The sequence below is a fragment of the Lentzea sp. NPDC092896 genome, from assembly GCF_044754905.1.
GTDB lineage: Bacteria > Actinomycetota > Actinomycetes > Mycobacteriales > Pseudonocardiaceae > Lentzea.
The window spans coordinates 1-55,087 of sequence record NZ_JBIVPX010000016.1 but is presented as its reverse complement, the minus strand read 5'-3'; the positions used below and the strand labels follow the sequence as shown (position 1 = coordinate 55,087).

The 55,087-nt window shown below is 66.1% G+C and carries 59 protein-coding genes, 4 tRNA genes and 1 pseudogene (1 of these 64 cut by a window edge); 40 read left to right on the top strand and 24 right to left on the bottom strand.

Annotated features, from left to right (window positions below; translation table 11 throughout):
- The 4 genes in view from nuoL to ACIQF0_RS45215 are tightly spaced (at most 37 nt apart) and all read left to right on the top strand, a layout consistent with a single transcriptional unit that may run on beyond the window.
- Positions 1 to 1,707, top strand: the 3' portion of a protein-coding gene (gene nuoL / locus ACIQF0_RS45230) for an NADH-quinone oxidoreductase subunit L (RefSeq protein ID WP_360046994.1). It extends 231 nt beyond the left edge of the window; only the last 1,707 of its 1,938 coding nucleotides appear in the window; the start codon falls outside the window, past its left edge; its stop codon occupies positions 1,705 to 1,707.
- Positions 1,704 to 3,272: an NADH-quinone oxidoreductase subunit M gene (locus tag ACIQF0_RS45225; RefSeq protein ID WP_401040887.1), complete on the top strand. Its 1,569-nt coding sequence runs from the start codon at positions 1,704 to 1,706 to the stop codon at positions 3,270 to 3,272. The genes nuoL and ACIQF0_RS45225 overlap by 4 nt, the downstream gene beginning before the upstream one ends.
- A gap of 1 nt (position 3,273) precedes the next feature.
- Positions 3,274 to 4,851 (top strand): NADH-quinone oxidoreductase subunit NuoN, encoded by a 1,578-nt coding sequence (gene nuoN, locus ACIQF0_RS45220; RefSeq protein WP_401040885.1) that lies wholly within the window; start codon positions 3,274 to 3,276, stop codon positions 4,849 to 4,851.
- A 37-nt stretch (positions 4,852 to 4,888) separates the two neighbouring features.
- Entirely contained in the window at positions 4,889 to 5,872 is a 984-nt protein-coding gene (locus ACIQF0_RS45215) for a polyprenyl synthetase family protein (RefSeq protein ID WP_401041113.1), read from the top strand.
- A gap of 3 nt (positions 5,873 to 5,875) precedes the next feature.
- Here the strand turns inward: ACIQF0_RS45215 and rarD are convergent, their stop codons facing one another.
- Positions 5,876 to 6,799 (bottom strand): EamA family transporter RarD, encoded by a 924-nt coding sequence (gene rarD / locus ACIQF0_RS45210; RefSeq protein WP_401040882.1) that lies wholly within the window; start codon positions 6,797 to 6,799, stop codon positions 5,876 to 5,878.
- Between the two features lie 145 nt (positions 6,800 to 6,944).
- Here rarD and ACIQF0_RS45205 point away from each other — a divergent pair, with 145 nt between their 5' ends.
- Both ACIQF0_RS45205 and ACIQF0_RS45200 read left to right on the top strand, forming a co-directional pair.
- Positions 6,945 to 9,035 (top strand): hypothetical protein, encoded by a 2,091-nt coding sequence (locus ACIQF0_RS45205; protein ID WP_401040879.1) that lies wholly within the window; start codon positions 6,945 to 6,947, stop codon positions 9,033 to 9,035.
- 63 nt (positions 9,036 to 9,098) lie between these two features.
- A complete protein-coding gene (locus tag ACIQF0_RS45200; protein WP_401040876.1) occupies positions 9,099 to 10,022 on the top strand; it encodes a catalase family peroxidase in 924 nt (307 codons plus the stop codon).
- 49 nt (positions 10,023 to 10,071) lie between these two features.
- Here ACIQF0_RS45200 and ACIQF0_RS45195 read toward each other — a convergent pair whose 3' ends face one another.
- The 4 genes from ACIQF0_RS45195 to ACIQF0_RS45180 form a co-directional block, all read right to left on the bottom strand.
- Positions 10,072 to 11,121, bottom strand: a complete 1,050-nt coding sequence (locus ACIQF0_RS45195) for a 2-oxoacid:ferredoxin oxidoreductase subunit beta (protein ID WP_360047000.1) — start codon at positions 11,119 to 11,121, stop codon at positions 10,072 to 10,074.
- Positions 11,118 to 12,956: a 2-oxoacid:acceptor oxidoreductase subunit alpha gene (locus ACIQF0_RS45190; protein WP_360047001.1), complete on the bottom strand. Its 1,839-nt coding sequence runs from the start codon at positions 12,954 to 12,956 to the stop codon at positions 11,118 to 11,120. Before ACIQF0_RS45190 ends, ACIQF0_RS45195 begins: the two co-directional genes overlap by 4 nt.
- A 211-nt stretch (positions 12,957 to 13,167) precedes the next feature.
- Positions 13,168 to 13,908 carry an enoyl-CoA hydratase gene (locus ACIQF0_RS45185; RefSeq protein WP_401040873.1) on the bottom strand — a complete coding sequence of 247 codons (741 nt, stop codon included), beginning with the start codon at positions 13,906 to 13,908 and terminating at the stop codon, positions 13,168 to 13,170.
- 10 nt (positions 13,909 to 13,918) lie between these two features.
- On the bottom strand, positions 13,919 to 14,359 hold the full coding sequence (locus ACIQF0_RS45180) for an Lrp/AsnC family transcriptional regulator (RefSeq protein WP_035913697.1): 441 nt from the start codon (positions 14,357 to 14,359) through the stop codon (positions 13,919 to 13,921).
- A gap of 147 nt (positions 14,360 to 14,506) precedes the next feature.
- On the opposite strand from ACIQF0_RS45180, the gene ddaH reads away from it, so the two are divergent.
- Complete coding sequence (gene ddaH / locus ACIQF0_RS45175; protein ID WP_401041112.1) at positions 14,507 to 15,319, top strand: dimethylargininase; 813 nt, start codon at positions 14,507 to 14,509, stop codon at positions 15,317 to 15,319.
- A 368-nt stretch (positions 15,320 to 15,687) separates the two neighbouring features.
- Here the strand turns inward: ddaH and ACIQF0_RS45170 are convergent, their stop codons facing one another.
- On the bottom strand, positions 15,688 to 16,107 hold the full coding sequence (locus ACIQF0_RS45170; RefSeq protein ID WP_401040869.1) for a helix-turn-helix domain-containing protein: 420 nt from the start codon (positions 16,105 to 16,107) through the stop codon (positions 15,688 to 15,690).
- Positions 16,108 to 16,463: 356 nt separating this feature from the next.
- On the opposite strand from ACIQF0_RS45170, the gene ACIQF0_RS45165 reads away from it, so the two are divergent.
- On the top strand, positions 16,464 to 16,715 hold the full coding sequence (locus ACIQF0_RS45165) for a hypothetical protein (RefSeq protein WP_401040867.1): 252 nt from the start codon (positions 16,464 to 16,466) through the stop codon (positions 16,713 to 16,715).
- Positions 16,716 to 17,303: 588 nt separating this feature from the next.
- Here ACIQF0_RS45165 and ACIQF0_RS45160 read toward each other — a convergent pair.
- Both ACIQF0_RS45160 and ACIQF0_RS45155 read right to left on the bottom strand, forming a co-directional pair.
- Positions 17,304 to 19,403, bottom strand: a complete 2,100-nt coding sequence (locus tag ACIQF0_RS45160) for a hypothetical protein (protein ID WP_401040864.1) — start codon at positions 19,401 to 19,403, stop codon at positions 17,304 to 17,306.
- A gap of 705 nt (positions 19,404 to 20,108) precedes the next feature.
- A complete protein-coding gene (locus tag ACIQF0_RS45155; protein WP_401040862.1) occupies positions 20,109 to 20,486 on the bottom strand; it encodes a MerR family transcriptional regulator in 378 nt (125 codons plus the stop codon).
- A 726-nt stretch (positions 20,487 to 21,212) separates the two neighbouring features.
- Between ACIQF0_RS45155 and ACIQF0_RS45150 the strand changes: the two genes are divergently transcribed.
- Positions 21,213 to 21,602 (top strand): hypothetical protein, encoded by a 390-nt coding sequence (locus ACIQF0_RS45150; RefSeq protein WP_401040859.1) that lies wholly within the window; start codon positions 21,213 to 21,215, stop codon positions 21,600 to 21,602.
- A gap of 22 nt (positions 21,603 to 21,624) precedes the next feature.
- Here the strand turns inward: ACIQF0_RS45150 and ACIQF0_RS45145 are convergent, their stop codons facing one another.
- Positions 21,625 to 22,158: a GNAT family N-acetyltransferase gene (locus ACIQF0_RS45145; protein WP_401040857.1), complete on the bottom strand. Its 534-nt coding sequence runs from the start codon at positions 22,156 to 22,158 to the stop codon at positions 21,625 to 21,627.
- 68 nt (positions 22,159 to 22,226) lie between these two features.
- Between ACIQF0_RS45145 and ACIQF0_RS45140 the strand changes: the two genes are divergently transcribed.
- The 4 genes and pseudogenes from ACIQF0_RS45140 to ACIQF0_RS45125 all read left to right on the top strand — a co-directional run bounded on the left by ACIQF0_RS45140 (position 22,227) and on the right by ACIQF0_RS45125 (position 25,023).
- Positions 22,227 to 23,057, top strand: a complete 831-nt coding sequence (locus ACIQF0_RS45140; protein WP_401040854.1) for a phosphotransferase family protein — start codon at positions 22,227 to 22,229, stop codon at positions 23,055 to 23,057.
- Between the two features lie 9 nt (positions 23,058 to 23,066).
- Positions 23,067 to 23,444, top strand: coding sequence for a hypothetical protein (locus tag ACIQF0_RS45135; RefSeq protein WP_401040851.1), 378 nt, complete (start codon positions 23,067 to 23,069; stop codon positions 23,442 to 23,444).
- Between the two features lie 930 nt (positions 23,445 to 24,374).
- Positions 24,375 to 24,725: pseudogene (locus ACIQF0_RS45130) on the top strand (transglycosylase SLT domain-containing protein); the annotation flags it as partial.
- Positions 24,726 to 24,873: 148 nt separating this feature from the next.
- A complete protein-coding gene (locus ACIQF0_RS45125; RefSeq protein WP_157512956.1) occupies positions 24,874 to 25,023 on the top strand; it encodes a hypothetical protein in 150 nt (49 codons plus the stop codon).
- Positions 25,024 to 25,047: 24 nt separating this feature from the next.
- Here the strand turns inward: ACIQF0_RS45125 and ACIQF0_RS45120 are convergent, their stop codons facing one another.
- Positions 25,048 to 26,079: a LysR family transcriptional regulator gene (locus tag ACIQF0_RS45120; RefSeq protein WP_401040848.1), complete on the bottom strand. Its 1,032-nt coding sequence runs from the start codon at positions 26,077 to 26,079 to the stop codon at positions 25,048 to 25,050.
- A gap of 225 nt (positions 26,080 to 26,304) precedes the next feature.
- Between ACIQF0_RS45120 and ACIQF0_RS45115 the strand changes: the two genes are divergently transcribed.
- Genes ACIQF0_RS45115 through htpX form a run of 4 tightly spaced genes read left to right on the top strand, consistent with a single transcriptional unit; the run spans position 26,305 to position 28,570 of the window.
- On the top strand, positions 26,305 to 26,715 hold the full coding sequence (locus tag ACIQF0_RS45115) for an NADH-quinone oxidoreductase subunit B (protein ID WP_191298138.1): 411 nt from the start codon (positions 26,305 to 26,307) through the stop codon (positions 26,713 to 26,715).
- Positions 26,712 to 27,242: an NADH-quinone oxidoreductase subunit C gene (locus ACIQF0_RS45110; protein WP_401040844.1), complete on the top strand. Its 531-nt coding sequence runs from the start codon at positions 26,712 to 26,714 to the stop codon at positions 27,240 to 27,242. Before ACIQF0_RS45115 ends, ACIQF0_RS45110 begins: the two co-directional genes overlap by 4 nt.
- The gene (locus tag ACIQF0_RS45105) at positions 27,239 to 27,691 is read left to right on the top strand and encodes a 4Fe-4S binding protein (RefSeq protein ID WP_360047053.1); all 453 of its coding nucleotides are present in this window, start codon (positions 27,239 to 27,241) and stop codon (positions 27,689 to 27,691) included. The genes ACIQF0_RS45110 and ACIQF0_RS45105 overlap by 4 nt, the downstream gene beginning before the upstream one ends.
- A gap of 18 nt (positions 27,692 to 27,709) precedes the next feature.
- Entirely contained in the window at positions 27,710 to 28,570 is an 861-nt protein-coding gene (htpX, locus tag ACIQF0_RS45100; RefSeq protein ID WP_401040841.1) for a zinc metalloprotease HtpX, read from the top strand.
- Here htpX and rfbA read toward each other — a convergent pair.
- A complete protein-coding gene (gene rfbA, locus ACIQF0_RS45095) occupies positions 28,567 to 29,439 on the bottom strand; it encodes a glucose-1-phosphate thymidylyltransferase RfbA (protein WP_401040838.1) in 873 nt (290 codons plus the stop codon). The two genes, htpX and rfbA, sit on opposite strands and share 4 nt — an antisense overlap.
- Complete coding sequence (locus ACIQF0_RS45090; protein WP_360047056.1) at positions 29,436 to 29,927, bottom strand: YajQ family cyclic di-GMP-binding protein; 492 nt, start codon at positions 29,925 to 29,927, stop codon at positions 29,436 to 29,438. Before ACIQF0_RS45090 ends, rfbA begins: the two co-directional genes overlap by 4 nt.
- 120 nt (positions 29,928 to 30,047) lie before the next feature.
- Between ACIQF0_RS45090 and ACIQF0_RS45085 the strand changes: the two genes are divergently transcribed.
- Together ACIQF0_RS45085 and ACIQF0_RS45080 are read left to right on the top strand one after the other, a co-directional pair.
- A tRNA-Tyr gene (locus ACIQF0_RS45085) sits at positions 30,048 to 30,128 on the top strand.
- Between the two features lie 448 nt (positions 30,129 to 30,576).
- Positions 30,577 to 31,560, top strand: a complete 984-nt coding sequence (locus ACIQF0_RS45080; RefSeq protein WP_401040836.1) for a hypothetical protein — start codon at positions 30,577 to 30,579, stop codon at positions 31,558 to 31,560.
- Between the two features lie 218 nt (positions 31,561 to 31,778).
- Here ACIQF0_RS45080 and ACIQF0_RS45075 read toward each other — a convergent pair whose 3' ends face one another.
- The 6 genes from ACIQF0_RS45075 to ACIQF0_RS45050 all read right to left on the bottom strand — a co-directional run bounded on the left by ACIQF0_RS45075 (position 31,779) and on the right by ACIQF0_RS45050 (position 36,843).
- A complete protein-coding gene (locus tag ACIQF0_RS45075) occupies positions 31,779 to 32,585 on the bottom strand; it encodes a helix-turn-helix domain-containing protein (protein WP_401040834.1) in 807 nt (268 codons plus the stop codon).
- 5 nt (positions 32,586 to 32,590) lie between these two features.
- Positions 32,591 to 33,229 (bottom strand): hypothetical protein, encoded by a 639-nt coding sequence (locus ACIQF0_RS45070; RefSeq protein ID WP_401040831.1) that lies wholly within the window; start codon positions 33,227 to 33,229, stop codon positions 32,591 to 32,593.
- A gap of 5 nt (positions 33,230 to 33,234) precedes the next feature.
- Positions 33,235 to 33,594 (bottom strand): hypothetical protein, encoded by a 360-nt coding sequence (locus tag ACIQF0_RS45065; RefSeq protein ID WP_401040828.1) that lies wholly within the window; start codon positions 33,592 to 33,594, stop codon positions 33,235 to 33,237.
- Between the two features lie 107 nt (positions 33,595 to 33,701).
- A complete protein-coding gene (locus ACIQF0_RS45060; RefSeq protein ID WP_401040826.1) occupies positions 33,702 to 34,934 on the bottom strand; it encodes a multiprotein-bridging factor 1 family protein in 1,233 nt (410 codons plus the stop codon).
- A 341-nt stretch (positions 34,935 to 35,275) separates the two neighbouring features.
- Positions 35,276 to 36,109 carry a hypothetical protein gene (locus tag ACIQF0_RS45055; protein WP_401041111.1) on the bottom strand — a complete coding sequence of 278 codons (834 nt, stop codon included), beginning with the start codon at positions 36,107 to 36,109 and terminating at the stop codon, positions 35,276 to 35,278.
- 188 nt (positions 36,110 to 36,297) lie between these two features.
- Positions 36,298 to 36,843: a hypothetical protein gene (locus ACIQF0_RS45050; RefSeq protein ID WP_401040823.1), complete on the bottom strand. Its 546-nt coding sequence runs from the start codon at positions 36,841 to 36,843 to the stop codon at positions 36,298 to 36,300.
- A 325-nt stretch (positions 36,844 to 37,168) separates the two neighbouring features.
- Between ACIQF0_RS45050 and ACIQF0_RS45045 the strand changes: the two genes are divergently transcribed.
- The 3 genes from ACIQF0_RS45045 to ACIQF0_RS45035 are packed head-to-tail and all read left to right on the top strand — an operon-like array spanning position 37,169 to position 38,387.
- Complete coding sequence (locus tag ACIQF0_RS45045; protein ID WP_401040820.1) at positions 37,169 to 37,846, top strand: protein phosphatase 2C domain-containing protein; 678 nt, start codon at positions 37,169 to 37,171, stop codon at positions 37,844 to 37,846.
- Entirely contained in the window at positions 37,843 to 38,154 is a 312-nt protein-coding gene (locus tag ACIQF0_RS45040) for a hypothetical protein (RefSeq protein WP_401040818.1), read from the top strand. The genes ACIQF0_RS45045 and ACIQF0_RS45040 overlap by 4 nt, the downstream gene beginning before the upstream one ends.
- Positions 38,155 to 38,165: 11 nt before the next feature.
- On the top strand, positions 38,166 to 38,387 hold the full coding sequence (locus ACIQF0_RS45035; RefSeq protein ID WP_401040816.1) for a hypothetical protein: 222 nt from the start codon (positions 38,166 to 38,168) through the stop codon (positions 38,385 to 38,387).
- A gap of 4 nt (positions 38,388 to 38,391) precedes the next feature.
- On the opposite strand, the gene ACIQF0_RS45030 is transcribed toward ACIQF0_RS45035, so the two are convergent.
- Positions 38,392 to 38,745, bottom strand: a complete 354-nt coding sequence (locus ACIQF0_RS45030) for a winged helix-turn-helix transcriptional regulator (RefSeq protein WP_401040814.1) — start codon at positions 38,743 to 38,745, stop codon at positions 38,392 to 38,394.
- Positions 38,746 to 38,828: 83 nt separating this feature from the next.
- On the opposite strand from ACIQF0_RS45030, the gene ACIQF0_RS45025 reads away from it, so the two are divergent.
- The 3 genes from ACIQF0_RS45025 (at position 38,829) to ACIQF0_RS45015 (ending at position 40,885) form a co-directional block, all read left to right on the top strand.
- A complete protein-coding gene (locus tag ACIQF0_RS45025) occupies positions 38,829 to 39,653 on the top strand; it encodes an NAD(P)-dependent oxidoreductase (RefSeq protein ID WP_401040811.1) in 825 nt (274 codons plus the stop codon).
- Positions 39,650 to 40,384, top strand: coding sequence for an SDR family NAD(P)-dependent oxidoreductase (locus tag ACIQF0_RS45020; protein ID WP_401040809.1), 735 nt, complete (start codon positions 39,650 to 39,652; stop codon positions 40,382 to 40,384). The genes ACIQF0_RS45025 and ACIQF0_RS45020 overlap by 4 nt, the downstream gene beginning before the upstream one ends.
- Before the next feature lie 75 nt (positions 40,385 to 40,459).
- Entirely contained in the window at positions 40,460 to 40,885 is a 426-nt protein-coding gene (locus ACIQF0_RS45015; RefSeq protein WP_401040807.1) for a carboxymuconolactone decarboxylase family protein, read from the top strand.
- A gap of 111 nt (positions 40,886 to 40,996) precedes the next feature.
- On the opposite strand, the gene ACIQF0_RS45010 is transcribed toward ACIQF0_RS45015, so the two are convergent.
- A complete protein-coding gene (locus ACIQF0_RS45010) occupies positions 40,997 to 41,206 on the bottom strand; it encodes a hypothetical protein (protein WP_319976883.1) in 210 nt (69 codons plus the stop codon).
- A 138-nt stretch (positions 41,207 to 41,344) separates the two neighbouring features.
- Positions 41,345 to 42,163 (bottom strand): GNAT family N-acetyltransferase, encoded by an 819-nt coding sequence (locus tag ACIQF0_RS45005; protein ID WP_401040803.1) that lies wholly within the window; start codon positions 42,161 to 42,163, stop codon positions 41,345 to 41,347.
- A gap of 29 nt (positions 42,164 to 42,192) precedes the next feature.
- On the opposite strand from ACIQF0_RS45005, the gene ACIQF0_RS45000 reads away from it, so the two are divergent.
- From ACIQF0_RS45000 to rplA, 12 genes are all read left to right on the top strand, one after another.
- Positions 42,193 to 42,945, top strand: coding sequence for a PhzF family phenazine biosynthesis protein (locus ACIQF0_RS45000; protein ID WP_360047084.1), 753 nt, complete (start codon positions 42,193 to 42,195; stop codon positions 42,943 to 42,945).
- A gap of 158 nt (positions 42,946 to 43,103) precedes the next feature.
- On the top strand, positions 43,104 to 45,710 hold the full coding sequence (locus ACIQF0_RS44995) for a putative bifunctional diguanylate cyclase/phosphodiesterase (RefSeq protein WP_401040801.1): 2,607 nt from the start codon (positions 43,104 to 43,106) through the stop codon (positions 45,708 to 45,710).
- A gap of 74 nt (positions 45,711 to 45,784) precedes the next feature.
- A tRNA-Thr gene (locus ACIQF0_RS44990) sits at positions 45,785 to 45,860 on the top strand.
- 44 nt (positions 45,861 to 45,904) lie between these two features.
- A tRNA-Met gene (locus ACIQF0_RS44985) sits at positions 45,905 to 45,977 on the top strand.
- A 181-nt stretch (positions 45,978 to 46,158) separates the two neighbouring features.
- Positions 46,159 to 46,323, top strand: a complete 165-nt coding sequence (gene rpmG / locus ACIQF0_RS44980) for a 50S ribosomal protein L33 (RefSeq protein WP_015105301.1) — start codon at positions 46,159 to 46,161, stop codon at positions 46,321 to 46,323.
- 72 nt (positions 46,324 to 46,395) lie between these two features.
- On the top strand, positions 46,396 to 46,845 hold the full coding sequence (locus tag ACIQF0_RS44975; RefSeq protein ID WP_330272310.1) for a MaoC family dehydratase N-terminal domain-containing protein: 450 nt from the start codon (positions 46,396 to 46,398) through the stop codon (positions 46,843 to 46,845).
- Positions 46,842 to 47,249, top strand: a complete 408-nt coding sequence (locus tag ACIQF0_RS44970; RefSeq protein ID WP_319976889.1) for a MaoC/PaaZ C-terminal domain-containing protein — start codon at positions 46,842 to 46,844, stop codon at positions 47,247 to 47,249. Before ACIQF0_RS44975 ends, ACIQF0_RS44970 begins: the two co-directional genes overlap by 4 nt.
- Positions 47,250 to 47,486: 237 nt before the next feature.
- Positions 47,487 to 47,559, top strand: a tRNA-Trp gene (locus tag ACIQF0_RS44965).
- A gap of 37 nt (positions 47,560 to 47,596) precedes the next feature.
- Positions 47,597 to 48,010 (top strand): preprotein translocase subunit SecE, encoded by a 414-nt coding sequence (secE, locus tag ACIQF0_RS44960; protein ID WP_319976890.1) that lies wholly within the window; start codon positions 47,597 to 47,599, stop codon positions 48,008 to 48,010.
- Between the two features lie 42 nt (positions 48,011 to 48,052).
- Positions 48,053 to 48,868 carry a transcription termination/antitermination protein NusG gene (gene nusG, locus ACIQF0_RS44955; protein ID WP_360047086.1) on the top strand — a complete coding sequence of 272 codons (816 nt, stop codon included), beginning with the start codon at positions 48,053 to 48,055 and terminating at the stop codon, positions 48,866 to 48,868.
- 87 nt (positions 48,869 to 48,955) lie between these two features.
- Positions 48,956 to 49,390, top strand: coding sequence for a 50S ribosomal protein L11 (rplK, locus tag ACIQF0_RS44950; RefSeq protein WP_030478269.1), 435 nt, complete (start codon positions 48,956 to 48,958; stop codon positions 49,388 to 49,390).
- Between the two features lie 79 nt (positions 49,391 to 49,469).
- On the top strand, positions 49,470 to 50,180 hold the full coding sequence (gene rplA, locus ACIQF0_RS44945) for a 50S ribosomal protein L1 (protein ID WP_360047087.1): 711 nt from the start codon (positions 49,470 to 49,472) through the stop codon (positions 50,178 to 50,180).
- 61 nt (positions 50,181 to 50,241) lie between these two features.
- Here the strand turns inward: rplA and ACIQF0_RS44940 are convergent, their stop codons facing one another.
- On the bottom strand, positions 50,242 to 51,213 hold the full coding sequence (locus ACIQF0_RS44940; RefSeq protein WP_401040793.1) for a helix-turn-helix domain-containing protein: 972 nt from the start codon (positions 51,211 to 51,213) through the stop codon (positions 50,242 to 50,244).
- Positions 51,214 to 51,297: 84 nt separating this feature from the next.
- Here ACIQF0_RS44940 and ACIQF0_RS44935 point away from each other — a divergent pair, with 84 nt between their 5' ends.
- Positions 51,298 to 52,188 carry an NAD(P)-dependent oxidoreductase gene (locus ACIQF0_RS44935; RefSeq protein WP_401040790.1) on the top strand — a complete coding sequence of 297 codons (891 nt, stop codon included), beginning with the start codon at positions 51,298 to 51,300 and terminating at the stop codon, positions 52,186 to 52,188.
- On the opposite strand, the gene ACIQF0_RS44930 is transcribed toward ACIQF0_RS44935, so the two are convergent.
- A complete protein-coding gene (locus ACIQF0_RS44930) occupies positions 52,147 to 52,830 on the bottom strand; it encodes a methyltransferase domain-containing protein (protein WP_401040788.1) in 684 nt (227 codons plus the stop codon). The genes ACIQF0_RS44935 and ACIQF0_RS44930 overlap by 42 nt on opposite strands.
- A 95-nt stretch (positions 52,831 to 52,925) precedes the next feature.
- Positions 52,926 to 53,642, bottom strand: a complete 717-nt coding sequence (locus ACIQF0_RS44925; protein ID WP_401040785.1) for a hypothetical protein — start codon at positions 53,640 to 53,642, stop codon at positions 52,926 to 52,928.
- Positions 53,643 to 53,882: 240 nt separating this feature from the next.
- Here ACIQF0_RS44925 and rplJ point away from each other — a divergent pair, with 240 nt between their 5' ends.
- Together rplJ and rplL are read left to right on the top strand one after the other, a co-directional pair.
- A complete protein-coding gene (rplJ, locus tag ACIQF0_RS44920; RefSeq protein WP_093606340.1) occupies positions 53,883 to 54,437 on the top strand; it encodes a 50S ribosomal protein L10 in 555 nt (184 codons plus the stop codon).
- A gap of 56 nt (positions 54,438 to 54,493) precedes the next feature.
- Complete coding sequence (gene rplL, locus ACIQF0_RS44915; protein WP_360047091.1) at positions 54,494 to 54,877, top strand: 50S ribosomal protein L7/L12; 384 nt, start codon at positions 54,494 to 54,496, stop codon at positions 54,875 to 54,877.
- Positions 54,878 to 55,087: the final 210 nt, after the last annotated feature.

Genomic DNA, 55,087 nt, shown 5'->3' with positions numbered 1-55,087 from the left:
AACTGGATCGACGTCAACGCGCTGACCGTCGCGTTCGGACTGCGGATCGACCCGCTGTCGCTGACGTTCGTGCTGCTGATCACCGGTGTGGGCTCGCTGATCCACATCTACTCGATCGGCTACATGGCGCACGAGGAAGGCAGGCGGAAGTTCTTCGCCTACCTCAACCTCTTCGTCTCGGCGATGCTCCTGCTGGTGCTGGGCAACGGCTTCGTGACCCTGTACTTCGGCTGGGAGGGCGTCGGTCTCGCCTCGTACCTGCTGATCGGCTGGTACCAGTACAAGCCGGAAGCGGCATCGGCGGCCAAGAAGGCCTTCCTGATGAACCGCGTCGGTGACCTGGGCCTCGCGATCGCGATCTTCCTGATGTTCAACAAGCTCGGGACCACGCAGTACACCGAGGTCTTCAGCCGCGTCGGCGAGTTCTCCTCCGCCGAGGTCCTCGCGATCACGCTGCTGCTGCTCCTGGGTGCCTGCGGCAAGTCGGGTCAGTTCCCGCTCCAGGCCTGGTTGCCGGACGCGATGGCCGGCCCGACCCCGGTGTCCGCACTGATCCACGCGGCGACCATGGTCACCGCGGGCGTGTACCTGATCGCCCGCTCCAACCCGCTCTACAACCTGAGCGAGGACGGCCGCCTGGTCGTCATGATCATCGGTGGCGTCACGCTGCTGATCGGTTGCATCATCGGTTGCGCCTACGACGACTTCAAGAAGGTCCTGGCGTACTCGACGGTCTCGCAGATCGGTTACATGATCCTCGCGGTGGGCCTCGGCCCGATCGGCTACGCGCTGGGCATCATGCACCTGCTGACGCACGGCTTCTTCAAGGCAGGGCTCTTCCTCGGTGCCGGTTCGGTCATGCACGGCATGAACGACGAGGGCAACATCCGCCGGATGGGCGGGCTCGCGAAGTACCTGCCGATCACGTTCGTCACGTGGACGCTCGGCTACCTCGCGCTGATCGGCATCCCGCCGTTCGCGGGCTACTTCTCGAAGGACGCCATCATCGCGGCGGCGTTCACCGGGGAGGGCTGGCGTCCGTACGTCTTCGGCGGGGTGGCACTCCTCGGCGCGGCGCTGACCGCGTTCTACATGACGCGCCTGCTGATCCTCGTCTTCCTGGGCAAGCCCCGCTGGAAGGAACTCAAGACCGAGGACGGCAAGGAATACCACCCGCACGAGTCCCCGCTGACGATGACCGTTCCGATGATCATCCTCGCGGTCGGCTCGATCGGTGGCGGCTGGTTCCTCTCCTCCGGCGGACGTCTCGCCGGCTGGCTGGAGCCCTCGCTGGGCGAGCTGAAGGAAGAGCACGGCGTGATCTCGCACGGCATGGTCGGGATCCTGACCGTCGTGCTCGCCCTGGTGGGCGCCGGTCTCGCGTTCCTGCTCTTCGGCCGCGGCAAGCAGCCGGTCGAGCGTCCGGTGCGCGTGTCGTTCCCGGTGCGCGCGGCCCGTGCGGACCTCTACGGCAACGCACTGAACGAGGCCCTGTTCGCGCGGCCGGGCACCTGGCTCACCCGCGCGCTGGTGTTCCTCGACCTCAAGGGCGTCGACGGTGTGGTCAACGGCACCGCGGCGCTGCTCGGCGGTAGCTCCGGCCGGTTGCGCAGGCTGCAGACCGGGTTCGTCCGCTCCTACGCACTGTCCATGCTGCTGGGCTCGATCTTCGTGCTCGGGGCGCTCCTGGTGGTGAGGTTCTCGTGACCTGGGTTCTGATCGCACTGCTGGTGGTGCCGCTCGTCGGCGCGCTGGTGGTGGCGTTCCTGCGCAAGGACGACAAGAAGGCCAAGCTCGTCGCGCTGGCGTTCTCCGTCGTCGAGCTCGTGCTCGCCGTTCTGCTGTGGGCCGCCTACGACCCGAACGGCGACCGCATCCAGCTCGCCGCGGGCGTGGACTGGATCCCGGCGTTCGGCGTGCGGCTGCAGTTCGGCATCGACGGCATCGCGCTGGTGATGATCGCGGTCATCGCGCTGCTGATCCCGCTGGTGATCGGTGCCGGCTGGACGGAGAAGCTGCCCCCCGGTCGTTCGCAGGGCGGGTACCTCTCGCTGATCCTGATCCAGGAGGCCGTGACGGTCGCGGTGTTCGCCGCCACCGACGTCTTCCTGTTCTACGTGCTCTTCGAAGTCATGCTCATCCCGATGTACTTCCTGATCGGCGGCTACGGCGGCGCGCGCAGGCAGTACGCGGCGGTCAAGTTCTTCCTGTACTCGTTCCTCGGCGGCCTGATCATGCTGGCCTCCGCGATCGGCGCCTACGCGATGGCGTCGGACGAGCTGGGCAAGGGCACGTTCGACTGGGCGACGCTGGTGAAGGTGGTCAGCGACGCCGACTCGACGACGCAGACCTGGCTGTTCCTCGGCTTCTTCCTGGCGTTCGCGATCAAGGCGCCGCTCGTGCCGTTCCACACCTGGCTGCCCGACGCGGCCGCCGAGGCGCCCATCGGCGTCACGGTGATCGTCGTCGGCATCCTGGACAAGGTCGGCACGTTCGGCATGCTGCGCTACCTGCTGCCGATGTTCCCGGAGGCGTCGAAGAACCTGGCGCCGTTCGTGCTCGTGCTCGCGGTGGCCGGTGTCCTTTATGGATCGCTGCTCGCCACGGGCCAGCGGGACATGAAGCGGTTCCTCGCCTACGTCTCGATCGCCCACTTCGGCTTCATCGCGCTCGGCATCTTCTCGTTCACGTCGCAGGCAGGCGTGGGCTCGGTGTCGTACATGCTCAACCACTCGGTCTCGACCGGCATGCTGATCCTGGTGGTCGGCATGGTGATCGCGCGCGGTGGTTCGTCGCTGATCTCCGACTACGGCGGCATGTCGAAGGTGGCCCCGCTGCTCGCGGGCATGCTGCTGCTGTCGGGTCTGACCACGCTGTCGCTGCCGGGCACGAACTCGTTCGTCTCGGAGTTCCTCGTGCTGATCGGCTCGTTCCCGACGCAGCCGGTGTTCACGATCATCGCGACGGTCGGCATGGTGCTCGCGGCGCTCTACGTGCTGTGGCTCTACCAGCGGATCATGACCGGCCCGCTGCGCGGCGACGCGCTGCTGGGTGCGGCCGCCGGACCGGGTGCCGTCGGTGACCCGGAGAAGAAGACGGCCATCGGTGATCTCAACAAGCGTGAGATCGCAGTGCTGGCACCGCTCGTTGTCATCGTGCTGGCGCTCGGGTTCTACCCGCAGCCGGTGCTCGACGTCATCACCCCGACCGTTGGGGCGACGCTGACCGAGGTCGGCGTGACCGACCCGGTCACCGTGCAGGAAGGCAAGTGACGTGAACCTTCTCGTCGCTCAGGCGCAGACGATCGAGGCGCCGGAGATCGATTACGGCGCCATCGCGCCGCTGCTGATCGTGCTCGGCGCCGCATGCGTCAGCGTGCTGCTGGAAGCGTTGCTGCCCAAGCATCAGCGGTGGGCCGTGCAGCTCGTGCTCACGCTCGTGACGCTGGTCGGTGCCGTTGGCGCACTGATCGTCTACGCGACGTCGGAGCGTCCCGAGCAGGGCGTGGCGACGCTGGCGGGGGCGATCGCGGTCGACTCGCCGTCGCTCTTCCTGTGGGCCACGTTGCTCGTGCTGGGATTCGGCTCGGTGTTGCTGATCGCCGACCGCTCGGTGGAGCCCGGTGGCGCGTTCGTGGCGCAGGCCGCGATCCGTCCGGGCACCGTGCAGGACCGCGCGCAGGCGACGAAGACCGGCATGCAGACCGAGGTCTTCCCGCTCACGCTGTTCGCGCTCGGCGGCATGATGACGTTCGTCGCCTCGAACGACCTGCTGACGATGTTCATCGCGCTGGAAGTCCTGTCGCTGCCGCTGTACGTCCTGTGCGGCCTGGCTCGCCGCCGTCGCCTGCTCTCGCAGGAAGCGGCCGTGAAGTACTTCCTGCTCGGCGCTTTCGCCTCCGCGTTCTTCCTGTACGGCGTCGCTCTGCTGTACGGCTACGCGGGTTCGGTGAAGCTCTCGGCCATCGCGACCGCCGCCGGCGGCACGGACCGTTCCGACACGCTGCTGTTCGCGGGCTTCGGCCTGCTGGTGGTGGGCCTGCTGTTCAAGGCCGCCGTCGGCCCGTTCCACGCCTGGACTCCGGACGTGTACCAGGGCGCACCGACGCCGGTGACGGCGTTCATGGCCGCGTGCACCAAGGTCGCCGCGTTCGGCGGCATCCTGCGCGTGCTCACGGTCGCGTTCGAGAACACGCAGTGGGAATGGCGTGGCGTGCTCTACGGCGTCGCGGTCGTGTCGATGGTGATCGGCGCGATCCTGGGCCTCACCCAGACCGACGTGAAGCGCATGATCGCGTACTCCTCGGTGGCCCACGCGGGCTTCCTGCTGATCGGTTCCATCGCGCTGACGCCCGAGGGCGATGCCCCCGGTGTGAGCGCGACCATGTTCTACCTGCTGGCGTACGGCTTCACCACGATCGCCGCGTTCGGCATCGTGTCGCTGGTCCGCAACTCGGACGGCGAGGCGACGCACCTGTCGCAGTGGGCGGGTCTCGCGAAGCGGTCGCCGATCGTGGCGGCCACCTTCACGTTCCTGCTGCTGGCCCTGGCGGGCATTCCGCTGACGTCCGGCTTCATCGGCAAGTTCGTCGTGTTCAGCGCGGCGATCGAGGCCGGCCTGACGCCGCTCGTGGTGATCGCACTGGTGGCCTCGGCCGTCGCCGCGTTCTTCTACCTGCGGGTGATCGTGCTGATGTACTTCAGCGACCCGGCTCCGGACGGCCCGACCGTGACGGTGCCCGGCGCGTTCACCACGATCGCGATCACGTTGGGTGCCGTGGTGACCTTGGTGCTGGGTTTGTGGCCCACGTTCGTGCTCGATTGGGCGGGTACCGGCTCCTTCCTCAGCTAGGTGTACGTAGTCTGCTGGTGTGACCAGTAGCGAGCATGTGGGACCGGGGTTCGCGTTGGTGGACCCCGTGCTCACCGAGGTAGTCCAGGACGGCCTGGCCGAGGTGGAGCGCAATCTGCACGACGTCGTGCAGAGCGAGTTCGCCCCGGTGACGGAAACCTCGCTTCACCTTGTGGAGGCGGGCGGGAAGCGGATCCGCCCGCTCTTCACACTGCTCGCATCGCAGTTCGGCGCCGACTGGGACCGGGACAAGGTCATCAAGGCGGCCACTGTGGTCGAGCTCACCCACCTCGCGACGCTCTACCACGACGACGTCATGGACGAGGCGACCATGCGGCGCGGAGCGGTCTCCGCGAACGTCAAGTGGGACAACAGCATCGCGATCCTGACGGGCGACTTCCTGTTCGCCCACGCGTCCCGGCTCACCGCCGATCTGGGCACGGACGCGGCGCGGATCATCGCGGAGACCTTCTCGGTCCTGGTGACCGGTCAGATGCGCGAGACCGTCGGCCCGAAGCCGGACGAGGACCCGATCTCCCACTACCTCAAGGTGATCGAGGAGAAGACGGGCGTCCTGATCGCCACCGCCGCCAGGTTCGGCGGCATGTTCTCCGACGCGACCGAGGAGCAGACGGACGCGTTGCGCCGCTACGCCGACGTGATCGGGGCGGCGTTCCAGATCTCGGACGACGTGATCGACATCGCGTCGCCGTCCGTGGAGTCGGGCAAGACCCCCGGCACCGATCTGCGCGAGGGCGTCAAGACGCTGCCGATGCTCTACGCGCTGGCCGACCCGTCCGAGACGCGGCTCGCCGAACTGCTGGCTGGGCCGATCACCGACGACGTGCTGGTGGACGAGGCCCTGACGCTGCTGCGCAAGTCGTCCGGCATGGACAAGGCCCGCGAGACGCTCGACGACTACGCGGACCGGGCTCGGACGGAACTCGGCAAGCTGCCGGAGTGCGCCGCGCGTGACGCTCTCGAGGAGCTCGCGATCTACGTCGTGGAGCGTTCTCGCTAGCGATCAGCTGACCGGCGCGAGCGCTTGCTTGCGCCGGTTCTTCATCGCGTCGACCGTGAAGATCGCGAGCGCCAGCCAGACGAGGGCGAACCCGATCCACCTGCTGGCCGGCATCGGCTCGTGCACCACGAACACGCCCCAGGCGAACTGCAGCACCGGAGCCAGGTACTGCAGCATGCCCATCGTGATCAGCGGAATCCGTTGCGCGCCGGCGCCGAACAACACCAGCGGGACCGCCGTGACGATGCCGGTGCTCAGGAGCAGCAACGTGTGGTCGGAGCCCGCGGTGGTGAAGGTGTTCGCGCTGCCGAGGAAGAGCAGGTACACGAGCGCGATCGGGGCGATCACCGCGCTCTCCGCGGTGAGGCTGGTGATGGAGTCCAGCGGCACCTTCTTCTTGAGCAGGCCGTAGACGCCGAACGAGAAGCCGAGGACCAGCGAGATGATCGGCAGCCTGCCGTAGTCGACGGTGAGCACGATCACAGCGACGACGACCACGGCGATCGCTACGGTCTGCGGCAGCCGCACGCGTTCCTTCAGGAAGATCATGCCGAGCGCCACGCTCACCAGTGGCGTGATGAAGTAGCCGAGCGCGGCCTCCACGACGTGGTGGGCGTTGACCGCGTAGATGTAGGTGCCCCAGTTGACCGTGATCAACACGGCCGCTGCGGTAACGATCAGCCAGCCTTTTCCGGATAGATCGAGGAAAGGGCGCCACCGTCGGAGGATCATGACGACGATGGCGAGCGTGACGAACGACCAGACGATCCGGTGTGCGAGCACCTCGACCGGCTGGGCGGGTACGAGGAGTGGCCAGTACGCCGGGAACAGGCCCCAAAGGACGTAGGCGAGTGCGCCGTAGGTGAGTCCTCGCCCCTGGGTGTGAACTTCTGGCGAAGTGATGGCCGAGGTTGTCAGAGGGGGCACAAAATCCCACTCTACGCTGGGCTTTCCACCCGTTATTTGCGCTGAACGGCGTAGTGACGGAGCATCATCAAAGGCACTGTAGTTTGGCCCTGCTCACCCTTCCGAGTGAGTGGGGTCGGAGTGTGGTCGTAGAAGGGGCTTACCCGTGAACATCTTCGGGCAGGTCTGGCTGTGGAGCCTGCTGTCCTTCGTTGCGGGAGTACTGCTCACCTGGTTGGTGATGGTGCGCCCCGCACGCAAGCAGATTGCCGACCTGGATGATCAACTTCTCGACGCGCGTCGTTCGGCCTCGCCGGTCGCCGCGCCAGTTCCCGTCGACGACTTCGTGGTCGACGAGTGGGATGCGCCGCCGCGGTCGCTGAGCGACGACGTGCTGACGCCGCCCACGCCCGTTCCGGCGTTGCCGCCCGCGCCCGCGCCGTACGCGGAGCCGCCGGCCTACTTCGGTGAGCCCGTGCCGGCTCCCGCTCCGGCGCCCCTCCCGGTTCCGGCGCCGCTCCCGGTCGTGGAGGAGCCAGAGCCCGCGCCGTACGAGAGCGCGCCGTTCGAGACCACCACGTACGAGACGACGACGTTCGAGGCCCAGCCCGAGGTCGAGGAGGAGCCGGCCGCGCCGGTCCGCCAGTACCTGGAGCCGGAGGAGGCCCAGCGCCGCTTCGAGGAGCAGCTGGCCGAGCAGAAGGCACTCGCCGAAGCCGACGACGACCGTCCGCGGTCGCTGTTCGAGCGCCTCGGCCCGGAGGACGTCCCCGCCGAGACCCCGGCGGAGCAGACGACGGTCCTGCAGCTCTCCGGCCTGGAGGCCGCGGACTTCGACGACGAGCCGGAGCTCCCGTCCGAGCAGACGTCGTACGTGCCCACGGTGCCGCCGGTCGCCGAGCCCGGCGCCCCGGCCACGCAGCCGACCGCGGGGCCGGAGGTCGACGACCAGGCCGACGACTTCATCTACCAGCCGCGCGAGGTGTGGGCCCAGGAGGAGCAGGAGGCGTTCCTCGACGAGGCCGCCGAGCAGGAGGACGAGCCCACCGGCACCCGCTCCGAGCAGACGACGTTCATCGCCGTCGAAGAGGGCAGCTGGCCGGACAACGACCTCACCGGTGAGTACCCCGGCCTGCGCGACGAGATCTCCGGGCAGCTGGACGGCTTCACCGAGCCCGCGCAGGAGGTCGAGCCCGAGTCGCCGGCCGAGCAGACCGGCCTGATCGAGCCGATCGTCGAGCCGGTCGACCTGGACGCGCCGAGCGTCCGCAACGGCGTCTTCGAGTCGACGCTGGCCGAGGAGCAGGAGTTCACGGAGCCTGAACCGGAGCCCGAACCGGAACCGGAGCCCGAGCAGGAGTCCGCGCACGCGCTGCGCGAGGAGCCCGAGCCGGTCTTCGAGCCCGTGTACGAGGAGTTCGTCGAGCCCGAGGTCAGCTACACCCAGTCGCTGTTCTCCCAGCCGTTCAGCACTCCCGGTGCCCCGGCGCCCGCGCCGTTCTCGGCGTTCGAGCCGCGCGTCGAACTCGACGAGGTCCCGGAGCGCACACCGCGTGCGGTCGGTGCCGCGTTCTCCCACGGGATCGAGACACCTGCCGCACCCGTGGCGCCGAAACCCGTCGCTGAGGCCCCGCGTTCGCTGTTCGAGCCGCTGCTGGACGCCGACGAGCCGTTGCCCGCTCTCGGGCAGACCCGTTCGCTGCCGGACACGAGCAACGACCAGCCGTTCGTGCCGAAGTTCGTGCCGAGCGACGAGCCGCTGCTCGCCGCCCCGCCTGAGCCGGACCCCGAACCGATCATCGAGGACCTGCCGCAGCGGCACACCGAGGCGGGCCTGCCGATCCGCGAGGCCCGGCGCACCACGCCGCAGCGTCAGCAGAGCTTCCCGGCGTTCCAGGCGTTCGAGTCCCCGAAGCCGGAGCCCCAGCCGACGCCCGCCGCACTCCCGGCCCGTCCGCGTCCCGTCGGATTTTCGCCGTCCACCGGCGGCCGTCCGAACGGAACGCCCGCAGGCAGCCCGTCGGGGGCGCGGTTCCAGCAGCCGGAGGGCTTCAACCCGCGCTCGCCGTTCGGTCCCGGCTCGGTGCTGCCGAAGTCGGACGGCCACGCGCCGGCCGCGGACTTCGCGGTGAAGGCCACGCTGACCGGTCGCCGTTACTACGCCGAGGGCTCCGCGAACTTCGTGGAGACCCGTGCCGACGTGTGGTTCCGCACCGAGGCGGACGCCGAGAAGGCCGGTTTCCGTCCCGCTCCCTGATCGATCACCGCCAAATGGAACGCTGTTCTGGCTGCGGATGACATGCGTCGATAGCTTCGACGCATGTCATCCGAGCTGGCGAAATCCCAGATCTCCTCGACCATCGTGGACTCGATCGAGGATCTGAAGGGCACCCACCACGGCTTCCGCCGCGCCCACGCCCGAGGCTTCGTCTACGAAGCCGTGTTCACGCCCAACGGTGCCGCGGCGCCGTTCACGACCGCCCCGCACCTGCAGGGCGCACCGGTCCGCGCGACCGTTCGCTTCTCGCACACCGACGCCAACCCGCACGCGTTCGACAGCGACCGGTCGGTGCGAGGGTTCGCGACGAAGTTCCACCTCACCGACGGCACCAACACCGACCTGGTGATGGTGAACGTGCAGCGGTTCGTGGCGGCGACGCCCGAGGAGTTCGTGGAGTTCATCAAGGCCGCCAAGGCGGACACCGATGCCCACGACCCGTCCGTGCCGCACATCAAGTCGTTCGTCGGCGCGCATCCGACCGTCGGTCCCGCTCTGGTGGCGGCCAAGACCATCGCGATCCCGGACAGCTACGGCACCACGCAGTACTGGGCTATCCACGCGTTCCTGTGGCGGGACGCGTCGGGTGTGGTGCGCCCGATCCGCTACTCGTGGGTGCCGGAGGCGGGCATCGTCGACGCCGCCGACTCCTCGACGTGGACCCCGCACCACCTCACCGAGGAACTGCGCGACCGGCTGCCCATCTCGTTCGTGCTGCGCGTGACGTTCGGCGAGCCGGGCGACCCGACGCACGACTCGACCGTGGCGTGGCCGGACGACCGCCGGTCCGTCGACGTCGGCCGGATCGAGATCATCGGGGAGGCGCCGGACCAGGAGTACTGGCAGTCGCAGGTGTTCGACCCGACCTCGCTCGTCGACGGCATCGAGCTCTCGGACGACCCGGTGCTGGCCGCCCGCAGCACGATCTACGCCGTCTCGTACGACCGCCGCTCGCACCAGAGGTGACGAAAAAGCCCCCACCGCGTTCGGTGGGGGCTTTTCAGCGGTTCCGGGGTCAGCCGACCACGGTCCAGGTGTCCTTGCCGTGCAACAGCTTGCTCAGGTCCGCGGCCTTGGCGTTCTTGGCCTCGTTGACCTGTGCGCGCACGCCGTCGTCGTACGTCGCGCGGTCTGCCCGCCGGAACACACCCGTGACGGTGTGCGTGAGGTCCTGCGTCGACAGCCGCGAGAGCGCGAACGACAGGTTCAGGTCCGACGCGTCGTGCACGACGATGTCGCTCGCGTCCACGTCCGCGGACTTCGCGACCGCGAGCCCGAAGCCCTCGCGCACCACGCAGTACTCGCCCTCACGACCGAACCTGATCGGCTCGCCGTCGACGACGTTGATGATCCGCCGCTGTGCCTCGTCCGCGTCCTTCAGCACGTCGAACGCGCCGTCGTTGAAGATGGGGCAGTTCTGGTAGATCTCCACGAGCGCCGAGCCGCGGTGTTCCGCCGCCTGGCGCAGCACCGAGGTGAGACCGGCCTTGTCCGAGTCGAGGGCCCGGCCCACGAAGGAGGCCTCCGCGCCCAGTGCCAGCGACACCGGGTTGAACGGGTGGTCGACCGAGCCGATCGGCGTCGACTTGGTGACCTTGCCCGGTTCCGAGGTCGGCGAGTACTGGCCCTTGGTGAGGCCGTAGATCCTGTTGTTGAACAGCAGGATCTTGAGGTTCACGTTGCGCCGCAACGTGTGGATCAGGTGGTTGCCGCCGATGGACAGCGCGTCACCGTCACCGGTCACCACCCACACGCTCAGGTCCGGCCGTGCCACGGCGAGACCCGTGGCGATGGCAGGCGCACGGCCGTGGATGGAGTGCATGCCGTAGGTGTTCATGTAGTACGGGAACCGGGACGAGCACCCGATGCCCGAGACGAACACGATGTTCTCGCGCTTGAGACCCAGCGACGGCAGGAACGACTGCATGGTGTTGAGCACGATGTAGTCGCCGCAGCCGGGGCACCAGCGGACCTCCTGGTCCGACTTGTAGTCCCTGGCCGACTGCTTCTCGTCGGTGGTGGGAACCCCGGTCAGGCCGGGGAGTCCGATGTCGATAGCGGTCACGCCGACACCCCCTTGATCACGTCAGCGAGCACGTCCTGCAGCTCTTCCGCCTTGAAGGGCAGGCCCTGCACCTTGGTGTACGACACGGCGTCCACCAGATACTTCGCCCTCAGCAGCAACGCCAGCTGGCCCAGGTTCATTTCCGGCACGATGACCTTCTCGTACGACTTCAGCACGTCACCCAGGTTCTTGGGGAACGGGTTGAGGTGCCGCAGGTGTGCGTGCGCGACCGGAAGGCCGAGCTTGCGCACCCGGCGTGCGGCCGCGCCGATCGGGCCGTAGGACGAACCCCAGCCGACGACCAGGACCTTCGCGTTGCCGTCCGGGTCCTCGACCACGACGTCCGGCACCTCGATGCCGTCGATCTTCGCCTGACGGAGGCGGACCATCTTGTCGTGGTTGTCGGGGTCGTACGAGATGTTGCCGGTGATGTCCTGCTTCTCCAGACCGCCGATGCGGTGCTGCAGACCAGGGGTGCCCGGTACCGCCAACGGACGGGCCAGCGTCTCCGGATCACGGGAGTACGGCTGGAAGTTCTCCGGGTCCGTCGCGAACTCGACGGTCAGGTCCGGCAGCGTCTCGACGTCGGGGATCATCCACGGCTCGGAGCCGTTCGCGATCGCGCCGTCGCTCAGGAACAGCACCGGCGTGCGGTACTTCAGCGCGATCCTGGTCGCGTCGACCACGGCGTCGAAGCAGTCCGAAGGGGACTGCGGCGCCACGATCGGCACGGGCGACTCGCCGTTGCGGCCGAACATCGCCTGCAGCAGGTCGGCCTGCTCGGTCTTCGTCGGCAGACCGGTGGACGGGCCACCGCGCTGCACGTCGATCACGAGCAGCGGCAGTTCGGTCATCACGCCGAGGCCGATGGTCTCGGACTTCAGCGCGATGCCGGGGCCGGACGTCGACGTCACGCCGATCGCACCGCCGTAGGACGCGCCGAGGGCGATGCCGATGCCCGCGATCTCGTCCTCCGCCTGCACCGTGGTGATGTCGAAGTTCTTGTGCTTGCTCAGTTCGTGCAGGATGTCCGACGCCGGCGTGATCGGGTACGTGCCGAGCACGACCGGCAGACCCGACAGCTGCGCCGCCGCGACGATGCCGTACGCCGTCGCCGTGTTGCCGGTGATCTGGCGGTACGTGCCGACGTTGAGCTTCGCGGGCGCCACCTCGTAGGTGACGGCGAAGGCCTCGGTCGTCTCGCCGTAGTAGAAGCCGGCGCGGAACGCCAGGACGTTGGCCTCGGCGATGTCGGGCTTCTTCGCGAACTTCTCGCGCAGGAACCGTTCCGTGCCTTCGGTCGGCCGGTGGTACATCCACGACAGCAGGCCGAGCGCGAACATGTTCTTCGCGCGTTCGGCGTCCTTCTTGCCGAGGCCGGTCTCCTCGAGGGCGCCGATGGTCAGCGTCGCCATGGCGACCTTGTGGACCTGGAACTTCTCGAGCGAGTCGTCCTCGAGCGGATTCGAGTCGTACCCGACCTTCGTCAGGTTCCGCTTCGAGAACTCGTCGGTGTTGACGATGAGGATGCCGCCGTCCGGCAGGTCGACGACGTTCGCCTTGAGCGCGGCCGGGTTCATCGCGACGAGAACGTCGGGACGGTCGCCGGGCGTCAGGATGTCGTAGTCGGCGAAGTGCAGCTGGAACGACGACACACCGGGCAGCGTGCCCTGTGGTGCGCGGATCTCGGCGGGGAAGTTGGGCTGCGTGGCGAGGTCGTTGCCGAACGCCGCCGCTTCCGACGTGAACCGGTCTCCAGTGAGCTGCATACCGTCACCGGAGTCGCCGGCGAAGCGGATCACAACGCGATCCAGCTTGCGAGTCTCAGTGCTCATTCCTACGCCGATACCTCTCTCCAAGGGTGGCCGTGCCCCACCACGAGGGTAGTCGCCAGGACCGCCTGCGAGACGGGCCGTGTACCACCAGGCGAGACGAACTGTCCCATCTGCCGCACCGGGTCCTTAACTAGACGGTAAGCACAGCGCTACCAGCGGATACCCGAATGCGGCAGACGTCACCCTCGATACCTGTTACCCAAGGTAACACCTACCGCCCGCTGATCCGAGCCTTCATCGCGGCAAGCCTCGCAGCGAACTCTGGAGTGTCGATCGAAGTCACCTGTGGCGTCAGCTCGGTCTCCACCGCTTCCGCGTGGTCGTCGAGAACATCGGTCAGGCGCATCGTCGCCTTGATGGTCCGGACGAGTTCCCCTGGAGCCTCCGCGGATGCCCTGGCCAGCTCTTTTGCTACTGCCAGTGGGTCTTCGGCCTTGGCGTGGACGAGACCTTTTTCGAGCGCCTGGTCGGCGTCCAAGATCTGTCCGAAGAGCGTCATGGCCGTCGCGGTCTGCCGGTTGGTGATCCGCTGCAACATCCACGTCATACCGCCGCCGGGGTGGATGCCGAGCTGCAGGAACCGGGCGTCGAACCTCGCTTTGGGCCCGGCGATCCGCACGTCCGCGGCCAGCGCGAGGTTGAGCCCGGCGCCGACCGCCGCGCCGTTGACCGCGGCGATCGTCGGGATCTTGGCGTCGGCCACCGCGAGGAAGCCCTTGTAGATCTTCTTGAGGCCCTCGTCCTTGGAGTTGCCGAGCTGGGTGAGGTCCGCGCCGGCGCAGAACGCGGGCGGCGCACCCGTGACGATCAGCGCGTTGGCTTCCCGTTCCGCCTGGGCGACCTTGTCCGCGAGCTCCTGCGACAGGTCGATCGTCAGTGCGTTGCGCCGCTCCGGGTCGTTGATCGTGATCACCGCGACGGATTCGTCGAACTCCAGCAGAACCTCAGCCATGCCCAGAACCCTAGGGCGCCAGCGGCCGGTCCAGCAGCCGGGACAGCACGACCGTCGACACGGTCCTGTCGATGATCTCGACGGCCCTGAGACGTTCCAGCGCGGTCTCGAGGTGATGGATGTCCGCGGCCCGCAGGTGCACGATCGCGTCCGCCGCCCCAGACACCGTGTAAGCAGCGCTGACCTCGGCCATCGGCTCCAGCCGGTGCTGGATGTCGTGCGGCGCGACGTTCCCCTTGCAGTGCACCTCGACGAACGCCTCGGTACCCCACCCAAGAGCCTCCGGATCGACCACGGCCGTGAACCCCCGCAGCACCCCCGTGTCCAGCAGTTTGTCCACCCGCCGCTTCACCGCAGGCGCGCTCAACCCCACCTCCTTGCCGATCTCCGCGTAGCTGGAACGGGCGTTGGCCATGAGGCACGAAATGATTCGCTGGTCGATGCTGTCCACACGCAACATTCTGCCCTAGTTAACGCAATGTCGCGGCGTTGATCGATGGTCTAACCGCCGTTTACATTTCGATCCATGACCGTATCCATCTCCGGGCCCGGCGAGCCGATCACGCTCGACATCGCCACGCCCCTCGCGCCGACGCGCATGCCGACGTCCCGTCGGTACCTCATGTGCCCGCCGACGTACTTCACGGTGGAGTACGCCATCAACCCGTGGATGGATCCCACCCAGCCGACCAGCACGACGCTGGCCGTGGAGCAGTGGACCGCGCTCAAGGAGACCTACGAGCGCCTGGGCCACGACGTACAGGTCATCGAGCCGGTCCCCGGTCTCCCGGACATGGTGTTCTCCGCGAACAGCGGCACCGTGATCGACGGCCGAGTACTGGGCTCCCGCTTCCGAGCCGAACAACGCTCCGCCGAGGCCGACCACTTCCGCCGCTGGTTCCTGACGTCGGGCTACAACTCGGTCGTCATGCCCACCGCCGTGAACGAGGCCGAGGGCGACTTCACCTGGACCGGCTCCCTGCTGCTGGCCGGCACGGGCTTCCGCACAGACCCCCACGCACACGGCGAGGCCCAAGAGGTCCTGGGCGTGCCCGTGGTGTCGTTGCAGCTCGTCGACCCACGCTTCTACCACCTCGACGTGGCCCTGTTCATGCTCGACGACCAGTCCCCGACCCCACTGGTCGCCTACTACCCGGGAGCCTTCTCACCAGGCTCGCAGCAGGTGCTGAAGCGCCTCTTCCCGGACGCCGTCATCGCCAACGACGACGACGCCGTCTGCCTGGGTCTGAACGCGGTCTCCGACGGCAAGCACGTGGTCATGCCGTTCGAGGCGACCCACCTCGCCGAGCAGGTGGCGCGGCGCGGGTTCGAGCCCGTGCTCGTGGACATCTCGGAGCTGCGCAAGTCGGGCGGCGGCCCGAAGTGCTGCACGATGGAACTGCGCGGCTGACCTCGCCCACGCAGCCATCTAGATCTGCGCTGGTTGGCGACCTGAAACGGGTCCTGGCCAGCGCAGATCTGTTTCTGGCGGGAAGAGGCGTCCGTCACTGACCGGCACTGAACGACGGCTGTTGTCACGCTCGACGGGACCTGTTCCCAGTCCGTCTCCGGCTTAGTCCGGGCGACAGGCTCTCTCCTGGAGCGAAGCGGAGCAGGGACGAGGGACCGGGGAGGTGTGGTCGGCTCTGTAGACGAGTCACATCGCCCTATCCTCGATTCCCGCGCACCCTCCTGGCAGAGCTCGACGACGCCCTGCTCTTTGCACTGTCGGGAACTGCGACGTTTCCTGTTGCGCACGTCGTTGGGAAACCGGAAACCCTATTCGTTGCCGCGGACCTCAACCTCGATGAGGGCACCTCCGGCGCCCAGGAAACCGTCAGTCAGTCTGGCCAATGTCGCTGTCGGTGGCAGGCGTCCGTTCTCCACCTTGGACAGGTATCCCTTCGAGTAATGCACCACGTTCGCCAATTGGCTCAGCGACATTCCTGCCTCCACCCGCCTTCTGCGCAGCTCCGCGCCGAAGTCAGCGCCCGGACCTGCGGTGTTGACCCACGCTCGCCGATCCTGGACGGTCCGGCGACCCCCGACGACTTCTGCTTCACAGTCATCGCGACGTGCCATCCAGTACGGCAAATCCCGTTCGACGTCGGGTGACCACGCGTGCACGATTGCGGCGATCGTCTGCCTCGAAGGAAGCACTTTCCCGCGCATTGCCGCGAAGATCGCGGCACGGCCCACCCCGCTCCTCCCGACCATGGCGTCGACCGAGTGCGGCCGTCCTGGTGGAGCGCTGCTGCGCAACCGCCGGAGGTCCAATGCGAGGCGGGCAATCGCTCCGTCGCTGGTGGAGAGGGGTGTACGTCGCGCCGGCAACATAGCCTCCCAGTCTGATGTCTTTTCTAGTATCAGCATGTCTATCCGTGTTGCCGCAGGTCAACCCACGTTGTTGGATAGAAACACCTCGACTCAGGAAACCTTGTCCCATCCGGACAGGCCCGAGGAGCGTGGACAGATCGATCGTACAGGTACGCCGCCGTCAGCCCGGCCAGAGCACAACGGCGGCGCACCCGAATCAGCCCCCGAAAGGACCTGCAATGAAGAGTAGTTCCTCAGGGCCGCTCAGTCGGCTCGCGGCAGTGCAACACTCGGCGCGGGACGCGCTCGGCGTCGTCGGCTTGGCGCTGTTCGTGATCCTTGCCTGCGTCGTGACCAAGACAAGTGCTGCTGTCGTCTACGCCCTCGCAGTGCTCCTTGGCGTCGCTGTGCTGCTGATCATCGTCACGTGCTGCCTCGTTGCCCCGCGCGTGGACGAGAAGCCTCGTCGGAACGGGAAGAAGCTTCCCTAACTGTTGGCACTGGACAGTTAAGGGAAGAGAACCCGTCGTTGGGCGTAGCGGCAGATCATCGGCCTTATTGCCTGAGCTCCAAACGCCGCACGACGGAGATCAGAGACTGATCACCCTGCGGCTGGCGGATGTGTTGATGCTGACCTGCGGAAGTCGAACTGCAGGTCAGCATCACGGTGGGACAGCGATCTCAGTCGTGCTTAGATCTGGCCGGCCAGCGGGAGCCCATTCGCGGTCGGAGCATTGTCTTCGCGACAGTTTCGAGCTCGTCGAGGCGGGAGGCGCTGATGTCGTCACGTAGCGCCAACGCCATCACAGCTGGCCATTGGCTCCGTCGTTCCGGCTTTTGGAGGTGTGCTGCCAGCCGTCTATGCAGAGGCCTTCGAGTCTGGCCTACGTAAAACCATGTCAGCCCTTCAGGCACCGCGTAGATTTTAGGTCCGCCGAGGTTGGGGACTGTGCTGAGTTGCAAGGGGGCTGGCGCGAATTCGTACAGCCGCCAAGGCTGGGCATTATCGCGCAAGTCGGGTGCAGCTTCCGCCACTAGCGCTGTCCATGAGGCCGCGAGGGGATGCGATGCAGACAGGTTCACCTCTCGTCCTCGACATCTTCTTCATCATCGATGACCGCGGCATCGTCCGTGATCGGGGACCTAGCTGGGGGCCGTAGGATGTAGAGCTTGCCTCCGAGCGTGCGAGCACAATCCTCCAACGGCGCCCAGGTCGAGTGGTCGACCAAGATCGGCTGAAGGCTTCCATCGAGGTTGCCGAGACTCTCAAGCGACTCGAGAGTGTTCACGGCCGTGTTCAGCGACATGCTGAGCTCCTCGCGTAGGCGCTCGGCCTTGCGCTGCCGGGTCTCGATACCAGCCCTTTTCTTCTCCTTGTCCATCTCCTTCTTCGCGTTCTGTGCCTCGACAGCGCGCTGCGGATCAGAGATTGCGAGTACCTCGTACGCGGTGAGTCGTTCGGGCTGTCCTGTGTTGTCCATACGGATGGCGCTGGGCGTTTCCGGAATGACACTGGGCACGACGTAGCCACCATCCTGCGGCTTGCGTAGGAGTTCCTGCGGGGTGAAGGAGTTGATGGCCTTCTTGTCGGGAGTGAAGGCGTTGGCCGCTCGCGCCAGGAGCCAAAGACCGGCCTCGCTGTTGCCAAGCCTGGCAACCACCTCGCTCACGTTGGCCCGGAAGGGAACCTCGCCAACCGCGACTGCCGAGCCCGTGTTGCTCATCAGCAGCTTGTCGGTGACCAAGGCGATACCGCCAGCGACCTGCAGAGTTGCCCGGGCGTTCTCGTCGCCAGCCAGGGCTTTCGGGACAAGAGAGGTGAAGTCAGTGGTCGCTACCGGGGTCCAATCCCAGTCCAAGAGATTGTGCGGGATCGGCCCTCCGTTATTCCATGCGCGGCGTGCCTGCTGTTGCGTGTGTTGCTTTGTTGATCGCCAGGGTAGGTCGATCAAGGTCATCAGATGGCTGACGTAGGTCTTTCGCTCGATGCGGGAAATTCCTAGTAGTTCCCGCATGTGTGTCTTGATCCCATTGAACTCGGTCGGGCTGCACAGCCAGGCCACGAGGCACACTGCACGCCAAAGCGCGGTAGCTGGAAAATCCGCACCGAACACCATCGGAACGTCACTGATGGGGCGATAGCCTGAGGCGATCTCGGCAACACCGAGGTCGAGATGCTCATCGTGGACTGCGCGCGGAAGAGCGCGCAGGATGGCCACACTGTCTGAGGCGCTTTGGTCCCAGGGCTCAAACTCACCGTGCACACTGCTGACGAGAGCTTGAATGGCGTCGTCGAATTGCTGCTCGACCGGGACAGTTGCGGCTCCCGCTAGGGCGAAGCTGACTACCAACTGAACTGGCACAATCAGTGCTTGACCGATGCGGATTGCTTCCTCGGTAGGCGTGCCGGTGGCCATGCCGACGGCGTACTGCGCGCGCAGCTTCCGCTGTTGCTCGTCGCGTCCTCGCGCGCGCATCGCTGTTTCCGTGTCATCCGAGCGCCGGCCGCGTTTGGACGCCAATAGCGTCGCTGCGATCACCTCTGCCAGCTCATCGGCCGTCAGGTCCGGATAGATGGTTCGCCAGCACGACGTCACGCGGGTGAGGCCATCTCGCACCACCGTGATGTCGAAACCTTCCCCTGACTCGAACTCGATGCGAGCGACGTGTGCCAGTACAGGTCGCGAGACTCGCTTGGCGAGGATGCTCGAGGAGTAGTCGCGCCCGAGCGTCAGCGTCTGTCGCACCGTCTGCGCGACCTGGGCGATCAGGTGTTCCTCATCCTCAAATCGGAACACCATCGTCGCGTCGGCCGACTCGAGACCGGGCTCGTCAGAATCCTCAGCGACGATGCCATCGGTGAGCGGAGGCGACACGTTGCGGGGTGCGCCGCTGGCCCTTGGCTGCACTAGTGGCAGCAGCTCGGTCAGGTAGGCCGACTGCTGCACGATCATCAGCAGCGAGGGACCGATCAGCTCCTGCGTAAGCAGGTCGTTGTCTACCGCTTTAGCTGCCGTCCAAGGATCGACTAGAGGGCGAGCTGCGGCGTGGAGGGCGTCCTCGTCGAGAGCAAGCTCCTTCCGCCGGCCTGCCCGGACGAAAGCGACGCGGTCTTTGGCTGGAGCGACCTCGGGCAACGCGTCCCGAAAGTTGGTGATGGTAATCGGCTCATCGTCCACAGTGAGGACGAGAGGGTCCATTCGAGGCAGGTCGCGGGTGCTCGCACCAGCAGGCGTTGATGCCACGACTATCTACTTTCTGGCCGTCACATACGCACGCAATCAGCCCGATGCTGAGGTGCGCCGCCAGGCTCAGAGAACACTCTGAGGTACCGGCCGCGGGGACGGCTCGTTCCGCGCAGCGTCGTCCCTGTCCAGTCCACATCAACATGTTGACCGCGGTGCGCTCGGGAAGCATCTGGCTTCCTGTTCCACCACGTCATCACGGCGGCTAGACCGCCACCAGGACTGAATTCCTGGGTAGATGCTTCCCGGCCAGCGAGGGCGCGAGGCTGGAGACGCTAGCAGGGCAGGTGCACCGATGGCCATCTGTTGTGCCCGTTGCGCGTGACATGGGGGAGCTCGGCAGATCCACCATAAGAACTTGGCTGATGGGCGGAGACAGGTGTGCTTGGCACATGTCGTAAGCAAGTAGCGTCCACGCGATGCGGGACGGTTGCGGGACACGAACAGCCTTTCCTGGAATACCTGCAGGTGAAAGGCCTGGCGAGGCCGTGGTCAAACGCCGCACGATGGAACTCCGGGGCTGACAGGTTCGCGGGCTTGATCTGCGCTCGGTGAAAGCACTCGGCTTCACCAGCGCAGATCAGTCGCGTAGGAGCGTTCCGCCGAACCCTCGCGTCAACATCCCGATTCCCGGACGAGTCACACGCTCTGCAGCGGCGGGTACGGCTCGTCGGGCTTTGACGGGGGAGTGAGCTTGACGTTCAGCGCCTGAGCTTCCTGAAGCTGGTCTTCCAGGGTGACGATGCGGCACGCCGCATCCAATCCCGTGCCCTGGTCGACCATCGCACGCACACGGGCGGCGAGACGCAGCTGGTAACGGCTGTACCGGCGGTGGCCGCCGGCCGAGCGCTGCGGCTCGATGAGCTTCGCCTCGTCCAAGCTGCGCAGGAAGTTCGCCGACGTGCCGAGCAGTTCCGCGGCCCGGCCCATCGAGTAGGCGGGGTAGTGCTCGTCGTCGAACTTCTCGGCTGTGGTCTGCGGTTCGTTGTTCGCAGATTCGTTGGTGCCTGGGGTCATCGCGCCTCCGCATCACGAGGGGCCCCGATGCCGTAGCACCGGGGCCCCAGGGTTGTTGGGTTTCACTTCCACCTAGCCGACCGTGAGATCGGCATCCTCTGTCCGCATGCCCAGTACTCGAAGCGGGCGCTGCGGGGATCGCGTGTGCGTAACCGAAGACCACCTTCCAATCTGATGGAACCGCGGTACCCGTCCGGCCGAGTTCAGCCGAAGGCGGGCGATCCGATGGTGTGCAACCCTTCCCTTCTCCTCTGATTACTGACTTTTCTCTTCTCACGTGGCTGTCGGCACCGGACCTCATGCACATGCCGGACTCACCTCACCGACAACCCTTGGTCACCTGCCAGAACCCCTTCCACTGATCGGCTCCGGCACATCTGACCGTCCTGCACTTGCAACTCGTACTTCAACTGCGCACTGCACTTGCTGATCGCTCGGCCGTCGGTCCGGTCTTCTTGCGCACTGCTGACCGACCGCCCTTGGTCACCTGCCTGGAGCCCTACACCTGCGGCTCCGGCACATCTGACTGTCTTGCGCACATCTCACGGGTAGTTCGTCATCTCCCGTGCAATGTTATCTCTCGTCCAACGAGGAGAACACTACACGCGCTCGGAAGAGGATGTCTACCTCCGCGAGCATAGATTTCCTCTTTCGGGTGACGTAGCTGCGCTCACCTGGCCCCAAAACGACGTTGTGAGCTGCGATGTCACGTGCTGTGCTCACCTGGTGAGCGCGGAATCTCCTGCAACCAGCGGCAGGTGGGAGTGGCCCACCGACAGGTTGACCGCGTTGCGGCTCGGGCAGCGACTGGTCGCCGAGGTGGCGGCTTCCCGGTCAGGCCGTCGAGCATTCGTCGACGTCAGGCCTCACCGCACTCCGGCAGACACCGCGGCCGCCGGCGAAGGATGGAAACGAGCCGACCAAGCCCGCACCTTCACACTGCAGCACTGGGACTACGAGGCCGAGCGCCTCGACGGCTACGACTACGACATCGGGGCAGTCCTGATCAAATCCGCGACCGTCGTCGGCGAGCTGGAACTGACCACGGCTCTTGGTGAGTGGGGCCTGCACCCGGAACTCTTCGCCTACCCGTGGCACTCCGACGACCCGACATGAGCGGCAAAGCCGGATCTCGCCCTCAGGCCTCCAACGCCCACCGCACGTACCGCATCGTCGCCGCGAATCCGGCTCTCTCGAAGATGCCGAACGCCCCGGACGAGTTCGCCGAGTCGACGCTCAGCAGCGCCCGGTCGTACCCCTGGTCGACGGCCGCCCGCAGCGCGTGCCCGAGCAACGCGCTCGCGACCCCTTGCTTCCGGTGCTCCGGCAGCGTCCCGATCACCATGAAATGCGCGTCGCGGACTCCGGTGGCCTCCGTGTCGGCCTCCCAGTTCATCGTCACCAGCACGCCGGCCGCGGCCCCGCCGGCATCGCGCAGCAGGAAGCTGACCGAGGGCCGGAACGTCTGGTTGGTGACCTTGTTCTTCCACAGCTCCACGGGCATCGGCACGGAGCCCCAGTTCTCGCGGTAGGCCTCGTTCCGCACGAGCCGGAACTCCTCGTCGGTCGCCTCCGACCACGGCTCGATCCGCGACCCGTCAGGCCTGCCCACGTCGGCCGACGTTTGTGCGTCGGAGCGGGTGAGAGGTCGCCACGTGAGGCCTTCGCGCATGCGACGACCGTAAATAGGCCTGTGCGGGCTGTCGCACCGATTTCGTGCCGGATGAAAGCCTTGGCCACATGGATGCTCGCGCCATCGCCACGTCGGCCCTCGGCCGGGACCCTGGTCCGCTCACGCCGGTGAGCAGCCGTTCGCACCATGTGTACGGGGGTGCCGACGTCGTGGTGAAGCTCATCGCCGCAGACGACCACTCACGGCTGGACCGGGAGATCGCACTCGCGCCGCACCTGCCGCCGGGGCTGACGGCTCCGCTGCTGGCGAGCGGGCAGCAGCACGACGTCCGCTACGCCTGCTACACCCGCGTCCCCGGCACCGCGCCAGGCATGCACCTCCCCAACACCAGCGAACGGGCCGCGCTCGATCTGGCCCGGCAGGCGATCGAACGACTCGAGGCCCTGCACGCCTGGACGCCTCCGGAACCGGCCGGGCGGGTCCTGGCCGAGGTCCTGGACCACGGCGGCTTCGCCGGCAGGGACGCACTCGTCGCCCAGACCGAGAAACTTGAAATCCCGCCGAACGTGCGAGACGGCCTGAAAGCGATCGCGGCACGCGCACCAGAGCACGTGCGGAACACCGTCCCGGTCCACGCGGACTGCCACTGGGGCAACTGGCTCGCGAACGGCACCGAGCTGACCGCGCTGCTGGACTTCGAGTGGGCCCGCTTCGGCGACCCGCTCGACGACTGGTTCTTCCTGGCCAGGTTCAGCGGCCCGCACCTGCACGCCGTGCTCGGCCTCATCGCTCAAGAGACCGGGATCCCGTTGGACGACCTTCGCGTGGAGTGCGAGGTGCGGGAGGCGTCGCACCTGATCGCCGACCTTCCCTTCGACCAGGCGAGAGTCCTGAAACTCCTGGAACAGCTCGTGGCCGGCATCTGGTGGCCGCAGTAACTTCGGACGGTGCCCAACATCCTCGCGATCGGCTTCGATCCCCACACCATCCCCGGCTTCGACCCCGCGCCCGTCGCCGCCGGCATCAAGCAGGGCAGCAAGGCGTTCGCCGAACTCGGCCTCACCGAGGACCTCTTCCTCATCGACTTCGAGGAACTGGACGGCCGCGCCCAGGCCAAGCTCGTCGAGAAACTCGAGAGCAGGCAGTACGACGCCGTCCTGATCGGCGGTGGCATCCGCAAGGGAACGGGTCTGCTGGAGCTCTTCCAGACCGTGGTCAACCTCGTGCACTGGCACCAGCCGGACGCCGCTATCGCCTTCAACGAGAGCCCCAGCGACAGTCCGGACTGGGTCCTCAAGGCTCTGGAGCAGAAGCGGAAGAGTTAACCCACAACATCGGGTGAACCGGAAACGCCGCCCCTCCGTACCCCTCTCCAGAGCCAGAAAAACGCTGTCCAGCGATCAAGTCCACGCAGGTCAGCACCCCGCACCCCGATAACACCACGAAGCGTGACCGCATCACTCGATCGCGTGGTCGTGAACGTAACCCATAACGAGAGCCGGGCTAGCAGCGAACTAACAGACAGCTCCGCCAGTTCGTCAGGAGGCAACGATGAACTTACGCAGGACTCACAAGGCTCGTTGACTGTCTGTCAGCAACGGATAGCCCAACCCATCGGAAACGTGACGAGAGTCACCCATCGGGCGCTCAAGCTTGCCTGCGCTCGTGACGCGAGGTTACGTTCTCGCCCGCCGATAACGGTTTGGTCACCGGCAGGACACAGGAACCACAGCACCAAGGGTCCAAAGTCCCCCGGAAACCCCCGCCCGGGTTTGCCGGAGACCAAGCTCCCCGACGCAGGAGGCTCCCCCTTGGCCCGGCACAGCAAAGCCGATGGCCGAACCGTGTACACGGTCGTGCCCATGCAAGAAGTCAAGCCCGGCGCTCACCGCGTCGAGGACGACAAGGTCCCGCTCGCTCACCGGGTGAGCGCGATCCTCGTCGCCGCTGGTGTCGCCGCCGGCACCGCAGCCATCGCCAACGCCGCCACCAGCGGTTCCTCGACGGAACTCGCCGCGGGCGCTGCTGAGCTGGGTGCTCTCCCCGACCAGCAGGCCAAGACGATCCAGACGGTGCACGACGTCAACCCGGGCAACCAGGTCGGCCGCCTTCTGCAGTTCCAGCAGATGTACGCGCAGCAGACGTTCGAGCAGGCCACCAAGGCCGCCGCGGACGCGCACGCCCAGCGTGAGGCCGCCGCCAAGGCCGAGGCCGAGCGCCAGATCGAGATGCGCAAGCCCGCCAAGCAGCGCGAGGTCGAGGGCTGGATCAAGGACGCCATCAAGGTCCTGCAGGCCAACGGCACCAACATCGACAACAACAGCGTCGACGAGATCTACACGATCATCATGAAGGAGTCGAACGGCAACCCCAACGCCGTCAACAACTGGGACTCCAACGCGATGAGGGGCACGCCGTCCAAGGGTCTGATGCAGTGCATCGACCCGACGTTCAACGCCTACAAGCTGGCCGGCTACGACAACATCCTCGCGCCGGTCGACAACATCATCGCGGGCGTTCGCTACACCTACGCACGTTACGGCGGCTTCCAAAACCACCCGGGTCTGGTCAGCATGGGCCTTGGTGGCGGGTACCGGGGGTACTAAAGAAGCCAAACACGCCGTGTCGGGGTGCGTAAAACCTATCGGCGGACGATGCTGTCAATCAGGTTCACCCACAAGCATGGCGGCCCTAGCGGGCACACGCCCGGTAGTGCTCCCATCGAACGCGATCCCCGAACGCAGGGAGTGGCCGATGAACGAGCAACAGGCACGCGACGACGAGCTGGAGAAGATCCGCTCGGAGGCGACGAGTTGGCTGGCCAAGATGGCCAAAGCCCAGCATCGTCCCAACGTCGAGCAACGCAGGCCTGAGCACGACGCCATGACACCCGCGAAGAAGTAGGCAGGAAACAGCAGAGCGCCTCGGCTACGGCCGGGGCGCTTCTGCTTTGAAGGCCGACCACAGCAGGTTCAGCGGATGGTCCGCCGGATGCTTCGCCAGTTCGTCCGTTCGGGCGAAAACGCCCACAAGCCGCTCCATTGAGTCATCTGCGAGCTCGACGACCCGGAGGCCGCCTCCCTCCCGGAGCTCGTTGTTCGACGCCACCACGCCCAAACCAGACGTCACGATCATGGCTCCCTGGACGAGGTTGGAGCGCAGCAGCGAGATGCCGTACTGGATCTCGTCGATCTCGGCCGCGATGTCGAGCCCCTGCCGGTAGTCCGGCCCGAACCAGCCCTTCAGGAACTCCGCGATCAGCCCCGCCCCCGGCACGACCAACGGCACCGACCTCAGCTGAGGTACCCGCACACGGTCGCCGACAACCGTCTCCGGCAGGTTCGTCAGCAACGCGAGGCCGCCGCGCCGCCACTCGATCACGTCGAACTCCGGCCGCTCCCAGCCCGCGCCGGCCCGCGTCACGACGCTGCCGCACACGACGTCGACCTCGCGCGTCTCCAGCTTCGTCCAGATGTCCTTGGTGCGGATGTGCACGACCTTGAGGTCCACGTCGCGTTCGCGGAACTCGTCCGACACGTGGTGCCACGCCTTCGCGAGCGTGTCCAGCATGTATCGCGTCGTGCCCACGGTGACGGTCGTGCCGAGCTTGCGGCGGCACTCGTGAATTCCGTCGAGCCACTCCGCGAGCGTCTCTCGCGCCAATTCGACGAGCGACTCACCAGTCGGCGTGAACAGCACGTCCTTTCCGCGTCCCTGCTTCACCACGAGCGCTTCGCCGCACAGTTCCAGGAAGTTCCTGTTCAACGTGTCGAGCTGCTTCTGCACGCTCGACTGCTCGCGTCCCAGCGCCCTCGCGGCGCGTAGGGCCGAACGGGTCTCGTGCACGGTCAGCAGGGTCCTGAGCTGGTCCATCGTGGTATCCAGTAGAGCACCGGGCATGTTCAGCAAACGGTGCAGCGAGGTGCTGGTCGGAAGCACCAACTGGGACGAGCCGGACATCGAGACCCTCTCTGATGTTCTACTGATCAGTTGAACTGAACTTGACCACATTTCGCCGACAAATTATCTGCAGATCCTGTCGGCAAATCCCTGGACACTTATAGCGCGGGTGTACAAAACTATCCGCGGCGACCACGCGTGGGAGCCGATTCCGGGGGGAATCATTGGGGGGTGGGGGTCCGCCAGCGCAAGCCGGTGGGCCCCCAAGTATTACCCTCGCCAGTTGTGACGGCTTCCGCTCGCCTGGACTGGGGTACCACCTACCAGGTCACCGTGCTCGAACTCGGACTCGCCTGCTGCGGAGTCGAAGTGATGGCAGCTCTCGACCGCCTTCCCGACCTCGGCGTCACGCCGGTCGACGGCGCGGGCGAGGCGCACGTTCTCGTTGTCTCCGGCACCGTCACGGACGTCATGTTGCCTGCTGTCCTCCGCAGTTACGAGGCCATGCCCGAACCCCGTTACGTGATCTCCGTGGGCGCCTGCAGCAACACCGGCGGCCCGTACTGGGATTCCTACAGCGTCACCAAGGGGATCGACCAGGCCCTGCCCGTCCACGTCGCCGTTCCCGGCTGCCCGCCGCGGCCTGAAGCGCTGCTCGAAGGTCTCAAGGCGCTGCATGGACTGGTGAACGCGTGACCACCCCGAAGACCGCGTTCGGTCAGACCGTTCACCACGTGGAGCTCGCCGACTGGCTCACCACGGCCGCAGCCCACCACGAGCAGGGCTTCGTGATGTTCGACTGGCTCGGCGTCGAGGACGCGGGCCGGCCGGGCGCCGCGGGTCAGCGCCACGCGGTGTTCCTGCACGTCATCAACCCGCAGACGCGCGAGGGCGTGATGCTGCGGACCGAGATCGCGGAGACCGACGCGTTGCCGAGCGTCGCCCACCTCTGGAGGGGCAGCCTCTGGCACGAACGCGAGGCCGCGGAGATGTTCGGCATCGCCGTCGACGGCGAGCCCGAACACCTGCTGCTGCCCAAGAGCTTCCAGGGCCACCCGCTGCGCAAGGACTTCGTGCTGGCTTCACGAGTCGTGCGTCCCTGGCCGGGCGCCCTCGAACCGGGCGAGGACAACACGAGCGCACCGAGCCGCCGCCGCACCGCACCACCTGGCGTTCCGGACCCGTCCTGGGGTCCGCGCCGCGAAGAGGAGAGCACGTCGTGACGAACCTTCCACCGCGCACGAGGGGCGTCATCGCGCTGCTGGAGGCGAACTGCACGGTCTGCATGATCTGCGCGCGCGAGTGCCCCGACTGGTGCATCCACATCACGTCGCACACCGAGGTCGAGGAGCAGCCCGGCAGCGCCCGCCCGCGCAGCCGCAACGTGCTCGACCGGTTCGCGATCGACTACGGCCAGTGTCTGTACTGCGGCATCTGCGTCGAGGTCTGCCCGTTCGACGCCCTGCACTGGGCGCCGGAGTTCGGCTATCCGGGCACGGGCTCGATCGACGGCGAGGGTGCCGTCGCGGAGCTCGTCCACGAGCGGGACGTCCTGTCCACCTGGGTCGAGAAGGTGCCACCGCCGCCCCGGCTCGACCCCGCTGCGGAGGCCGCGCCCGAAACGGCGACAGGAACTGGACGACGGCCCGGTTCGTTGAGGGGTAGGACGTAAAACCCGGAGGCGAAAACCGTGCACAAGCACTTCAACGGGTTGAAGACGGCCGTGCTGCTCGGCGGGATGAGCGCGCTGATCGTGCTGATCAGCAGCCTGTTCGGCCGGACCGCACTGGTCATCGGCCTGCTGTTGGCCTTGGGCGTGAACGCCTACGCGTACTTCAACTCGGACAAGCTCGCGCTGCGCGCGATGCGGGCGGTACCTGTGTCGCAGGTGGAGCAACCAGTGCTCTACGCGATCGTGCGGGAGCTGTCGCAGAAGGCGCGCCAGCCCATGCCCAGGCTCTTCCTGAGCCCGACCGCCGCACCGAACGCGTTCGCGACGGGCCGCAACCCGCGCAACGCCGCCGTGTGCTGCACCACGGGCATCCTGGACCTGCTCGACGAACGCGAACTGCGCGCCGTGCTCGGCCACGAACTCGCGCACGTCTACAACCGCGACATCCTGATCAGCTGCGTGGCCGGCGCGCTGGCCGGCGTGATCACGATGCTCGCGAACCTGGCGCTGTTCGCGAGCATCTTCGGCGGTGACGGCGACGACGACGGACCTGGCCCGCTCGGCCTGCTGCTGATCGCACTGCTCGGCCCGATCGCGGCGACCGTCGTGCGCCTGGCCGTGAGCCGCTCCCGCGAGTTCCAGGCGGACCAGGCAGGTTCGGAACTCACCGGCGACCCGCTGTCGCTCGCGAGCGCGTTGCGCAAGATCGACCTGGGAACGCGGGCGGCGCCGCTCGCACCGGAGCCGGAGGTGGTGTCGCAGAGCCACCTGATGATCGCGAACCCGTTCCGCACGGGGGAGCAGTTCGCGAAGTGGTTCTCGACCCACCCGCCGATCGCCGACCGCATCCGCAGGCTCGAAGAGATGGCCCGGCGCTAACGCCCTGCCTTCGCCACGGCCATGAGGTACTCGCCGTACCCGGACTTGCCGAGCTTCTCGCCGAGCGCGTAGCACTCGTCGGCGGAGATGAAGCCCATGCGCAGCGCGATCTCCTCGGGACACGCGATGCGCACGCCGGTCCGGTGTTCCAGCACCTGCACGAACTGCCCGGCCTCGAGCAGCGAGTCGTGCGTGCCGGTGTCGAGCCACGCGAACCCGCGGCTCAGGTCCACGAGCTGCGCCCGGCCCTCGTTCAGGTAGGCGAGGTTGACGTCGGTGATCTCCAGCTCGCCACGCGGCGACGGCTTGAGGCTCCGCGCGATGTCGACCACGCCGTTGTCGTAGAAGTAGAGCCCGGTGATCGCCCGGTTCGACTTCGGCCTGGCGGGCTTCTCCTCGATGGACAACAACTTGCCCGTCGCGTCCACCTCGCCCACGCCGTACCGCTCGGGGTCCTTCACCTGGTAGCCGAACAGCACGCAGCCGTCCAAAGAGGACGCGTGCTGCTGCAGCGTGGTGGAGAAACCCTGGCCGTAGAAGATGTTGTCGCCCAGCACCAGCGCCACGTCGTCGCCACCGACGAAGTCAGCGCCGATGATGAACGCCTCCGCGAGCCCGTTCGGCGCGGCCTGCTCCGCGTAGGAGAAGCTCATGCCCCACTGGGAACCGTCACCGAGCAGCCGCCGGAACTGCGGCAGGTCGGTGGGCGTGCTGATGATCAGCACCTCCCGGATGCCGGCCAGCATGAGCACCGACAGGGGGTAGTAGATCATCGGCTTGTCGTACACCGGCAGCAACTGCTTGGAGACGGCCTGCGTGATCGGGTGCAGGCGCGTCCCACTGCCACCGGCGAGGACGATGCCCTTCACCGGTAGTTGGTGAACTGGATGGCGATGCCGAAGTCAGAGCCCTTCAGCAGAGCGATGACGTCCTGCAGGTGGTCCTTCTTCTTGCCGGACACCCGCAACTGGTCGCCCTGGATCTGCGCCTGAACGCCCTTGGGCGCCTCGTCGCGGATCTTCTTGGCGATCTCCTTGGCCTTCTCGGACGTGATGCCCTGCACGAGGTTTCCCGTGACCTTGAACACCTTTCCGGACACCGCGGGCTCGCCCACCTCGAACGCCTTCATCGAGATGTTGCGCTTCACCAGCTTCTCCTGGAAGACGTCGACCGCCGCCTTGCAGCGCTCCTCGGTCTCGGAGGAGAAGGTGATCGCCTCCTCACCGGCCCAGGCCACTGTGGTGTTGGTCCCGCGGAAGTCGAAGCGCGTGCTCAGCTCCTTGGAGGCCTGGTTGAGCGCGTTGTCGACCTCCTGCCGGTCCACCTTGCTCACCACGTCGAACGACGGGTCCGCCACGACTTCACTCCTCAACGATCTCGGGGTTCACAGCCAGCGTCGATGCTACTGGGGTACCCCGATTTGGGGCGTCCCGAAGGGGTTATGTATTGTTCTGCCCGCACCGTTACGGCGGTGTGGGGCGGGTTGCCCGAGCGGCCAATGGGAGCGGACTGTAAATCCGTCGCGAAAGCTACAGAGGTTCGAATCCTCTACCCGCCACAGCAGTACTGAAGGCCCTGTGACCAGGAAGTTCTGGTCACAGGGCCTTCGTCGTGCTGTCCGGCTGCGTACGGCTCGATCCGGTCGGTTGCTGGTGTCTGTGCCGAATACGTGCCGAAGTTCGGCACAGCCAGCTTGGTAGCTGCTGCTGGGGCAGTGCAGCCTGGCGGCAGTCATGCGCAGCTGTCGATGGTCGCGCGCTTGAGACCGTGCTTACACCGCCGATGCTGATCGCCTCTCGGGGTGAGGAGTCATCAGTATGGGCGGGACCGTCCTAGCGTCTGTCGCTGCCAGACTGCCATCAGGTCAGGTTGAAAGCCTGGATGTCGACGTTCGTCGTCCTCTATATGCCTGCGCTGCTGACACGGTGCCGAGATCGAGCCGCCGAGCACTAGCGGGTGGAGCGTTAGGCTGCGTCGAACGCTTTGCTCTAGTCAAGGTGGCGAAAGTGGACTTGAACGCGATTTGGGACAGTGTTTGGCCGAATATCGTTCAGTATCGGTCGGAGCTAATCGCATCTCTAGCGCTGATTGTGTCGCTTCTTGCTGCTCGCATCGCGTGGAGGAATGCTAGGGCTGCCGAGATTCAAGCAGAAGCCGCTAGTGTGCAGGCTCAAGCGGCTCTCGATCAGGCTAGAGAAGCGCAGCATAGCTCGGCGCTCTCCTATACTGCTTACGAAGTGCAGGCTCTTGAAGCTGCGAGGGCGCGAATAGATGCGATTCTGCCGCAAGTGGTGGTCGTTGCGGACCTTCTGAGCGAGCATCCTATCGTTATCGACGGCTGGCCTAGTGATATTCCTGCTCCACATCCTCCAATCCGATCGCCAGGAGAGCTGTCGCTCGACTACATGGGGCACAGGCATGATTCTGTCTACTTTGTGGTGCAAGGATGGGTGCATAATGACAGTGATCGTGTTGTCCGCTTCAGTGCTAGCGGATCGGGTGTGGGTCCTATCTTCTATGTAGGTCCCAACCCGGTATCGGATGGAGAGGTAATTATTCCCCAGAAGTCCAACATCGAACAGGAGTACACACTACCTCCGCGGGCTACGGCGTTGTTCGAGATGCGCGCCATTCGCTCTATCTACGATCTGCTTCATGACGGGAAGGATGAGAATAAGCCGTATCCTCAGATCTCTCGTTATCACTTCCGTTTTACGCCCGGCAGCGTTGATGTCCCCGAGTTGTATGTCAGTATTGCGGTGCAGGCGGAGAATCCTGTTCGTCAGCAGGTGGGCAATAAGCAGTGGGACGCCCCTATCGTGGTCGACGATCATTGCTATGTTCCGGTGCTTGTGGAGCGAGAAGTTGCGTATCCGAAAAAAGTTGACTACGTGCATGCGGAACTGCAAGGCGATCAGGATCGGCTGGAGCGGATGCGTCAGATGGACCGAATTTTTGAGGCAGCGAAGAGGAAAGAGCAGAACGAGTAGGAGCTACTGAGTTTTGTCTCGGCGCTACGGGTTCGTTTACGTCCCTCAGCTCACCGTGAATGTCGCGGCTGGGCCACCGAGCCCCTCCTGCACGCTTCTGAGTGCCTGCTGCTCGCCTCCGTCGATGCACTTCGCGTACTCACGCAGCAGCACAGCGAGGCTGTGCCCTGCCCATTCGGAGACCCGCTTCGGTTCCTTAACTAGGTTGAGCCAGAACGTCACGCAGGTGACTCGCCAGCTCCAAGCGCGATCTTCTGCAAGTCAGCGAACCGCTGTGCGAGTTGCTCGGTGAGCGCCAGGTCCTCGACGTACTCGGCGCTGACGGCCGTTTCCACGTACGCCACGTCGTTGTGTTGGCGGTGGGGGAACTCGAGCAACGTGAACGGGCATCCCATCGCCGGGTAGGTGCCCGCAGCGAACGGTACAACCTGCACGCTCACAGTCGGGTGCTCGCTGACCTCCATGAGGTGCAGCAACTGCGCCTTCATCGCCCGTGGCCCACCGATCACCAGCCGCAACGCGCCCTCCGGCAACACCGCTTGGACCGTAAGCGGATCGCTATCTCGCAAACGCGTCGCCCACGCCTCCCGCACCATTGCCAGTTGCGCACTACGGACCGGATCATCCTGCATGACGGCGTTCGAGTAGCCGGGGAGCTGAAACACGGCGGGAACGAGATCTGTTGTGAATGCGCGCAACACCATCGCCTCGAACACGAGATTCGCGACGTCCGCCGCCGGTTCGAAGGTCAGTTCGTCGCTGATCCTGCGCGCTCGATCCGCGTGCTGCGCCCGCAACACCACGGTCTGCCATTCCGGAGTAGGCACCTTGTAGACGTATCCGAGCGCCATGATGTCAACGGGTTGCGAGCGCTGCACCGCGTTCTCCATCGTCGACAACTTGGCGCTGCTGAAGCCGACTCGTTGGCCGGCCTCGGCGAGGCTCAGTCCGCGTTCGTCGCGCCATCCGGCCAGTTGTCGTCCTATGGCGCGTTCGAGCGCTGTGGCCTGAAATTCCTTTGCCATCTTCGTTATCTCGCCTCTGCTGCGTCGCGCAGCTCGTCCAACGTGACGATGCTGCAACCGCGCAGTTCACGGATCAACGCCACAGCAACCGTCCACCGAATCTTGGGGTCTCCGTAGTCGAGTTGGGTGGCTGCAATGGGAGTTGGTGCGAACGTCCCCGGCCGATAGAGCATCCCCCGCACACCCACGACCGCGAAGTCTCGAACGCGGACCGCGACAGCACCGAGCTGAAGAGCCGGGCAGCGCCGCAGGGAGATCGCGACGCACCGCGGACAGATGGGCGGTTCTACCGAGGCCATGCCTTCGGGCCAGCGTGGCCAATCCTCACGATGGTCTCGCAGCAACCACAGAACGCCCTCGGGCGTTCTGTCGGCGGGCCCCGCGCACACCTGACACAGCAGCTCGCTCATCGCCCGCCGCTGGCGAGCCGGATGCACTCTGGCGAACTCAGGCTTGCCCTCTTTCGGTCGCTCAGCGACTTTCTGCCACAGAACACCGAGATGGTCGCGGTCACCCGGAAGCTCGTTGGCGAACCCGATTCCCAGGCCACCGGGGCGTACGACCAGGCTGCACTGCAAGTCTTGTTCAGCCGTGCTTGCGGTGACGTACGGCGCGACAATGCGGTCGGATTGCGCGAGGTTCATCCGGGTCACGGCGCCCAGAACTTCGGGGCTTTGCCAACGACCAGCTTGGGCGCGAGTCGCGTGCCGGGCTCTGGGAGCTCCAACAGTTTGAAGACGACATCGGCGAGAGTGCCGCTTCGCTCCCACACGATCTCGGAGGGCTCTCCGGTGATGACGCGGATGCGTAGGCCAAGCGCGTCGGTCTCGTCGCGAACACGGAGGCAGTCCCGCCACCCGGCCGGCCAGACCCTGGCACCGTCGAGTACCGCGTTGGGGTCGCTGGGGTCGTGGATCGGCAGGAAGGTCCAACCCGCTTCACGGATGAGGACCAGGTACTGGAGGCTGGGAAAGAGCTTCACCGCCTCGGCGTCGGTGAGCGGAGTCATGCTCCGCCCACCGTTGCGTCGCAAGCATTGATGATCAACCACATGCTTGGAACGTAGAACCGTTCCAATCTGCCAAGGGGTACGAGCTGTACCCCCACCTGATCAGTTCAAGCCGCGATACCGACCCGCTCGCACAAGTCGAGAACGTCCTGGCGCAGTCCGGCCGGCGGCTTGCTGCGCAGGCCGATCAGCATCTCTCGCGCGAACCCGTTGTACTTGATCGTCTCGGAGGCCGTTCGCTCCGAGTGGTTGAGCAACGCCCACACCGCGTGCCCGTCGCCGCGCTGGTTATGGGCACGCGCGACCTCAATCAGGTGCCGTGCTCGGCGCGGCACCGAGACGATGGTGTCCGCGTCGATTTGGTCGGCCGCGCGCAGTGCCTCGGCAGGGCGTCGCAGTTCTACCCCTAGCGTCGTGGCGTGCGCAGACATCACGGGACGGCTGAAGGACGACTGCGTGTGCCGGTAGCCGATCGGGAGTTCCTGCGCGATGCGGTCCGCGAGTTCCCACGCTTCCCAGGCTTGGCCGTGTCGGCCGCGGCGAGCGTGCACGTACGCAACCTCGACCTTCAGTGCACCCCACATGCCGCGCCAGTCGTCGGCGCTGTCCAGGTAGGGCTCAAGTTCGCGGGTGCCAAACGCCGCCACGTCCAGCGCCTCATCCCAACGGCCGACGTCGCGCAGCGCTTGAACCTTCGCCCACGCGCCTCCGGCGATCGCTAGCGGGTCGTCAGCTTCCAGCGCTTCGTTCATTGCCCGGTCTGCGACGAGCCACACCAGTTCTGCGGCTGGTTGGTATGCGCAGTAGAAGTCGGCGAGGCGGTACACGCCGGCGAGTACGCGGCGTGCGTCTCGGCGTTCCTCACCGCGGATGACGCGCACAGCGCGTTGAGCGTCCCGGATCAGGTCGGGGAGGAGTAGGCCGAGTTGGGTGCGGTGATCAGGGCTTGCGTGCCGCACCTGCCATGCCTGGTCCAGGCGGACCGCGAGGTGCGCGACGTTCGGCGGGCGGGGGTCGCTGGTCAGGTGATAGTCGGTCAGCGCGGCCTGTACTGCGGCTAGTGCTACGTGCTTCTCTCCGGCGAACACGGAGACGGGCACGGCAAGGCCGTTGCCGGTGAGGTCAGCTAGATCCTGCACACCGAGCGCGTACGCGATGCGGAGCAGCATCGCTAGGCGTGGTGCTTGCAGCCGGCCGTTCTCGACCGCTTTTACCCACTCCGCGCTCCTGTCGACCAGGCCACCAAGGACAGGACGCGACATGCCGGCGCGGTCACGCGCCCACTTGATGCGCTGCTCAATCGTGGTGTGCGTGGGATCGGGAAGGCCCGAGGTCGCCAAAGGGGTTCACCTCACCGCTGGATTGTCCTAGGAGATGTACCTGTGCAGTCGGACCACGGCATGCGCCGACAATGAGCTAGACCAGCGTAGCGGGGACGCCGCACGTGCCAAATGTACAGCGCCGTACAACAGACTCCAACCAACTCGCATGAAACTCGCACATTTGCTCGAGAAGTAAGTCCGTGTGGCCTGGAGTGTGGAGCACTACGGCTGCTTCCTGTGCTCGGGATCGGGTCTGGGCGGCACTAGCATGAGCTAAGGTTAACCGATCTGTTCTAATATTTCGTATAGTCGCAACCTTTTTGCGGAGATAGCCTCATCTGTGAGTGAGGTATTTGAAACTAGTTGCGATACCTCCCCTCAATTCGTTCTTGTCGGGCTTGGGAGTGTGCGCAGTTGGAGATCCATTTGATCAAATCACTGCCTCGATTGCTCACGGCGAGTCGATTCAGTGCGATTACCGGCGCTGACGAGAATATGAACAGGACTGAGCCATACTCTCGTTCTAGCTGTGATTCTAGTTGTTCTATGAGCTGAATCGTGCGGTGCTCTAAGTGCCCTCTCGCTAGATTGAGGGAATTTATCTCGTTTGCTTTTGTGGTTTTGAAGAGTCCGGCATTCGTATGATCCAGGTCGCCTGGGGGTACGATCTGATCTGTTTTCGAAAGGACTATCAACAGCGGTATCTGGGCGCGCTGGCCGTGAACCTGCCGGTGCAGCCTCGCGACAAGCCTTAGATCGTCTACCTCGTTTGCTGCGCGCAATTCCGCCTGTTCACCTGTGAGCGATGCCAGTGGAATCACATGCACGAGTGCATGTGAGGATAACACGTATTCAAGGAAACCTGGATCTCGACTATCCTCATTATCCAGGTCAAGCCAATGCTCACCGGCTGAGTCGCCGACCTCCAAGTCGATGCGTGATCGGCGCGACTCGATGGATCCGGTATATGCTGACACCGCACCCTTGGCGGTAGATTTGGGCCAGATGTCAGCTGGAAGGTTGCGAATTGCTTGATATACTGATATTGCTGACTTCGACTCTGCATTGAACTCCGTGCCGGGCATTCGCTCGTTCATCAATGTATCAAATAACAACACGCTGAAAACTGTCTTCCCTGCCCTAGGAAGACCTGTTACGGCAATGCGCAACTTATGCACACGAACTCGGCCCATTCTTTGGAGGAGGTAAGCGCCGAGTGTGGCATAAGTGCCAGCGATAGCGAGCCCAAGTAGGACTTGTGTCCCGATGGGAAACTCTAGCTTGTCGGATTGTATCGTGAAGGCCGTCGCGAGGCCCAGTATGGAAGCTATTGCTGCCGCTATTATTATCAGGCGGCGGTCCATTCGCGTGTCGCGCGCCATCATGATTCCTTCCAGATGGCGGCAAACGCCATCGCACACAGAAGCGCGCCGGTCGATAGCGCTACGACCCAGTGGAGCGTGAGTGGGTCATTCTGTTGGATCTCTATTGCCATTTCATTCAGTTTTCCAAGATTGCAAGCATTAACGCATTGAGCTACATCGGCTGCCAGTTTTTCGGTGGCTGGCATGTTGTCGCCCTTGACTGCTAACGCGGTCTCCAGTGCCATTGCGACAACCGCGACTATGCCGACCAGCTTCCAGTTGTCGTGCCCATCGGCCACGGACTTGGCTAACGCTGCGAATGCAACGGCGGCAATCCCGAATGCAACATCGACTAAGGTAAAGCCAACCAGGACATCATGGTTGGGGCCAGTTCGGGTGATACCCAAGACCACTGCGGGAAAAAAGAGCGGCGCGATGACGATCACCAGGGAATCCAGGTACTTCTTCGCGTTGGTGGGGGTGCGCGTACCAATGGGCGAGCGTGCCGCTTGGGGGAACGGCTTGCGCTCCGGCAGAGCTTCGCCGTTGTCTCCGGTTTCCAAGACCATCTCCGTTCGACCACCGCCACGTACCCCTGCGGCGGTATGCGCTACATCGCCGTAGGTTCAGAGGTGTTACGGACGAGATGGCTACTTTGGGCGAGCGGGGCCCCTGGATCTGTCCTATTGCCGTGCCAAGTCGGTGCCGAAACCAAGCCTGTATCCTCCGTAGGACCAGGTCAAGTGTGGTGGTCGCGGAGGTCTGTAAATCCGTCGCGAAAGCTACAGAGGTTCGAATCCTCTACCCGCCACGCAAGATCGATGGGCCTCTGACCGGACTGGTCAGGGGCCCATCGTCGTACCGTCGTCCGGACCGAGGGGGATCTCAGTGCGCACGCAGATGGCTACCGAAGCCGGCCGGACAACGGCACCGAGCGAGGACCGCGCGCTCGTCGGCCCGAACCTGCTCGCCGTGCTCGACGGCGTGACGGCGAAGCCCGAGACCGGGTGTGAGCACGGGGTCGGCTGGTTCGCCGACCAGTTGTCCGCGGAGATCTTGCGCTTTGCCCATCTTGAGCCGGCCGCGGCGTTGAAGGAAGCGGTTGCGCAGGCCGCTGAGCTGCACTCCGGTACGTGCGACCTCGATCATCCGGACTCGCCGAGCGTGGCGATCGCGATGGTGCAGACCAAGGGTGACGTGCTGCGGTACCTCGTGCTCGGGGATGCCACGGTCGTGGTCGACACCAAGAGTGAGTTGCTCGTGGTCAGCGATACGCAGACCAAGCGCACGGCCGGTGCGAAGGCTGACGACGTCGAGCGCGCGCTCACTGGCGAGGTGCCGTTGCAGGACGTGCGGCGCGTTGCGGTCCTGTCCGACGGGGCTGCTCGTGCGGTCGACCTGTTCAATCTCTTCGATTGGCGACAGGCGCTCGAACTGATGGCGGCCAACGGGCCGGATGACCTCATCCGCAGAATGCGCGCGGTCGAAAAGGAAGACGCCAAGGCCGTCGATTGGCCTCGCAAGAAGATTTCCGATGACGCCACTGTCGTCTATCTCGATCGATGACGTTCTCGGCACTGGACGACGTGCTGCGCACCGCGGCGAGCGTCCGGGTCTGCGAGATCGACTGGTACGGCGAGGTCGTCGTCGACCTGACGCGTCCCGGTGTGCTCGACGGGCTGCGCGCGGCCATGGTGGTGGAATCGACGCCGGGCGTCGTGTGCGCGTGTAGTGGCCAAGCCCGGTTCGAGTTCTTCGGTGCGCAAGTGGATTCGCGGCGCGGATCTGGAGACCAACGTGTTGCAGTTGCTGGCGTGGAGCGCGGCCGGTGTCGGCAGGTAGGTACCCGCCGTATGAGGACGTTCCCGGGCTGATCCTGCGGGACGTGCCGATCGCGGAGGTCATCGCCGCACTGGACGACCCTCGAGCCACCGAGCGTCACGACGCGGGTGCGGCTCACGTCCTGTTGTGCGGCAAGAGCAGGATCAGGCAGCGGATGGACGTGGCCGCGCTGCCGGGACCGCTTCGGATTCGTGTGCGGGAGGCCGCCGCGGCCCGTGGCTACGAGTTGCCGAGGTGGGCGGAACTCCTGCTGCGCAAGGCATAACCGCTCAATGCCTGGGTGCCGGTTCGACGCCTCGGCGGCGTGCGATCGCCTTCATGTTCTCCTCGCCCCAGTCGCCCAAGGCGTGCAGCGCCTCGTTCAGGCGCACGCCCAGCGGGGTCAGTGAGTACTCGACGCGGGGCGGTACCTCGTGGAACACCTCGCGGTGCACGATCTCGTCGGCTTCCATCTCGCGCAGCACCTGGATCAGCATCTTCTCGCTGATGCCCGACACGGACCGGCGCAGTTCGCCGGTGCGCACGGGGCCGTGGTGCAGCGCCCAGAGGATCAGTGCTTTCCAGCGGCCGCCGATGACGTCGATCGCCGCGTCGAGACCGCAGGCGTACTGCCGAGGCTTCATCCAGGATCCTTACCAAAAAGTGGGTACCTGACAAAATAGTAGGTACTTGTCGTCCAGTCAGTGCTGGAACGAGCATTCACGGCATGGGGATCAAGAAAACCGTGAGCGTGCTCGGCCTGGGCCGGATGGGCAGCGCGCTGGCGAACGCCCTCGTCGGCGAGGGCTACGAAGTGACTGTGTGGAACAGGTCCGGGGACAAGCCGACGCCGGCAGGCACCAAAAGAGCCGCGACACCACAAGAAGCGTTCAAGAGCGACGTCGTCGTCACGTGTCTGTCCACTTACGACGTTCAGCAGCCGTTGCTCACCAACGAGATCAAGACGCTGGTCAACCTGACGTCCGGTACGCCGGAACAGGCTCGTGCCACCGCGCAGTGGGCGAAGGCCAACGGGGTCGAGTACGTCGACGGCGTGATCATGGCCGTGCCGCAGCAGATCGGCACGGCAAGTGCGCGGATCTTGTTCAGCGGCAACGAGAACCACCACGTGCTTCAAGCCTTCGGCGAACCTGTTCACCTCGGCGAGGACGCCGGCCTGGCCGCGCTGTACGACCTGGCGTTGCTCGGCGTCATGTGGTCGGTGTTCGGCGGCTACCTCCAGGCTCTCGCGCTGGTCGGCAGCGCGGGCATCGCGCCTGGGAAGTTCACGCCGCTCGCCACCGACTGGCTCGCCACGGTGACGACGTTCCTCCCCGAGATGGGGGCGGTGACGCAGAGCAGGAACTACGAGACCGACGTGTCCGCGCTGGACATCAACGTGTCCGGCCTGCGGCTGCTCACCGAGGCCAACCGCGAACAAGGCCTCGACACCACCGTCCCGCAGGCCCTGCACGACCTGTTCGAACGCGCCCAGAGCAACGGCCACGGCGCGCACAGCATCGCGAGCGTCATCGAGGAGATCCGGAAGTGAAGTACCTGGGCAAGAAGGCCGTCGTCACGGGCGGCACGCACGGCATGGGGCGTGCGACGGTCGAGATGCTGATCGAGAACGGCGTCGAGGTCGTGCTGACCGGCCGCACGACCGACAAGGCAGAGGGCCTGAAAGCCCACGCCATCGCGTCCGACGCGGCTGACCTCAACGACATCGCCGGGCTCAGAACCGAAGTCGCGCAACACCTGCAAGACATCGACCTGCTGTTCGTCAACGTCGGTTTCTCCACCCTCACGCCGTTCGCCGAGACCACCGAGGCCGACTACGACCGCACGTTCGACGTGAACACCAAGGGCGCGTTCTTCACCGCCCAGCAACTGGCACCCCTGATCAAGGACGGTGGCTCGATCGTCTTCACGACGAGCGTCGCCACGGTCCTGGGGTCGCCCGGCCTGAGCGTCTACGCGGGCGCGAAGGCGGCGGTGCGGGCGTTCGCGCGCGGGCTCGCGGCGGAGCTGGCCCCGCGGAACGTCCGGGTCAACGTCGTCAGCCCCGGTTTCATCGACACGCCGTCGATGGGCGTCACGGGCGTGCCGGACGAGATCCTCCAGCAGTTCAAGGAGGAGGGCGACCGCATCACGCCGCTCAAGCGTCACGGCTCGATGGACGAGGTGGCGAGCGCCGTGCTGTTCCTGGCGTTCGAGGCCACGTTCACCACGGGTGCGGAGCTCGCGGTCGACGGCGGGCTCGGCCAGGGGATCAGCGCCTAGAAATCTTCGGGCGACCTGTCACACCTTCGTCCGCTGCCGGGTCGAGAGGGCAGAAGACGACGAAGGAGAACGAAGATGAGGATCGCCAACCCGATCACGTCCGTGCCCGGCGCGATGAAGGCGCTGCTGGACCTGTCGGAAGCCGCGGCGAAGACGGGTCTGGACGGGGACTACGTCGAGTTGATCTGCCTGCGGGTCAGCATCATGAACGGCTGCGGCACGTGCATCGACTACCACACCAAGCTGCTGCGCCAGGCGAACGTGGCGGACGAGAAGGTCTACGCCGTCGCGGGGTGGCGGGACGTGCCGTACTACAGCGACGCCGAGAAGGCCGGGTTCGCGCTCGCCGAGCAGATCACCCGCGTGCACGTGAGCGACGAAGTGTGGAACGAGGCCGCGAAGCACTACAGCGAGGAGGAGCTCGCGGGCCTCGTGATCGCCATCGGCGCGATCAACCTGTGGAACCGCATGAATGTCGCGACGCAGCAGAAGGTCGCCTGAAGAAAGTTGAAGCCGGCGCGCAAGAGCTTCCTCTCTCTTGCGTGCCGGCTTCAGCGCGGAGCATACCCCATGTCGAACAGATGTTCGATCACCGGGCGATCAACACGCCGATCAGATCGCGGCGAGTGCCGCCCGGCCGTCGTCGGTCAGTTCCGCGCAGACGCGAAGGCCGAAGCTCGTTGGCTGCGAAGGGCGCAGCAGTCCCGCGTGCACGAGGTCGTGCGTTGCCATCTGGTCGCAGCAGGGCAGTCCGTCGACGTACAGATCGGGTTCGACCCCGCCTGTGACCTCGGCGCGTCCCGCGGCGACAGCCCGCAGCATCGCTCTCGCTCTTCCGCTGAGTTCCATCTCGACCCCCCAGGAGTGTTCGAATCCGCTAACCCCTTTGTCGATATAGAGGCCGGATTCGTTCCACAAGTACGGGTTCGTTTGGGTTCTTCGCTTGTGTGAACGGGTAGATCATGTCCCACTAGGCCGTTCGGGTTGCGAAGACACGCCGGAAGAAGAGCGCAACGCGGGTCGGCGAGCCCAGGTCGTCCAGCGCGGCCGGTAGCCGTTCGAGTACCAGAACGGCGTCGAGCGCGGGTTCGGCAGAGCGTGGTGGAGCAGCGTCGACGCCACGCCGGCGGTGTCCAGAACGGCGTGCGCGTGCGCCGCGAGAGCGCTGCCCGCCCCGCTGCCCCGCACGTCCGGCCGGACGCCGAGATGCCCGAGGTACGCGAACGGGCGCGCCGAGGCGAACCGCTCCACCCACCCCGCGTCCTGCGGCATGTCGACGTAGATCATGCCGACGGGCGTGTCGTCCTGGACGGCGAGCCACATCGCCTCGTGGTCGCGGCCGAGCACCTCGGCCAGCGCGGTCCGCAGGTGCTCCGCGGTGTTGGCGCGTTCGGTGACCAGACCGAACGCCGCGTCGTACCGGACGGTGTGCATGTTCAGTTCGACGGCGACGTCCAGATCGGCTGAAGTCGCGGGGCGGACGAGCACAGTGGACGGTCGCGCCGCGGGGGCACGTCCGGCGAGCCGTTCGGCGATCACCGTGAGCGGCGCGAAGCCGTGGTGGATCAACGGCAGCGCGGCCGCGGTCTCGTGGCTCGGCACGGTCACGATCGCCAGGGTCTCCGGGTCGTCCAGGCCGGTGAGCCGGGGCTCCCACTCGTCGAGCAACGCCGGCAGGTCGCAGCCGGGCTGCCACGTCAGGCTGTGCGTGCGCCGGGCGCCCCAGGTGAGGAGGAGGGAGTCCGGATCTGTCTCGCGGTAGGAGAAGGTCTCGGTCACGCCCCATCTGAGCATGGCAGGGTCGGGCTGTGGAGATCTTCGTCGTGGATTCGTTCACCGACCGGCCCTTCGCGGGCAACCCCGCCGGGGTCGTGCTCCTCACCGAACCGCGCGACGACGCGTGGATGCAGCAGGTCGCCGCCGAGATGAAGCACGCCGAGACGGCCTTCGTCACCCCGGACAACCACCTCCGCTGGTTCACGCCCGAGGTCGAGGTGGACCTCTGCGGGCACGCCACCCTCGCCACCGCGCACGTCCTGGGCGGAGAGCAGGCGTTCACCACGCGTAGCGGGGTGCTCACATGCACAAATGACGACGGGTGGATCCGGATGGACTTCCCTGCGGACCCCCCAGAGTTGACTGACCCGCCAATCGGTCTAGCGGAAGCGCTGCCACATGCGACGATCAAGTCCGTGTCGCGCGGGCGCTTCGACTTCCTGATCGAGTTGGGGAGTGCCGCGGAAGTCCGTTCCGTGCGACCTGATGTCCAAGGACTGGCACAAATCTCGTCACGCGGAGTAATCGTGACGGCCGCCGGCGACGGCGACGCGGACATCGTCAGCCGGTGTTTCTATCCGGGCGTCGGCGTCCCGGAGGACCCCGTCACCGGATCGGCCCACTGCACCCTTGCGTCCTATTGGGTGCCTCGGCTCAAGCGGGCTGACCTGCTGGCGGAGCAGGCCTCGCCCCGCGGAGGGTTCGTCAGGGCGACCCTCGCGCAAGATCGCGTACTGCTCTCGGGGCAGGCCGTGACAGTGCTCCGGGGGCACCTCGTCGAGTAGCCACGTCTGGGTGAATCGATGTCACTAGACGTGCTCGACCTGCCATTTCGTCCCCCGAGCGGGGTACATTGGTGCCCCTGGAGGGGTCCTGATCGCCAAGTGCGGGACCCCTCAGTCACGCCTAGAGGTTCCCCCACCCAGGCCGACGAGGAGGCTGGATGTCCGACCGAGCGTCGGCCCCCGTGTCGGACTCGGCCGCCTGGTCGGCCAAGTCGACCAACCGCGCGTTCAGCGCGTTCGCCGTCACCCTCCTGGTGGCAGGCGTCGTCTGCGCGGGCATGGTCGCTGTCTGGCTGCCGGAGAGGGAGACGACCTCCCTCTTCTGGATCGGCCCTCTACTCGTCGTCGGCTTTCTGCTGGCGGAACAGCTCGCGATCAACGTCGACGTCCGCAGCGGCGTCGCGTGGACGATCTCCTTCACCGAGATCCCGCTGGTCCTGGGTCTGCTGGTAGCGCCGTTCGAGATCGTGCTCGCCGCGCACGTGGTTGCCGGCGTGGGCACGTTGCTCGGCAGGCGGATCCTCGACAGGGCCGTCTACAACGCGGGCCTCATGTTCATGGAGATCTCCGTGGCGTTCGCCGCCGCCGAGGCCGTGAACCGGATGATCGGCGCCGGCGGTCCGTTCTGGGCGGGCGCGTTCGTCGGAACCATCACCGTGCCGCTCCTCGCGAGCGTGCTGGGCCTCTGCGCGTTGCGTCTCATGGGCAAGTCGATGCGCGTCGGCAACAGCCTGCGTCTCGTGCTGCAGACGCTGGTCGTGGCGCTGCTGAACACCTCGATCGGCCTCGTCGGCTACCAGATCGTCGCCACCACCGAGTGGGGCGGCGTCCTGATCATCCTGGTGCTCGCGGGCATCGTGGCCACCTACCTCGCCTACTCCGGACTGCTGCGCGAACAGCGCGACCTGGAGGCGCTGAGCGAGGTCAGCCTCCGTGTCGCGAGGTCGGGACAGCACGGCACCGGCCCGCGCCAGCCCGACGACGACCTCACCACGGGCGTCGAAGAGGACGAGTGGCAGCTCATCGCGGAGCGCATCCGCGAGCAGCTCAACGCCAACAGGGTCGTGCTGCGCCTGCGCACCGACCCGCAGGAAGCCATGATCACCCTCGTCGCCGGCGAACCGCTGCCCGACGAGATGACCGCGACGGACCCGCGTGCCGTCCGCGAGGACCCGGTGCTGCAACTGCCGGGCACGCACGTCCGCTACTACCGCGTGGCCGACGCGACCGAGGACGTCACGGAGGCTCTGCTGCGCCGTGACGCGCAGGAAGCGCTCGTCGTCCCGTTGCGCGGCGCGACCCAGCTCCTCGGTGCTGTCGAGGCACACGACCGGCTGTCCCGCTGGCGTGGTTTCGGCAAGGCGGACATCCAGCTGCTGCGCACCCTCGCCTCACACCTCGCGACTGCCGTCGACAACCGCCGCCTGCTCGCTCGTCTGCGCCACGACGCCTACCACGACCCCCTGACCGGCCTGCTGAACCGGCCGGGCTTCCGCGAGGCGTGCGCGGAGCCGTTGCGCGAATCCACCAGCGGCGTGGTGCTGCGCATCGACCTCGACATCCTGTCGACCGTCTCTGACGCGCTGGGCCAGGCCTGGGGCAACCGGATGGTCGTCGCCGCCGGACGCCGGCTGCGCGACGCTCTCGGAGCCGACGTGCCGCTGGCGCGCCTCGAAGGTGGCGCGTTCGCCGCGTACCTCGACGACGACCGTGCGGCTACCGCTCACGAGACCGCGGAACGCTTGCGGGCAGGGCTTTCCGTGCCGTATCCCGTCGACCGGCTGACCGTCGAGGCCTCCGCGGTCGTGGGGTACGCGTCCAAGGCGGACTCCGAGACCGAGGACCCGGACCCCGACGCGTTGCTGCAACGCGCTGATGTCGCCGTGCGCGCGACGTCCGAGGGCACGCCGGTGAAGGCCTACGCGCCGTCGATGGGCCACCTGTTCCTGCGCCGCTTCCAGCTCGTCACGCAGTTCCGCCAGGCCGTCGAGACCGGGCAGATCTCGGTGCACTACCAGCCGAAGGTCGCCCTGCCGTCCCGCCAGGTCGTGGGCGCGGAAGCGTTGGTGCGCTGGACACATCCGGAGTTCGGCCGCGTCGACCCGGACGAGTTCGTGCCCGCCGTCGAGGCCACCGGTCTCGTGGACGTGCTGACGGACTTCGTGATGGATCGCGCTCTTGAACGCGTGCGCCGCTGGCTCGACCGCGGGCTGCGGATGTCCATCGCGGTCAACCTCTCCGTTCGCACGCTGGGCGACGAGGACTTCCCGAACCGCGTCGAGGCCGCGCTGGAGCGCCACGACGTGCCGTCGGGCCTGTTGACCTTCGAACTGACCGAGTCGGGCGTCATGGCCGATCCTGAGCGCGCTCTGCCGGTGCTGCGGCGCCTGCACGCGATCGGTGTCGTGCTGGCGGTCGACGACTTCGGCACGGGTTACTCGTCACTCGCGTACCTGCGCCAGTTGCCGGTCGACGAGGTGAAGATCGACAAGTCGTTCGTGCTCGGGATGGGCACGGATCTCGGCGACATGGCCGTGGTCCGGTCGATCGTGGAGCTCGGGCACTCGCTCGGCCTCGTGGTCGTGGCGGAGGGCGTGGAGGACGACGCCGCACGGGATCAGTTGGTGGGCATGGGTTGCGACGTGGCCCAGGGCTACCTGATCTCCAGGCCGCTGTCCGAAGATCGCTTCGAAGCCTGGCTGCGCGCCCGAACGGTGCAGGTCAGGGGTGCTCGCGATGAGACGGTGCTCACCTTGGTCCACTAAGAGGACCCCCGGATTTCGTTCTTGGTTGAGGCGTGTTGTAGAGTTGTCCTCGCTCGGCAAGAACGAAAGAGCAAGCCCCTTTAGCTCAGTCGGCAGAGCGTCTCCATGGTAAGGAGAAGGTCTACGGTTCGATTCCGTAAAGGGGCTCCACTACTGGCCGCAGTGCTGTGCGCTGCGGCTTGTGGTTGTGTTAAAGCGGTGTAGCTCAGTTGGTAGAGCAAGCGGCTCATAATCGCTGTGTCGCCGGTTCAAGTCCGGCCACCGCTACGTGAGTGGGAGAGGTGTGCTGGCGGAAAGCGCCAGCCGTCCTCACTCCGCCATGATTTTGGGGGCCAAGCCCCCACACCCCCGGGCAACAACCTCGTTGCCCGTCCCCGCCGGGCGGTAAGCCCGCACCGGTCGCCTCTTCTGAGGTCGGGGTACGTGTGCTCTCAGGAAGGCAAGGACCGTGGCTGCAACCGACGTACGCCCGAAGATCACCCTCGCGTGCGAGGAGTGCAAGCACCGGAACTACATCACCAGGAAGAACCGGCGCAACGACCCGGACCGCCTGGAGATCAAGAAGTTCTGCCCGAACTGCAAGACGCACCGCGCGCACAAGGAAACCCGCTGAGCGCGTAGCCACTCTTCGACGAGGCCCGTCCCACATCCGTGGGGCGGGCCTCGTCGCATATAGGCTCACTCGGTGCCTCTCGACCCCGTTTTCATCGGACGTAGTTATCCGCCGTCGCAGCCGTACGACGTGAGCCGCGAGAAGATCCGCGAGTTCGCCGAGGCGATCGGCGCGACCAGCCCGGCCTACCTCGACGCGGAAGCCGCGAAGGCGTTGGGGCACAAGGACGTCATCGCGCCACCGACGTTCGCGATCGTCGTGTCGATGAAGACGAACGAGACCGTCATGTTCGACCCGGAGCTGAAGCTCGACTACAGCCGCGTCGTGCACGGCGACCAGAACTTCACGCACCACCGCGCCATCACCGCGGGCGACCAGCTCGTCAGCACGGCGCACATCGACGCCATCACGTCCCGCATGGGCAACGACATGGTGACCGTGCGGACCGAGATCACCACGGTGGACGGCGAGCCCGTCACCACCGCCAGGTCGATGCTCGTCGTGAGGGGAGAAGACGCGTGACCGTCGAAGTCGGAACCGAACTGCCGGCGCTGTCCGTGCGCCTCAAGCGCGACGACCTGGTCCGCTACGCGGGCGCCTCGCTGGACTTCAACCCCATCCACTGGAACGAGAAGACCGCCAAGGACGTCGGCCTGCCGGACGTGATCGCGCACGGCATGCTGACCATGGCCGTGGCCTCGCGGATCGTCGCGGAGTGGATCGGCGATCCCGGTGCGATCGTCGAGTACGGCTGCCGCTTCGGCCGGCCCGTCGTGGTGCCCAACGACGACGAGGGTGCGCTGGTCGAGGTCACCGCGAAGGTCACCAAGGACTTCGAGGACGGAACTGTGAAGGTCAACATCACCGCGGCTTTTGAGGGCAAGTCGGTGTTGACAGGCGCTTTCGCCCGCGTGCGCGTCGCTTGATCTTGTGATCAAGAACACCACCGGGCGATCGGGTCCGGTGGTGTTTGCGGTGCTCAAGGGAGATTCGGGTCTCGTCGGTACCTCAGTTGAACGACCCTGATTCGTCTTCTCCGGTGCCGTGTGGGTAGGCTGTGCGACAGGCCGCTCGGCAAGTGCTTGAGCGGTCTGGTTGGAATGGACGGGACAGGCTCCCGTACACTTCCTGCTTGGCCAGGGGATCCCCATCCGGGATCTCAAAGGGGTGTAGCTCAACTGGCAGAGCAGCGGTCTCCAAAACCGCAGGTTGCAGGTTCAAGTCCTGTCGCCCCTGCTGTCGAAGCGCGTCATGGGTGGAGTGGAGGCACGGCATGAGCGAGGGCCGCGAGCAGGACCAGCCGGAGGAGCGCGAAGGCGCTGTCCGGCCGTCCACTGCTGCGGCGCGACGTGAACGTCGTGCCTCCTCCCGCCCGGCCGCCCGCAAGGACGGCAGCAGCGCTGAGTCGAAGAAGAGCGTCGCCAAGTCCGAGGAGTCGGACGAGGACGCGAAGAAGGGTCGCCCGACCAAGACCCGTGAAGGGCAGGAGAAGCGTCCCTCGCTGATCGGGCGAGGCTTCCGCTACCTCCGCGAGGTCGTCAGCGAACTCCGCAAGGTGATCTGGCCGACGCGCAAGCAGCTCGTCACCTACACCGGCGTCGTGCTGGTGTTCGTGGTCTTCATGGTTGCGCTGGTGTGGGCTCTCGACCTCGGCTTCGGCGCGGCTGTTTTCGAGCTGTTCGGCTAAGCGCCGCACAGCTGCCGCTGCAATCAGGAAGCGAGATCCACAGTGACCTCCGATAACGGCGTCGACGCCCAGGAGAAGACCGACCTCATCGACGACGAGGTGTCCGAGGACACCGCGGCGGACGAGACGGTCGAGTCGGAGGCTGTGGACTCCGAGGACACTGACACCGCGGACGCGACCGACGAGTCTGACGACTCCGAGGAAGACGCCGACGTTCTCGCGATCGACGAGACGCCGATCGACGAAGAGCCCGAGGACCCCGCCGAAGAGCTGCGTCAGGCCCTGCGCCGCGCGCCCGGCGACTGGTACGTCGTGCACTCGTACGCGGGCTACGAGAACAAGGTCAAGGCGAACCTCGAGACTCGTATCCACACGCTCGACATGGAGGACTACATCTTCCAGGTCGAGGTGCCGACCGAAGAGGTCACCGAGATCAAGAACGGCCAGCGCAAGCTGGTGCAGCGCAAGGTGCTGCCCGGCTACATCCTGGTCCGCATGGAGCTCACCGACGCGTCCTGGAGCGCCGTCCGCAACACGCCGGGCGTCACCGGGTTCGTCGGAGCCACCTCGAAGCCCTCGCCCCTCACGATCGACGAGGTGCTGAAGTTCCTGCTCCCGCAGCAGGAGCAGAAGCCGGCCGAGGGCAAGAAGGCCGCCTCCACCACCGTGTCGAAGCCGACCATCGAGGTCGACTTCGAGGTCGGCGAGTCGGTCACCGTCATGGACGGCCCGTTCGCCACGCTGCCCGCCACCATCAGCGAGGTCAACGCGGACGGCCAGAAGCTGAAGGTCCTGGTGTCGATCTTCGGCCGGGAGACGCCGGTCGAGCTGTCGTTCAGCCAGGTCTCCAAGATCTGAGCGGTCTTCCTTCACCGGATGACCGATCGGCCACGCTGCGGCTGGCAGAGCCGCGCGCGGACACTGCAATAACAGGAAGTACGGACAATGCCTCCCAAGAAGAAGAAGCTGTCAGCGATCATCAAGCTGCAGATCAAGGCTGGTGCCGCCAACCCGGCGCCTCCCGTTGGTCCCGCGCTGGGTCAGCACGGCGTCAACATCATGGAGTTCTGCAAGGCCTACAACGCCGCGACCGAGTCGCAGCGCGGTCAGGTCGTGCCGGTTGAGATCTCCGTGTACGAAGACCGCTCGTTCGACTTCAAGCTGAAGACCCCGCCGGCCGCGCGACTCATCCTCGCCGCCGCTGGTGTCGACAAGGGATCGGGCGAGCCCCACCGCGTCAAGGTCGCCAAGGTGACCATGGAGCAGGTGCGCAGCATCGCCCAGGTCAAGATGGTCGACCTGAACGCGAACGACATCGACCAGGCCGCGAAGATCATCGCCGGCACCGCCCGTTCCATGGGCATCACGGTCGAAGGCTGACCACACCCTCTTTTCTAGCAAGCGTGGGAGAGCCGAGCGCGGCTCATTCACCACGAACTGATCCACGAAGGACAGAGTTATGAAGCGCAGCAAGGCCTACAAGGCCGCATCAGAGCTGGTGGACCGGGAGCGGCTGTACTCGCCGCTCGAGGCCGCCAAGCTCGCCAAGGAAACGTCCAAGGTGAAGCTGGACGCGACCGTCGAGGTTGCGATCTGCCTCGGCGTCGACCCTCGCAAGGCCGACCAGATGGTCCGCGGCACCGTGAATCTGCCGCACGGTACGGGCAAGACCGCCCGCGTGATCGTCTTCGCAACCGGGGACAAGGCCGCTGAGGCCGAGGCCGCCGGTGCGGACGCCGTTGGCTCCGAGGACCTGATCGAGCGCATCCAGGGCGGGTGGCTCGACTTCGACGCCGCGATCGCGACCCCCGACCAGATGGCGAAGGTCGGTCGCATCGCCCGCATCCTGGGCCCGCGTGGCCTGATGCCGAACCCGAAGACCGGCACCGTGACCCCCGAGGTCGCCAAGGCCGTCAACGAGATCAAGGGCGGAAAGATCAACTTCCGCGTTGACAAGCAGGCCAACCTGCACTTCGTCATCGGCAAGGTCTCGTTCGACTCCGAGAAGCTGGTCGAGAACTACGCGGCCGCGCTGGACGAGATCCTCCGTGCGAAGCCGTCCGCGGCCAAGGGCCGGTACGTCAAGAAGGTCGTCGTCTCGACGACGATGGGCCCCGGCATCCCGGTCGACCCGAACCGCACCCGCAACATGCTGGTGGACGAGGCCTGAGCCTCCCCGGTTCTAGCTAGCTGAGAAAGGCCCCCGGTTCGCCGGGGGCCTTTCTGCTGTCTCAGCGCTGGAACGTCTGCCGGTAGTCGCTCGGGGACTTCCCCACCAGCTTCAGGAAGTGGTGGCGGAGGTTGTTGGCCGTGCCGATGCCGCTCAGGCCCGCGATCTTCTCCACGGACAGGCCGGTGGACTCCAGCAACGCCTGCGCCCGCGCGACGCGTTCGTTGAGCAGCCACTGCAACGGCGTCGTGCCGGTCACGGCCTGGAGTTTGCGGTAGAAGGTCCGCGGGCTCATCGCGGCTCTGCGTGCCAGGTCGTCGATGGTCAGCGGTTCGTCGAGACGGGTGCGCGCCCAGTCGAGTGCCGATTCCAGGCTTTCGCTGTTGTCCGGCGGGACCGACAGGTCGATGACCTGGCTCCGGTTTCCCGGGCGGTGCCCCGGCACGATCATCCGGCGTGCCAGTTGGTCGGCGACGTGGGCGCCCAGGTCCTGGCGCACCAGGTGCAGGCAGAGGTCGAGCCCTGCGGTCATGCCCGCGCTGGTCAGCACGTCTCCCTCGTCGACGTAGAGCACCGAGTCGTCGACCTCGATCTTCGGATGGCGCTCGGCCAGCAGAGCGGTGTGCATCCAGTGCGCGGTCGCCCTGCGGCCGTCGAGCAGGCCGGCCGCGGCGAGTGCGTACGCCCCAACGCATTGGGAGACGATCCGCGCACCGTTGTCGTGAGCCTTGCGCAGCGCGGAGACCAGTTCTGGTGGCACGGGTGCGTTGTCCTCGATCACCTCTTCCGGCACCCACGACACAAAGACGGTGTCCGCGTGCGCGACGTCATCGAGGCCGTGGGTGGTGTGCAGGGTGAACCCGGGACCGGTGCCGCGCGTGCTGGAACCGGTGCCGCACAACCACAACTCGTACCAGGGGTCGGCGAGGTCGGGTTGCGGCGTGCCGAAGACGGCGGCGGGGATGCCCAGTTCGTAGAGGTCGGGCACGCCGAAGTCGCTGGGCACGATCAGGGCGACGGAGCCGGCACTCATGGGATCCAGCCTATGGCAGGAATTTGGTGATAGGGGTCATTCCGGTCACTGGTCGAGTTGATCACGCGCGGCGAAGCTGAGCTCATGACTTCTGAAGCGATCACCGTGCTGGGACTGGGCAATCTTGGACGCGCGCTGGCGGAGACCTTCGCGGGTGACGGTCACCGCGTCTCGGTCTGGAATCGGTCTGCCGCGAAGGCGGAGGGACTTGCGGCGACCGTCGCGAGCACCGCGGCGGACGCGGTGGCGGCGAGTGGACTCGTGGTCGTCGCCGTGCTGGATCATCAAACGGCACAACAGGTTCTGAACGGCGTGGACGTGCACGGGAAGGCGTTGGTGAACCTCACCTCCGGCACTCCTGATGACGCTCGTGAGCTGGCTCGGTGGGCCGCGGCGAACGGGGCCGAGTACCTGCACGGCGCGGTGTACGCGGTGCCGCAGACGATCGGCACCGAGGCGTCGTCGATCATCTACAGCGGATCCGCGGTGGTGCACGCGCGGTGGCAGAAGTCGTTGGCGCTCCTGGGAAAGGTCACGTTCCTCGGGGAGGACGCGGGTCGTGCCTCCGGGTACGACGTGGCGATCCTGTCCGGGATGTACGGGCTGCTCGGCGGGTTCCTGCACGCGGCTGCTCTGGCGCGGGCCAACGGGATCGAGGTCGGCGAGCTCACGCCGATGTTGTTGTCGTGGTTGACCGATCTCCAGCCCGCGTTGACCACGTTCGCGGGGGAGATCGACGGCGGGAGTTACGCCGGTGGGGAGTCGAGCCTGGCGATGAACCAGTCGGGGGTGGCCACGCTGATCCGCGCGGCTGGGGCGCAGGGTGTGCCGTTCGCGGCGCTCGACGCGTTCAAGGGGTTGGTCGATCGGCAGGTCGGCGAAGGGCGCGGGGAGGAGAGTCTCGCCCGCGCCGTCGAGTCGTTCGGCGGTGCGTCACAAGGGCTTGCGGGCGGCCAGCAGGAAGATCGTCACTGACGCCAGGAAGTCGCCCTCGCGGAGTTCGGCGAGCCAGCGTTCGCCGTCCGCGCGCTCGATCGCACCGGCGCGGATCGCCCGTTCGGTGTTGCGGCTGAGGGCGAGCGTGTAGTCGGCCCTGGCAAAGTCGCGGATGACTGTCGTGACCGCGGTGATGTTCTCGACCTCGAAGCCCGCGTCCCTGGCCAGGCGGGGAAGTTCGCGGCCGATCGTGGAGTTGCGGATCATGTTCTCGCAGACGAACCGGTTGAACTGCCTGTTCATCTCCAGGTCGCCGTCGACCAGCAGGGCGTCCCAGTCGGGTTCCGCGATCCGCAGCAGCCCGCCCGGCTTCAGGGCACGGTGGAGTTCAGTGAGGACCCGCGCTGGGTTCTCGACGTGCTGGAGCGCGCGGTCCATCCGGGCGCGGTCAGCGGTGTCGTCGTCCACGGGCAACGCGTGCGCGTCGCCCAGACGGACGTCGACGTGTGGGTAGAAGTTGAGGAAGCTGCCGGCCGCGGCCACCATCCGCGGGTCCACGTCGACGCCGATGACGCGGCCGGACGTCGTGACCGCGTCGGCCATCACGAGTAAGTCGGTGCCGGGGCCGCACCCCACGTCGAGGACGGTGTCGCCGTGCCTCAGGTCGAGCGAGACGCGCATCTGATGCTTGTAGTCACGGCTAGCGCGGCGGCATCGGCCATGTACTCGACCTTGTCGGGGCTGGGCACCCCTAGTGCGTTTGCCATGCACCCCAATCACCTACAGGTGCTGGGACTCCAGTCGGTGATGACCCAGCCTCGTCCGATTAGCTCCACGACGAACGTGCCTAGAAGCGGGCCAGCGTCAGTGAGTTTTCCGCTGTAGGAGGTCAGGGAGCAGGAGTCGATAGTGACCTTGTTGGTGGTCGGGACGGTCTGGAACTCCCTTGGGAAGATCGGCTGCTCGTACCTGGATCGGTCCTTGACCTGGGCATGCAGCTTGGCGAACGCGTCGGTGCAGTCCTTGGCGTCAAACGCTTGCGCGAATTTCTGTCGGACGTCGTCTCGCACGATCCGTTGGCAGCTGAGTTCTGGGAGGTTGCGTGAGACATCGTCGTAGAACTTCTGAACCGTGCCGTTCTGGCCCGGCGTTGTTATCGCTTGTGGCCCGTTCGTCATGCGACCGCTCTCCTTGGCGATGTCGCCGGGGTCGTCGACGCCGAAGTAGCGGTCGTAGGCCCACATGGAGGTGCTGATCACCAGAAGGAAGAACAAGGCGCGCCAGAAGATGCGGCTGCCCAATACAACGAGCCACCAGCGCTTGCCGCCGGGCTGCTTCGGGGCCTGGGGTGCCTGGCCCGTCGCCTCCTGGTAGCGCTGGTACTCCTGAAAGCGTTGGAACTCCTGGAACTGCCGCAGCTGCTCCGGATCCACCGGTGGAGCGGGCGGCTGCGGCTGGCGGGGCGCGAGGTCCTTGCCGGGCTCGTCGGTCACAGGTCACATCATGCCGATTTGGAACCGCGGTACACAGTCGAGTACTGTTTTGCCTGGTTCTACCGAAGACCGCAGGTGTTCTCCCCAGGGAGAGCGAAGGCCCCGTTGCAACACGGGCGGCCCGCGCAGGGAGGACGAGGTCAGTCTTGCGACGCCCCGTGCTGCTTGTGCGCGAGGGCGTTTTTGTTGTTTCGGAGCCTTCTCACCAGGGGTCTAACCCAGCCCAGAGAGGAGGCGATCATGGCGAAGCCCACGAAGGTTACGGCGGTCGCTGAGCTCGCGGATTCGTTCCGCACCAGCTCGGCAGCGGTTGTCACTGAGTACCGTGGCCTCTCCATGGCGCAGCTCACCACGCTGCGTCGCGCTCTCGGCGCGGGCACCAAGTACACCGTCGCGAAGAACACGCTCGTCAAGCTCGCTGCTGCGGACGCCGGTGTGGAGGGCCTCGAGGCCCTTCTGTCCGGTCCGACCGCCATCGCGTTCGTCGAGGGCGAGCCCGTCGACGCCGCCAAGGCGATCCGCGACTTCGCGAAGGACAACAAGGCCCTGATCATCAAGGGCGGCTACATGGATGGCCGCCCGCTCTCGGTCGACGAGGTCACCGCTATCGCGGACCTCGAAACCCGTGAGGTGCTGCTCGCGAAGCTCGCGGGCGCGATGAAGGGCAACCTGGCCAAGGCCGCGGGTCTGTTCAACGCCCCGGCTTCCCAGGTCGCTCGCCTGGCTGCTGCCCTGCAGGAGAAGAAGGCCGCCGCGGCTCCCGCCGCCGAAGCCGACGCTCCCGCCGAAAGCTGATCACCCAAAGACACGCCCGACGCTTTCGCGCGGGAGATTAGAAAGGACCGCCGATCATGGCGAAGCTCAGCACCGAAGAGCTGCTCGACGCGTTCAAGGAGATGACCCTCCTCGAGCTGTCCGAGTTCGTGAAGCAGTTCGAGACGACCTTCGAGGTCACCGCCGCGGCGCCCGTCGCCGTTGCCGCCGCCGGCCCCGCGGCCGCCGCCGAAGAGGCCGAGGAGCAGACGGACTTCAACGTCGTCCTCGAGTCCGCCGGCGACAAGAAGATCCAGGTCATCAAGGTCGTCCGCGAGGTCGTCTCGGGCCTGGGCCTGAAGGAGGCCAAGGAGCTCGTCGAGTCCGCTCCGAAGGCGATCCTCGAGGGCGTGGCGAAGGATGTTGCCGACGCCGCCAAGGAGAAGCTCGAGGCTGCGGGCGCCAAGATCACCGTCAAGTGATCCTTGCCCCCTTGGGGGCTGGCGTTTTGCGCTTTGTGTTTGAACGGGTGTGCATCCCTTTGGGGGTGCGCACCCGTTTTGCGTTCTGCGGGCTTGTCGGGTGGCTGGCTTGCGGGCGGCCAGCTTGCGTTGGGTGCTTCCCCTGGGGGCTCTGCCCCCAGACCCCCGGCAATCTGATCGGGGGGTCCGCGCCACACGCGGGTAGATGGC

Excerpts from the sequence above, each read along its gene's own strand:
- ACIQF0_RS45015 (WP_401040807.1), top strand. The coding sequence starts at position 40,460 with ATGAGGATCGCCAACCCGATCACGTCCGTGCCCGGCGCGATGAAGGCG.
- ACIQF0_RS45025 (WP_401040811.1), top strand. The coding sequence starts at position 38,829 with ATGGGGATCAAGAAAACCGTGAGCGTGCTCGGCCTGGGCCGGATGGGC.
- rplL (WP_360047091.1), top strand. The coding sequence starts at position 54,494 with ATGGCGAAGCTCAGCACCGAAGAGCTGCTCGACGCGTTCAAGGAGATG.
- ACIQF0_RS45165 (WP_401040867.1), top strand. The coding sequence starts at position 16,464 with ATGAAGAGTAGTTCCTCAGGGCCGCTCAGTCGGCTCGCGGCAGTGCAA.
- ACIQF0_RS45145 (WP_401040857.1), bottom strand. The coding sequence starts at position 22,158 with ATGCGCGAAGGCCTCACGTGGCGACCTCTCACCCGCTCCGACGCACAA.
- ACIQF0_RS44995 (WP_401040801.1), top strand. The coding sequence starts at position 43,104 with ATGTCCGACCGAGCGTCGGCCCCCGTGTCGGACTCGGCCGCCTGGTCG.
- ACIQF0_RS45185 (WP_401040873.1), bottom strand. The coding sequence starts at position 13,908 with ATGGCTGAGGTTCTGCTGGAGTTCGACGAATCCGTCGCGGTGATCACG.
- secE (WP_319976890.1), top strand. The coding sequence starts at position 47,597 with ATGAGCGAGGGCCGCGAGCAGGACCAGCCGGAGGAGCGCGAAGGCGCT.
- ACIQF0_RS45055 (WP_401041111.1), bottom strand. The coding sequence starts at position 36,109 with ATGGGCCGAGTTCGTGTGCATAAGTTGCGCATTGCCGTAACAGGTCTT.
- ACIQF0_RS44930 (WP_401040788.1), bottom strand. The coding sequence starts at position 52,830 with ATGCGCGTCTCGCTCGACCTGAGGCACGGCGACACCGTCCTCGACGTG.
- ACIQF0_RS45070 (WP_401040831.1), bottom strand. The coding sequence starts at position 33,229 with ATGAACCTCGCGCAATCCGACCGCATTGTCGCGCCGTACGTCACCGCA.
- ACIQF0_RS45140 (WP_401040854.1), top strand. The coding sequence starts at position 22,227 with ATGGATGCTCGCGCCATCGCCACGTCGGCCCTCGGCCGGGACCCTGGT.
- ddaH (WP_401041112.1), top strand. The coding sequence starts at position 14,507 with ATGCCGACGTCCCGTCGGTACCTCATGTGCCCGCCGACGTACTTCACG.
- ACIQF0_RS45065 (WP_401040828.1), bottom strand. The coding sequence starts at position 33,594 with ATGACTCCGCTCACCGACGCCGAGGCGGTGAAGCTCTTTCCCAGCCTC.
- ACIQF0_RS45030 (WP_401040814.1), bottom strand. The coding sequence starts at position 38,745 with ATGAAGCCTCGGCAGTACGCCTGCGGTCTCGACGCGGCGATCGACGTC.
- ACIQF0_RS45010 (WP_319976883.1), bottom strand. The coding sequence starts at position 41,206 with ATGCTGCGGGCTGTCGCCGCGGGACGCGCCGAGGTCACAGGCGGGGTC.
- ACIQF0_RS45120 (WP_401040848.1), bottom strand. The coding sequence starts at position 26,079 with ATGTCCGGCTCGTCCCAGTTGGTGCTTCCGACCAGCACCTCGCTGCAC.
- rplK (WP_030478269.1), top strand. The coding sequence starts at position 48,956 with ATGCCTCCCAAGAAGAAGAAGCTGTCAGCGATCATCAAGCTGCAGATC.
- ACIQF0_RS45155 (WP_401040862.1), bottom strand. The coding sequence starts at position 20,486 with ATGACCCCAGGCACCAACGAATCTGCGAACAACGAACCGCAGACCACA.
- ACIQF0_RS44935 (WP_401040790.1), top strand. The coding sequence starts at position 51,298 with ATGACTTCTGAAGCGATCACCGTGCTGGGACTGGGCAATCTTGGACGC.
- ACIQF0_RS45190 (WP_360047001.1), bottom strand. The coding sequence starts at position 12,956 with ATGAGCACTGAGACTCGCAAGCTGGATCGCGTTGTGATCCGCTTCGCC.
- rplJ (WP_093606340.1), top strand. The coding sequence starts at position 53,883 with ATGGCGAAGCCCACGAAGGTTACGGCGGTCGCTGAGCTCGCGGATTCG.
- ACIQF0_RS45200 (WP_401040876.1), top strand. The coding sequence starts at position 9,099 with ATGTCATCCGAGCTGGCGAAATCCCAGATCTCCTCGACCATCGTGGAC.
- rplA (WP_360047087.1), top strand. The coding sequence starts at position 49,470 with ATGAAGCGCAGCAAGGCCTACAAGGCCGCATCAGAGCTGGTGGACCGG.
- ACIQF0_RS44940 (WP_401040793.1), bottom strand. The coding sequence starts at position 51,213 with ATGAGTGCCGGCTCCGTCGCCCTGATCGTGCCCAGCGACTTCGGCGTG.
- ACIQF0_RS45075 (WP_401040834.1), bottom strand. The coding sequence starts at position 32,585 with ATGGCAAAGGAATTTCAGGCCACAGCGCTCGAACGCGCCATAGGACGA.
- ACIQF0_RS45125 (WP_157512956.1), top strand. The coding sequence starts at position 24,874 with ATGAACGAGCAACAGGCACGCGACGACGAGCTGGAGAAGATCCGCTCG.
- ACIQF0_RS45040 (WP_401040818.1), top strand. The coding sequence starts at position 37,843 with ATGACGTTCTCGGCACTGGACGACGTGCTGCGCACCGCGGCGAGCGTC.